Annotated in this window: 57 protein-coding genes (2 of these 57 running past the window's edge); 30 read left to right on the top strand and 27 right to left on the bottom strand. The window is 72.1% G+C overall.

All coding sequences use genetic code 11. The features are described from left to right. Positions 1-600, bottom strand: partial view of an FAD-dependent monooxygenase gene (locus tag AB0K35_RS16770; protein ID WP_238671830.1) — the 5' portion only. Its footprint begins 513 nt before the window's first position; only the first 600 of its 1,113 coding nucleotides appear in the window; its start codon is at positions 598-600; its stop codon lies beyond the left edge, outside the window. 143 nt (positions 601-743) lie between these two features. Here AB0K35_RS16770 and AB0K35_RS16765 point away from each other — a divergent pair, with 143 nt between their 5' ends. Further along, on the top strand, positions 744-1,679 hold the full coding sequence (locus AB0K35_RS16765; protein WP_363886038.1) for a DUF2332 domain-containing protein: 936 nt from the start codon (positions 744-746) through the stop codon (positions 1,677-1,679). A gap of 33 nt (positions 1,680-1,712) precedes the next feature. On the opposite strand, the gene AB0K35_RS16760 is transcribed toward AB0K35_RS16765, so the two are convergent. From AB0K35_RS16760 to AB0K35_RS16750, 3 genes are read right to left on the bottom strand one after another with little or no spacing between them, the layout of a single operon-like run. Beyond that, positions 1,713-2,654, bottom strand: a complete 942-nt coding sequence (locus AB0K35_RS16760; RefSeq protein WP_363886036.1) for a MerR family transcriptional regulator — start codon at positions 2,652-2,654, stop codon at positions 1,713-1,715. Positions 2,655-2,687: 33 nt separating this feature from the next. Next, positions 2,688-3,545, bottom strand: coding sequence for an alpha/beta hydrolase (locus AB0K35_RS16755; RefSeq protein ID WP_363886033.1), 858 nt, complete (start codon positions 3,543-3,545; stop codon positions 2,688-2,690). 3 nt (positions 3,546-3,548) lie between these two features. After that, the gene (locus tag AB0K35_RS16750; RefSeq protein ID WP_238671833.1) at positions 3,549-4,112 is read right to left on the bottom strand and encodes a dihydrofolate reductase family protein; all 564 of its coding nucleotides are present in this window, start codon (positions 4,110-4,112) and stop codon (positions 3,549-3,551) included. A 147-nt stretch (positions 4,113-4,259) separates the two neighbouring features. Here AB0K35_RS16750 and AB0K35_RS16745 point away from each other — a divergent pair, with 147 nt between their 5' ends. Both AB0K35_RS16745 and AB0K35_RS16740 read left to right on the top strand, forming a co-directional pair. Then, on the top strand, positions 4,260-4,520 hold the full coding sequence (locus AB0K35_RS16745) for a DUF5522 domain-containing protein (protein WP_238671834.1): 261 nt from the start codon (positions 4,260-4,262) through the stop codon (positions 4,518-4,520). A gap of 92 nt (positions 4,521-4,612) precedes the next feature. After that, positions 4,613-5,161, top strand: coding sequence for a hypothetical protein (locus tag AB0K35_RS16740; RefSeq protein WP_363886031.1), 549 nt, complete (start codon positions 4,613-4,615; stop codon positions 5,159-5,161). Between the two features lie 19 nt (positions 5,162-5,180). Here the strand turns inward: AB0K35_RS16740 and AB0K35_RS16735 are convergent, their stop codons facing one another. Then, a complete protein-coding gene (locus tag AB0K35_RS16735) occupies positions 5,181-5,870 on the bottom strand; it encodes a metal-dependent transcriptional regulator (RefSeq protein ID WP_091400569.1) in 690 nt (229 codons plus the stop codon). Between the two features lie 100 nt (positions 5,871-5,970). Here AB0K35_RS16735 and AB0K35_RS16730 point away from each other — a divergent pair, with 100 nt between their 5' ends. Genes AB0K35_RS16730 through AB0K35_RS16720 form a run of 3 tightly spaced genes read left to right on the top strand, consistent with a single transcriptional unit; the run spans position 5,971 to position 10,641 of the window. Further along, entirely contained in the window at positions 5,971-6,831 is an 861-nt protein-coding gene (locus AB0K35_RS16730) for a sulfurtransferase (protein ID WP_363886028.1), read from the top strand. A gap of 48 nt (positions 6,832-6,879) precedes the next feature. Next, positions 6,880-8,061 (top strand): acetoin utilization protein AcuC, encoded by a 1,182-nt coding sequence (locus tag AB0K35_RS16725; protein WP_238671837.1) that lies wholly within the window; start codon positions 6,880-6,882, stop codon positions 8,059-8,061. 24 nt (positions 8,062-8,085) lie between these two features. Further along, a complete protein-coding gene (locus AB0K35_RS16720; RefSeq protein ID WP_363886025.1) occupies positions 8,086-10,641 on the top strand; it encodes a GNAT family N-acetyltransferase in 2,556 nt (851 codons plus the stop codon). A 10-nt stretch (positions 10,642-10,651) separates the two neighbouring features. Here the strand turns inward: AB0K35_RS16720 and AB0K35_RS16715 are convergent, their stop codons facing one another. Together AB0K35_RS16715 and sigB are read right to left on the bottom strand one after the other, a co-directional pair. After that, a complete protein-coding gene (locus tag AB0K35_RS16715) occupies positions 10,652-11,059 on the bottom strand; it encodes a VOC family protein (RefSeq protein WP_238671839.1) in 408 nt (135 codons plus the stop codon). 104 nt (positions 11,060-11,163) lie between these two features. Then, positions 11,164-12,168 (bottom strand): RNA polymerase sigma factor SigB, encoded by a 1,005-nt coding sequence (gene sigB / locus AB0K35_RS16710; protein WP_363886023.1) that lies wholly within the window; start codon positions 12,166-12,168, stop codon positions 11,164-11,166. 244 nt (positions 12,169-12,412) lie between these two features. Between sigB and AB0K35_RS16705 the strand changes: the two genes are divergently transcribed. Further along, on the top strand, positions 12,413-13,201 hold the full coding sequence (locus AB0K35_RS16705; protein ID WP_238671975.1) for a sporulation protein: 789 nt from the start codon (positions 12,413-12,415) through the stop codon (positions 13,199-13,201). A gap of 115 nt (positions 13,202-13,316) precedes the next feature. Here AB0K35_RS16705 and dtd read toward each other — a convergent pair whose 3' ends face one another. After that, positions 13,317-13,739 (bottom strand): D-aminoacyl-tRNA deacylase, encoded by a 423-nt coding sequence (gene dtd / locus AB0K35_RS16700; protein ID WP_363886021.1) that lies wholly within the window; start codon positions 13,737-13,739, stop codon positions 13,317-13,319. Then, positions 13,739-15,223, bottom strand: a complete 1,485-nt coding sequence (locus AB0K35_RS16695) for a methyltransferase (protein ID WP_363886018.1) — start codon at positions 15,221-15,223, stop codon at positions 13,739-13,741. The genes dtd and AB0K35_RS16695 overlap by 1 nt, the downstream gene beginning before the upstream one ends. A 95-nt stretch (positions 15,224-15,318) precedes the next feature. On the opposite strand from AB0K35_RS16695, the gene AB0K35_RS16690 reads away from it, so the two are divergent. Continuing rightward, complete coding sequence (locus tag AB0K35_RS16690) at positions 15,319-15,909, top strand: HhH-GPD-type base excision DNA repair protein (protein WP_238671976.1); 591 nt, start codon at positions 15,319-15,321, stop codon at positions 15,907-15,909. Between the two features lie 9 nt (positions 15,910-15,918). On the opposite strand, the gene AB0K35_RS16685 is transcribed toward AB0K35_RS16690, so the two are convergent. Further along, the gene (locus AB0K35_RS16685) at positions 15,919-16,230 is read right to left on the bottom strand and encodes a hypothetical protein (RefSeq protein ID WP_124858894.1); all 312 of its coding nucleotides are present in this window, start codon (positions 16,228-16,230) and stop codon (positions 15,919-15,921) included. A gap of 13 nt (positions 16,231-16,243) precedes the next feature. Continuing rightward, a complete protein-coding gene (locus AB0K35_RS16680; protein WP_124771959.1) occupies positions 16,244-16,531 on the bottom strand; it encodes a hypothetical protein in 288 nt (95 codons plus the stop codon). A gap of 104 nt (positions 16,532-16,635) precedes the next feature. Between AB0K35_RS16680 and AB0K35_RS16675 the strand changes: the two genes are divergently transcribed. Then, entirely contained in the window at positions 16,636-16,995 is a 360-nt protein-coding gene (locus tag AB0K35_RS16675; protein ID WP_181518647.1) for a DUF3099 domain-containing protein, read from the top strand. Between the two features lie 64 nt (positions 16,996-17,059). Here the strand turns inward: AB0K35_RS16675 and AB0K35_RS16670 are convergent, their stop codons facing one another. Together AB0K35_RS16670 and AB0K35_RS16665 are read right to left on the bottom strand one after the other, a co-directional pair. Then, positions 17,060-17,959, bottom strand: a complete 900-nt coding sequence (locus AB0K35_RS16670) for a PfkB family carbohydrate kinase (protein WP_363886015.1) — start codon at positions 17,957-17,959, stop codon at positions 17,060-17,062. After that, positions 17,956-18,891 (bottom strand): pseudouridine-5'-phosphate glycosidase, encoded by a 936-nt coding sequence (locus AB0K35_RS16665; RefSeq protein WP_363886013.1) that lies wholly within the window; start codon positions 18,889-18,891, stop codon positions 17,956-17,958. The genes AB0K35_RS16670 and AB0K35_RS16665 overlap by 4 nt, the downstream gene beginning before the upstream one ends. A gap of 88 nt (positions 18,892-18,979) precedes the next feature. Between AB0K35_RS16665 and AB0K35_RS16660 the strand changes: the two genes are divergently transcribed. The 3 genes from AB0K35_RS16660 to AB0K35_RS16650 all read left to right on the top strand — a co-directional run bounded on the left by AB0K35_RS16660 (position 18,980) and on the right by AB0K35_RS16650 (position 21,825). Beyond that, entirely contained in the window at positions 18,980-19,198 is a 219-nt protein-coding gene (locus tag AB0K35_RS16660; RefSeq protein ID WP_007456912.1) for a DUF3039 domain-containing protein, read from the top strand. 40 nt (positions 19,199-19,238) lie between these two features. Beyond that, positions 19,239-19,901, top strand: a complete 663-nt coding sequence (locus AB0K35_RS16655; RefSeq protein WP_363886011.1) for a trimeric intracellular cation channel family protein — start codon at positions 19,239-19,241, stop codon at positions 19,899-19,901. A gap of 190 nt (positions 19,902-20,091) precedes the next feature. Beyond that, positions 20,092-21,825, top strand: coding sequence for a DEAD/DEAH box helicase (locus AB0K35_RS16650; RefSeq protein ID WP_363886008.1), 1,734 nt, complete (start codon positions 20,092-20,094; stop codon positions 21,823-21,825). Between the two features lie 559 nt (positions 21,826-22,384). Here the strand turns inward: AB0K35_RS16650 and AB0K35_RS16645 are convergent. Further along, complete coding sequence (locus AB0K35_RS16645) at positions 22,385-22,618, bottom strand: hypothetical protein (RefSeq protein ID WP_091402071.1); 234 nt, start codon at positions 22,616-22,618, stop codon at positions 22,385-22,387. Positions 22,619-22,863: 245 nt separating this feature from the next. Next, complete coding sequence (locus AB0K35_RS16640) at positions 22,864-24,462, bottom strand: RNA polymerase sigma factor (RefSeq protein WP_238671847.1); 1,599 nt, start codon at positions 24,460-24,462, stop codon at positions 22,864-22,866. 667 nt (positions 24,463-25,129) lie between these two features. On the opposite strand from AB0K35_RS16640, the gene AB0K35_RS16635 reads away from it, so the two are divergent. After that, positions 25,130-25,948, top strand: a complete 819-nt coding sequence (locus AB0K35_RS16635; RefSeq protein ID WP_238671848.1) for an inositol monophosphatase family protein — start codon at positions 25,130-25,132, stop codon at positions 25,946-25,948. Between the two features lie 236 nt (positions 25,949-26,184). Here the strand turns inward: AB0K35_RS16635 and AB0K35_RS16630 are convergent, their stop codons facing one another. Continuing rightward, a complete protein-coding gene (locus AB0K35_RS16630) occupies positions 26,185-26,697 on the bottom strand; it encodes a LytR C-terminal domain-containing protein (RefSeq protein WP_238671977.1) in 513 nt (170 codons plus the stop codon). A 432-nt stretch (positions 26,698-27,129) separates the two neighbouring features. Between AB0K35_RS16630 and AB0K35_RS16625 the strand changes: the two genes are divergently transcribed. Then, the gene (locus AB0K35_RS16625; RefSeq protein WP_007075406.1) at positions 27,130-27,426 is read left to right on the top strand and encodes a DUF4193 domain-containing protein; all 297 of its coding nucleotides are present in this window, start codon (positions 27,130-27,132) and stop codon (positions 27,424-27,426) included. A gap of 119 nt (positions 27,427-27,545) precedes the next feature. Further along, a complete protein-coding gene (locus AB0K35_RS16620; RefSeq protein ID WP_363886006.1) occupies positions 27,546-28,397 on the top strand; it encodes a hypothetical protein in 852 nt (283 codons plus the stop codon). 172 nt (positions 28,398-28,569) lie between these two features. Here the strand turns inward: AB0K35_RS16620 and AB0K35_RS16615 are convergent, their stop codons facing one another. Further along, positions 28,570-29,097: a DUF3093 domain-containing protein gene (locus AB0K35_RS16615; protein WP_238671850.1), complete on the bottom strand. Its 528-nt coding sequence runs from the start codon at positions 29,095-29,097 to the stop codon at positions 28,570-28,572. Positions 29,098-29,187: 90 nt separating this feature from the next. Here AB0K35_RS16615 and dut point away from each other — a divergent pair, with 90 nt between their 5' ends. From dut to AB0K35_RS16595, 4 genes are all read left to right on the top strand, one after another. Further along, the gene (dut, locus tag AB0K35_RS16610) at positions 29,188-29,724 is read left to right on the top strand and encodes a dUTP diphosphatase (protein WP_238671851.1); all 537 of its coding nucleotides are present in this window, start codon (positions 29,188-29,190) and stop codon (positions 29,722-29,724) included. A 25-nt stretch (positions 29,725-29,749) separates the two neighbouring features. Next, entirely contained in the window at positions 29,750-30,412 is a 663-nt protein-coding gene (locus AB0K35_RS16605; protein ID WP_357362445.1) for a DUF3710 domain-containing protein, read from the top strand. A 114-nt stretch (positions 30,413-30,526) separates the two neighbouring features. Beyond that, on the top strand, positions 30,527-30,907 hold the full coding sequence (locus AB0K35_RS16600) for an OB-fold nucleic acid binding domain-containing protein (protein ID WP_238671853.1): 381 nt from the start codon (positions 30,527-30,529) through the stop codon (positions 30,905-30,907). A 25-nt stretch (positions 30,908-30,932) separates the two neighbouring features. Continuing rightward, complete coding sequence (locus AB0K35_RS16595; protein WP_238671854.1) at positions 30,933-31,616, top strand: DUF3159 domain-containing protein; 684 nt, start codon at positions 30,933-30,935, stop codon at positions 31,614-31,616. 43 nt (positions 31,617-31,659) lie between these two features. Here the strand turns inward: AB0K35_RS16595 and AB0K35_RS16590 are convergent, their stop codons facing one another. Next, positions 31,660-32,349, bottom strand: coding sequence for a TrkA family potassium uptake protein (locus AB0K35_RS16590; RefSeq protein WP_238671855.1), 690 nt, complete (start codon positions 32,347-32,349; stop codon positions 31,660-31,662). A gap of 3 nt (positions 32,350-32,352) precedes the next feature. Next, positions 32,353-33,018, bottom strand: a complete 666-nt coding sequence (locus AB0K35_RS16585) for a TrkA family potassium uptake protein (RefSeq protein WP_112586756.1) — start codon at positions 33,016-33,018, stop codon at positions 32,353-32,355. Positions 33,019-33,181: 163 nt separating this feature from the next. On the opposite strand from AB0K35_RS16585, the gene AB0K35_RS16580 reads away from it, so the two are divergent. The 3 genes from AB0K35_RS16580 (at position 33,182) to dxs (ending at position 38,618) form a co-directional block, all read left to right on the top strand. Further along, positions 33,182-35,266: an APC family permease gene (locus AB0K35_RS16580; protein ID WP_363886003.1), complete on the top strand. Its 2,085-nt coding sequence runs from the start codon at positions 33,182-33,184 to the stop codon at positions 35,264-35,266. 70 nt (positions 35,267-35,336) lie between these two features. Next, on the top strand, positions 35,337-36,578 hold the full coding sequence (locus AB0K35_RS16575; protein WP_238671978.1) for a TRAM domain-containing protein: 1,242 nt from the start codon (positions 35,337-35,339) through the stop codon (positions 36,576-36,578). A gap of 93 nt (positions 36,579-36,671) precedes the next feature. Then, positions 36,672-38,618 carry a 1-deoxy-D-xylulose-5-phosphate synthase gene (gene dxs, locus AB0K35_RS16570; protein WP_238671857.1) on the top strand — a complete coding sequence of 649 codons (1,947 nt, stop codon included), beginning with the start codon at positions 36,672-36,674 and terminating at the stop codon, positions 38,616-38,618. Positions 38,619-38,997: 379 nt separating this feature from the next. On the opposite strand, the gene AB0K35_RS16565 is transcribed toward dxs, so the two are convergent. Continuing rightward, positions 38,998-40,164 carry a hypothetical protein gene (locus tag AB0K35_RS16565; protein WP_363886154.1) on the bottom strand — a complete coding sequence of 389 codons (1,167 nt, stop codon included), beginning with the start codon at positions 40,162-40,164 and terminating at the stop codon, positions 38,998-39,000. Positions 40,165-40,553: 389 nt separating this feature from the next. On the opposite strand from AB0K35_RS16565, the gene AB0K35_RS16560 reads away from it, so the two are divergent. After that, positions 40,554-42,317 carry a hypothetical protein gene (locus tag AB0K35_RS16560; protein ID WP_363886152.1) on the top strand — a complete coding sequence of 588 codons (1,764 nt, stop codon included), beginning with the start codon at positions 40,554-40,556 and terminating at the stop codon, positions 42,315-42,317. Next, positions 42,317-44,113 (top strand): hypothetical protein, encoded by a 1,797-nt coding sequence (locus AB0K35_RS16555; protein ID WP_357367516.1) that lies wholly within the window; start codon positions 42,317-42,319, stop codon positions 44,111-44,113. The genes AB0K35_RS16560 and AB0K35_RS16555 overlap by 1 nt, the downstream gene beginning before the upstream one ends. On the opposite strand, the gene AB0K35_RS16550 is transcribed toward AB0K35_RS16555, so the two are convergent. Continuing rightward, a complete protein-coding gene (locus AB0K35_RS16550) occupies positions 44,114-45,976 on the bottom strand; it encodes a hypothetical protein (RefSeq protein WP_238671859.1) in 1,863 nt (620 codons plus the stop codon). A 133-nt stretch (positions 45,977-46,109) separates the two neighbouring features. On the opposite strand from AB0K35_RS16550, the gene AB0K35_RS16545 reads away from it, so the two are divergent. Together AB0K35_RS16545 and AB0K35_RS16540 are read left to right on the top strand one after the other, a co-directional pair. After that, positions 46,110-47,408, top strand: coding sequence for a PQQ-binding-like beta-propeller repeat protein (locus AB0K35_RS16545; RefSeq protein ID WP_238671860.1), 1,299 nt, complete (start codon positions 46,110-46,112; stop codon positions 47,406-47,408). Next, on the top strand, positions 47,405-48,688 hold the full coding sequence (locus tag AB0K35_RS16540; RefSeq protein WP_363885999.1) for a PQQ-binding-like beta-propeller repeat protein: 1,284 nt from the start codon (positions 47,405-47,407) through the stop codon (positions 48,686-48,688). The genes AB0K35_RS16545 and AB0K35_RS16540 overlap by 4 nt, the downstream gene beginning before the upstream one ends. Here AB0K35_RS16540 and AB0K35_RS16535 read toward each other — a convergent pair whose 3' ends face one another. Further along, positions 48,689-49,840 (bottom strand): peptidase C39 family protein, encoded by a 1,152-nt coding sequence (locus AB0K35_RS16535; RefSeq protein ID WP_363885996.1) that lies wholly within the window; start codon positions 49,838-49,840, stop codon positions 48,689-48,691. It abuts the gene before it with no gap. Between the two features lie 142 nt (positions 49,841-49,982). Between AB0K35_RS16535 and AB0K35_RS16530 the strand changes: the two genes are divergently transcribed. From AB0K35_RS16530 to AB0K35_RS16515, 4 genes are all read left to right on the top strand, one after another. Next, positions 49,983-50,651, top strand: a complete 669-nt coding sequence (locus tag AB0K35_RS16530; protein WP_238671863.1) for a response regulator transcription factor — start codon at positions 49,983-49,985, stop codon at positions 50,649-50,651. Next, positions 50,648-51,823 (top strand): HAMP domain-containing sensor histidine kinase, encoded by a 1,176-nt coding sequence (locus AB0K35_RS16525; protein ID WP_357283985.1) that lies wholly within the window; start codon positions 50,648-50,650, stop codon positions 51,821-51,823. The genes AB0K35_RS16530 and AB0K35_RS16525 overlap by 4 nt, the downstream gene beginning before the upstream one ends. 147 nt (positions 51,824-51,970) lie before the next feature. Continuing rightward, positions 51,971-52,390: a VOC family protein gene (locus tag AB0K35_RS16520; protein WP_238671865.1), complete on the top strand. Its 420-nt coding sequence runs from the start codon at positions 51,971-51,973 to the stop codon at positions 52,388-52,390. Next, positions 52,387-52,806 carry a VOC family protein gene (locus AB0K35_RS16515; protein WP_238671866.1) on the top strand — a complete coding sequence of 140 codons (420 nt, stop codon included), beginning with the start codon at positions 52,387-52,389 and terminating at the stop codon, positions 52,804-52,806. Before AB0K35_RS16520 ends, AB0K35_RS16515 begins: the two co-directional genes overlap by 4 nt. A gap of 87 nt (positions 52,807-52,893) precedes the next feature. Here the strand turns inward: AB0K35_RS16515 and AB0K35_RS16510 are convergent, their stop codons facing one another. The 5 genes from AB0K35_RS16510 to AB0K35_RS16490 all read right to left on the bottom strand — a co-directional run. After that, positions 52,894-53,556, bottom strand: coding sequence for a dihydrofolate reductase family protein (locus AB0K35_RS16510; RefSeq protein WP_238671867.1), 663 nt, complete (start codon positions 53,554-53,556; stop codon positions 52,894-52,896). Next, positions 53,553-54,029: an SRPBCC domain-containing protein gene (locus AB0K35_RS16505; RefSeq protein ID WP_238671868.1), complete on the bottom strand. Its 477-nt coding sequence runs from the start codon at positions 54,027-54,029 to the stop codon at positions 53,553-53,555. Before AB0K35_RS16505 ends, AB0K35_RS16510 begins: the two co-directional genes overlap by 4 nt. Then, positions 54,026-54,364, bottom strand: a complete 339-nt coding sequence (locus AB0K35_RS16500) for a metalloregulator ArsR/SmtB family transcription factor (protein WP_091400640.1) — start codon at positions 54,362-54,364, stop codon at positions 54,026-54,028. Before AB0K35_RS16500 ends, AB0K35_RS16505 begins: the two co-directional genes overlap by 4 nt. A gap of 157 nt (positions 54,365-54,521) precedes the next feature. After that, a complete protein-coding gene (locus AB0K35_RS16495) occupies positions 54,522-55,361 on the bottom strand; it encodes a hypothetical protein (protein WP_363885991.1) in 840 nt (279 codons plus the stop codon). A gap of 170 nt (positions 55,362-55,531) precedes the next feature. Then, on the bottom strand, positions 55,532-55,652 hold the final stretch of the coding sequence (locus tag AB0K35_RS16490; protein WP_363885988.1) for a 3-hydroxyacyl-CoA dehydrogenase NAD-binding domain-containing protein. 1,940 nt of this gene lie beyond the right edge of the window; only the last 121 of its 2,061 coding nucleotides appear in the window; the start codon falls outside the window, past its right edge — the gene reads right to left on this strand; its stop codon occupies positions 55,532-55,534.

Genomic DNA, 55,652 nt, shown 5'->3' with positions numbered 1-55,652 from the left:
GCGCCCCAACTGCACCGACCAGACCGGCTCGTCGTCGACGCGGGGTGCGACCCACCGGTACGCGTACTGGCCGAGGTCGCGGGCCGCCTGACCGTCGAAGGCGAGCCGGCGGACCGTCGAGTTCACCCCGTCCGCGCCGAGCACCAGGTCGTACCGTCCGGTGCTGTTGTCGTCGAACTCGACGGCGACCCGGTCGCCCTCTGGCAGGAGCGCGACCGGCTGGCGGCCCCAGCGGATCGGGGTGTCGCCGACGCCGGCGAGCAGTGCCCGGTGCAGGTGGGCCCGGGGCAGCGACACGCACGGTCCGACGCCCCGCCACAGCGCGGCCACGTCGATGTCGAAGAGGCGACGCCCGCGCTGGTTCGCGCTGCGCTGCCGGGTGATCTCCACGGAGACGTCGGAGACCGGCTCGGCCAGACCGAGTACGTCGAGCATCCGGGTCGCGTTGCCGGTGAGGTAGATCCCGGTGCCGGAGTCGGTCGGCCCGGATGCCCGCTCGACCACGTCGACAGTGGCACCCCACTCGCGTAGCGCGGCCACCGTCGCCAGTCCGGCGACACCTCCGCCGACGATCAGTACCCGGACACCGTCACCCCGCACGACACTTTCCTCCCCGTTGCCCCTGCGCGACCCCGCTGAGCTGCTGCTCAAGGGTCCAGCCGCCGCAGCACTCTACGAGGCGGGTGAGTCAGCGCACGGGAACGGGGGCTGAAATACCGAGGAATGGGCTGCGACGATGAGGCATGACGACAGCTGAGACGTACGCCGAGTTCGGCAGCCGCGAGGCGCGCGGGGTGTCGCCCACGTATGAGCGCCTGTCGCAGGCCGTGGCCCGCGACGACGACCTGCTCACAGTGCTCGACGGGCTGCCGCCGGCCAAACGCCAGCCGAATCTGCTGTTCGGCGTCGTCCGCTGGCTCGGTGGCCCTGTCGACGACCCGGCCGCGTTCCACGACTACGTGATGACGCACTGGCCGGCCATCGAGACGCAGATGCTCACCCGGGCCACCCAGACGAACGAGGCCGGTCGGTGCGCGGTCCTGCTGCCGGTGCTCGCCGCGTTGCCGCAGCCCCTCGCCCTGCTGGAGGTCGGCGCGTCGGCCGGGCTCTGCCTCTACCCCGACCGGTACGCGTACCGCTACGGCGACCATCGGGTCGGTTCCGGTGAGCTGGTTCTCGACTGCGCGGCCAACGGGTTGGCACCGCCGGCAGGCGTACCCCAGGTGGTGTGGCGGGCCGGCCTGGACCTCAACCCGCTCGACGTGACCGACAGCGACGACGTGTCCTGGTTGGACGCCCTGATCTGGCCGGAGCACGCCCACCGGCGGGCCCGGCTGCGCGCCGCGGCGGCGGTTGCCGCGGCCGACCCGCCGCTGCTGGTCCGCGGCGACCTGGTTGACGACCTGCCGGCGCTGGCCGCGCGGGCGCCGACCGACGCGACGCTTGTGGTCTTCCACACGTCAGTGCTCTACCAGGTGCCGCCCCCGCGCCGGGACGCGTTCGTCCGGTTGGTCCGCGAGCTGCCGGGGCACTGGGTGGCGAACGAGGGGCCGGAGGTGCTCCGCTACGACGGGTTGCCCGCCCCACCGAGCGACGTGCTGCACAACGTCCTCGCGCTCGACGGAAAGCCGCTGGCCTGGGCCAGAGGTCACGGCCAGGCGCTGACCTGGTTCGGCTGACGTCACCAGGCCGCTGGTTGGACGCCGGCCAGCTCAACGAGCCGGTTCGGGCATCCGGGCGCGCAGGGCTCGGATGAACCAGTCCACCGCAGGCGCCGTCGCGTCGCCGGTCGCCCAGCCGTTGAGCACCGCCAACAGGTCGATGTAGCGGTCCCGGCGGGGGTCGTTGGCCGGTTCCAGCCGATCGAGCAGCCGTCGACGCACGTCGGCCTCGTCGGAGTGATGGTGCAGGCTCGCGTACCGGTTGGTGACGGCTGTGACCACCGGATCGGCGTCCGGGCTGGCCGGGTCGAGACCGGCCGCGAGGGCGGGGGCCACCGCGTCCCGGACCACCGCGACGGCGTCCGGGCGGGGCAGCCCCGGTACGTCGTTGTCGGCGGCGTGCTGCCGCACCAGCCGCCGCATCCGGGCCCGGAACTCCGGCTCCCGACTCAGCTCGGCCAGCTCCAGCCACGCCTCGACCTGCGCGGTGTCGGGATCGTCGGGAAGCTCCGGTGTCAACGAGACGACCGCACCCCGGTACGCGGGCTGGTCGCCGAGGCCGGCGAAGACGCCGTCCAGGAAGTCCGCCACCAACTGCCCGCGTTCGCGGGCGGTGAGCTGGGCCAGTCGGTGCAGCTCGTCCACCTCGGTCGGGCCTGACCCGCGCCTCGCCGCGACGGTGAGCACCGCCTGGCGCAGCCGCAGCACCCGGATCTGCACGGCCAACGCCTCGGCGTGTGCGGCGGCCACCTCGGGCAGGGATACCTCCTGGTCCACCACCCGCCGAATGGTGGCCAGGTCCAGGCCGAGGTCACGCAGCGTCCGGACCAGTTCCAACCGGGCCACTGCCGCACTGCCGTACCGCCGGTAGCCGGCCGGGCTCCGGTCCGTCGGCGGCACCACCCCGCTGTCGGCGTAGTACCGGATGGTCTTGACGCTCAGGCCGGTCCGTCGGGCCAGGTCGCCGATCGTGTGAAACGTCTGCCCGCTCATGCCCCCACCCTCGCGTCTCCCCCCGGTGGAGACTCAAGCACCATCCGGGCCGGCGAGGAACGCCGCGACCGTCGCGGTGAACGCTTCGGGGTCGTCGAGCCACGGGTAGTGCCCGGCGCCCGGCTGGACGACCAGCTCGGCGCGTGGACTCAGCTCGGCGAACTGGGCCACCAGGCCCGGCGGTGCGGCCAGGTCGACAGCGCCGGCGAGCAGCAGCACCGGGCCTCGATGGGCGGAGAGGGCCGCACGGGTGGCCGGCGGATCGAAGGCGCCTTCGGAGCTGAAGATCCCGGCCAACTCCTCGTTGCGCTGGCCGGACTCGGCGGCCTGGTGGACCTGAGCGGCAGTGTCCCACCGGCCGTACAGGAACGGAGCGATCTCCTGCTGGGAGGCGGGCCCGGCCCGGCCCGCGAGGATGGACTCCACCGCCGCGGCGGCCACCGGAAACCATGGCTCGCCGGCCCGGGCATCGGTGACCTCCTGGCGCTGCGCGTCGGTCACCTGCAGCCCTACCGCTCGGATGCTCGGGTTCACCAGCGCGAGTTGGCCCACCCGATCGGGGTGCCGGGTCAGGTACTGCAGAGCCAGGTTGGTGCCGGCTGAGTGCCCGAGCAGATCCAGCTGGTCGAGGCCCAGGTGGCCGCGCAGCGCCTCCACATCGTTGACCATGCGGTCGCAGCGGCAGGTCGAGACGTCAGCCGGGACCGCCGAGCGACCGGTGCCCCGCGGATCGAGGATGACCAGCGTCCGGTGCGCGCCCAGACCGCCGAGGTCACCGAGGTACGCGGAGTCACGCATCGGCCCGCCCGGCAGGCAGACCAGCGGATCCCCAACCCCGACCGTCCGGTACGCGAGGATGGTTCCGTCGATCGCGTCGAATGTGGTGGCCATCGGTCAGCGGACCCGCTGGTGGCGGAGCAGAACCACCCCGTTGCCGAAGACCCGGCTCTCCACCAGCCGCAGACCGGTCGGAGTCTCGGCGTCGGGGAAGAGTCGGCGGCCCTTACCGACCAGCACCGGGTGGACGTAGATCCGGTACTCGTCGATCAGGTCGTGCCGGGCGAACGTCGCGGCCAGGTCGGCCCCGCCGAGCGCCAGGTCGCCGCCCGGTTCGGCGGTGAGCTTGCGGACCTGCTCGACGTCGACCTCGCGCACGACTGTGGCGTTCCAGTCGGCGTGGTCGAGGGTGCGCGAGTAGACGATCTTCGGCATGTCCCGCCAGATCCGGGCGAACTCGCGCTCCGGGCCGCTGGCGGTCGGGTCCTGATCGGCGGTCGGCCAGTAGGAGGCCATCAGCTCGTGGCTGACCCGGCCGCTGAGGAACCCGCCCATCGGGGCGATCACGTCGTTGAAGTGCTGGTGCAACTCCTCGTCGACCTGGTGCCAGCCGATGTCGCCACCCGGGCCCTCGAAGAACCCGTCCAACGACAGGCTCATCTGCACAACGATCTTCCGCACCGTGTCTCCTCCGTATGCGTCGATGGATGTCGAACCCGATCGTCGTCGGACCGTACGACGAAACGACCGGTCGCCGCGACGACGCAGAGGCATGTCGGGCATCCGGGCAGCGGGAGGTTGACCACGACCGGTCCCTAGACTGCTGCGGTGACCGGAGAGCGACCACCCCTGGCCGACCGGCCGCTCACCGAGCCGCACCCGTCCCGGCTGCCGTCCGAACACCCCGACCGGGCCCGGATCCTCGCCGCGCACACCGCCGCGTTGGCCGCCGGTGAGGCCGGTTACCTCGACCCGGCGAGCGGGCTGTTCGTGCTCAGCGCCAATTTCCTGGCCCGCCGTGGAACGTGCTGCGGGCGCGGCTGCCGGCACTGTCCGTACGTGGACGATCCACCCTCGGAACAGGCGTAAACGGGGACTTCCGTGCGACACCGACACCCCGTACGGTGTCCGACGGACACTTGGCGGGCACCTTCCGCCGTCGGTCGGCGAGAGGGTGGAGTGTGCGCGGGCGGATCGTGGTCGCCGGGCTGGCCGGGCTGCTGGTGAGTGGCTGCGCCGACGAGGCGGAACCGCCGGCGGTGCCGCCGCCGGTGCCGATAGCTGTTGACGTGGCGGCTGCCTCCTCGGGCGGCGCCTGCCGCCTGCTGGACTTCGCGGTGATCGAGCAGACGGTGAAGATCCGCTTCGACGTGGCGGCGGCCAGTGAACAGGGCGACACCCACACCTGTGTGGTCCGGGCCGCAGGTGCCACATTGCCGGAGTTGACGCTCACCGTGACCGAGACCACGATCGACAAAGCCAGCTTCGGCGCGGACGTGGTGCCGGACAAGGCGGCGAAGGTCACCGGGCTGGGTCAGCAGGCGTACAAGCGGACCACCGCCGCGGCGAGCGGGCACGGCCCGGTCGCCGAGGTGGGCTGGCTGGCCGGCGACGGACGGCTGGCCACTGTGAGTTGGACCACGGCCCGCGGCAGTGCGCGTTCGGCGGTGGAGAAGCTGACCGGCGACCTGACCGCGTTGGCCAAAAAGGTGGACACCCGGGCGTTGTGACGCCCGGGTGCCCGGTTGGTCAGTTGGCGGCGACGAAGACCCGGGAAGCGACCTCGCGGGGCAGCCGCACCCGGTCACCGGAGCGGTCGATCGACACCCCGTCGCGCTCCTGGGCCACTGTCACTGTGGCACCCGGGTCGACACCCGCGGCGTGGAGTTGGCGCAGCACGTCGGCGTCCTTCTGCACGCTCTCGCAGATGCGGCGGACCACTACCGACCCGGAGAGGCCGGGGAAAGCCAGGTTGCGCTCGCCCTCGGCGGCCTCGGTGGTCTCCGCCGCCGGCGAACCCAGCTCCTGAAGCCCGGGGATCGGGTTGCCGTACGGGGAACGGGTCGGCCGGTTGAGCAGGTCGTAGACCCGCTTCTCCACTGCGTCGCTCATCACGTGCTCCCAGCGGCAGGCCTCCTCGTGGGCCTCCTCGTAGGGCATTCCGATGACGTTGACCAGCAGCAGCTCGGCGAGGCGGTGCTTGCGCATCACGGACACGGCGCTGCCGCGACCCAGGGCGGTGAGCGTCAGGTGCCGGTCTCCCTCGACTGTGAGCAGGCCGTCGCGCTCCATCCGGGCGACGGTCTGACTCACGGTGGGGCCACTCTGCTGCAGCCTCTCGGCGATCCGGGCACGCAGCGGTGGCACCCCCTCTTCTTCCAATTCGAGGATGGTGCGCAGGTACATTTCGGTCGTATCGACCAGGTCGTGAGACTTCATAAGGTCAGCGGCCCTCCGGTGCACGATGTTACCTCGGAGAACGGCTGGTGACCTTCGCCGAACCGCGTGCCCTCCACGCGAATGGTGTTGGATGGTCGCCATGTCCGGTACCCAGGAGCCGTTGGTCGAGGTCGATCGGCTCGTCGCCGAACTCGACCAGGTCGATCCGCCCACCCTGCTCGACGTCCGCTGGCGGCTCGTCGGCCCGCCCGGGCGCGACGACTACCTCGCCGGCCACCTGCCCGGGGCGGTCTTCGTCGACCTGGACACCGCGCTCTGTGGGGCGCCGGGCGCCGGCGGCCGGCACCCGTTGCCCGACCCGGCCGCGTTGCAGGCCGCGCTGCGAGCCGCCGGCGTCCGCGCCGGTCACCCAGTGGTGGTGTACGACGGCGGCGACGGCATGGCCGCCGCACGGGCCTGGTGGACGCTGCGCTGGGCGGGTCACCGGCCGGTACGCCTGCTGCACGGCGGCTACCCGGCCTGGGTGGCCGCCGGCCGGCCCGTCTCCACCGACGCGCCCGCCCCACCCCCCGGTGACGTCGTGGTGCGCCCCGGTGATCTCCCGGTGCTCGACGCCGGGCAGGCCGCCGCGCTGGCCGCCGCGGACGACGCCGCGTTGCTCGACGTACGGGCGGCGCCGCGCTACCGGGGCGAGGTCGAGCCGATCGACCCGGTCGCCGGGCACGTGCCGGGAGCGGCGAACCTGCCCGCCGGGGAGTACGTCGGGCCGGACGGCCGTTTCCTGGCCGCCGACGTGCTGAGGGAGCGGTTCGCCGCCGCCGGGGTGACCGAGGGGCGGGCCGTCGGGGCGTACTGCGGCTCGGGGGTGACCGCCGCCCAGGCGGTGCTCGCGCTGCACCTGGCCGGCCGCACGGACGCCGCGCTCTACGTTGGATCGTGGAGCAACTGGGTCGCGGACCCGGCCCGACCGGTCGCCTCCGGGCCGATACCTGGCCGCTGACCAGCGCGTGCGGTGGGCCGGCGCCGATCCTCGTGCGACGATGGGCTCATGTCCGACGACACTGTTGTGGTGTGGGACGAGTCGCTGCTCGCCTACGACATGGGTGACCATCCACTCGACCCGGTCCGGGTGGAGCTGACCATCGCGCTCGCCCGCGAGCTGGGCATCCTCAATCGGCCAGGGGTGCGGGTGATCAAGCCGGAGCCCGCCGACGATGCCCTACTCACCCGGGTGCACGCGCCGGCCTACCTCGCCGCGGTGCGCAACGCGCCGCGCGACCCGCTCTTCGCCGGGTACGGGCTGGGCACCTCCGACAACCCGGTCTTCGAGGGGATGCACGAGTCCAGCGCGCTGATCGCCGGCGCGACGGTGGCCGCCGCCGAGGCGGTCTGGCGCGGCGACGCCCGGCGGGCGGTGAACGTGGCCGGTGGGCTGCACCACGCGATGTCCGCCCGAGCCTCCGGCTTCTGCGTCTACAACGACCCCGCGGTGGCCATCGCCCGCCTGCTCGACCTCGGCGCGGAGCGGGTGGCGTACGTGGACGTCGACGTGCACCACGGCGACGGTGTGCAGGACATCTTCTGGAACGACCCTCGGGTGCTCACGGTCAGCCTGCACGAGACCCCGCTGGCCCTCTTCCCGGGCACGGGTTTCCCGGACGAGACGGGTGGGCCGGGTGCGCAGGGCACCGCCGTCAACATGCCGTTGCCGCCCGGCGTCGACGACAGCGGCTGGCAGCGCGCGTTCCACGCGATAGTGCCGTCGGTGCTGCGCGCGTTCCGGCCGCAGGTGCTGGTCAGCCAGTGCGGCGCCGACGGGCACCGGCTGGATCCGCTCGCCGACCTGAACCTGACAGTGGACGGGCAGCGGGCCACCTACCTGGCGATGCGGGCGCTCGCCGACGAGTTGTGCGACGGCCGGTGGGTGGCCACCGGCGGCGGCGGGTACGCGCTCGTCGAGGTGGTGCCCCGGGCCTGGAGTCACCTGCTGGCCGTGGCCACCGGTGACCCGATCGACCCGGCCACGCTCACCCCACCCGCGTGGCGGGACCTGGTCGCCTCCCGACGTCTGGGCCGGGAGGTGCCGCTGCGGATGACCGACGACGCCGACCCGTCGTACGAGCCGTGGCAGCCGACCGGCGAGCCGAACGCGGTGGACCGGGCGATCGCGGCCACCCGCAAGACGGTCTTCCCGCTGCTCGGGCTCGACCCGCACGATCCACGGGACTGAGCCGGGCCGGGGGAGGGCGTACCGGTGCCGACAGTGGACCAGCCGGTCGACGTGCTGCTCAGCGATGGCAGCACGGTCCAGTTGCGCCCGATCGACCCGGCCGACGCGCCGGGCATCGTGGCGATGCACAGCCGGTTCTCCGAGCGCACCCGCTACCTGCGGTACTTCTCGCCGTACCCGCGCATCCCGGAGCGGGATCTGATCCGTTTCGTCACAGTGGACCACCACGACCGGGAGGCGTTCGTGGTGCTGGCCGCCGACCGGATCGTCGCGGTCGGCCGGTACGAGCGGCTCGGCCCGCAGGCCCCCGAGGCGGAGGTGGCCTTCGTGGTGGAGGACGCCTACCAGGGGCGGGGCATCGGCTCGGTGCTGATGGAACACCTGGCCGACGCGGCCCGCCGCAACGACATCATGAGCTTCGTCGCGGAGGTGCTGCCGGCCAACGGGACGATGCTGCGGGTCTTCGCCGACTTCGGCTACCAGGTCCAGCGCGAGTACGCCGACGGCGTGGTCCACCTGAGTTTCCCCATCGCGCCCACCGAGGCCAGCCTGGAGGTGCAGCGCGGCCGGGAGCACCGCACCGAGGCCCGCTCGATCGCCCGGCTTCTCGCTCCGCGCGGCATAGTCGTCTACGGTGCCAGCGCCACCGGCCAGGGCGTCGGCGCGGCGGTGCTCGGGCACCTGCGCGACGGCGGGTTCACCGGTGCGGTGGTGCCTGTGCATCCGAGCGCGTCGACAGTGGCGGGTCTCCCCGCGTACCCGTCGGCGGTTGATGCCGGAACGCCGGTGGACCTGGCGGTGGTGGCGGTCCCACCGGAGGCGGCGACCGCCGTGGTCGCCGACGCGGCCGCCGCGGGGGTGCACGGCCTGGTGGTCATCTCGGCCGGCTTCGCCGAGGCCGGCGGCGAGGGCGCGGCCACCCAGCGGGCACTGGTCCGCGCGGCGCACGCGGCCGGGATGCGGGTCGTCGGCCCGAACTGCCTCGGCGTGGCCAACACCGACCCGACGGTACGCCTCAACGCCACCCTCGCCCCGGCGTTGCCGCCGGCCGGCCGGGTCGGCATCTTCAGTCAGTCCGGTGCGTTCGGGGTGGCGCTGCTCGCCGAGGCGGACCGGCGGGGCCTCGGGTTGTCCAGCTTCGTCTCGGCCGGCAATCGGGCCGACGTCTCCGGCAACGACCTCCTGCAGTACTGGCAGGACGACCCCGCCACCGACGTGATCATGCTCTACCTGGAGACCTTCGGGAACCCGCGCAAGTTCGCCCGGTTGGCCCGGCGGATCGGCCGCGCCAAACCGGTCGTCGCGCTCGCCTCGCCGGCCCGCCCGCCAGGGGTCGGTGACGCCGCCGGGCCGGACGAGGTGGCGGTGGCGGCGCTCTTCGCCCAGTCCGGGGTGATTCGGGTGGACACCGTGCCGGAGCTGCTCGACGTGGGTGTGCTGTTGGCCAACCAGCCGTTGCCGGCCGGCGGCCGGGTCGGTGTGGTCGGCAACTCCTCGGCCCTCACCGGGCTCGCCGCGACGGCCTGCGTCGGGCACGGCCTGAGCGTGGCCGACGGTTATCCCCGCGACGTCCGGCCGAGCGCCGGTGCCGCCACGTTCGCCGCCGCGCTCGCCGAGACGGCCGCTGACGAACGGGTGGACGCCCTGGTGGTGGTGTTCGCGCCGCCGCTGCCCGGCCAGCTGACCGCTGTGGACGCCGACGTGACCGCCGCACTGCCGTCCGCCCTCGCGCTGGGCAAGCCGACAGTGGCGACGTTCCTGGTCGGGAGGCTGCCACCGGGGGTGCCGGCGTACGGCGGCGTGGAGGAGGCGGTCCGCGCGCTCGCCCGGGCGCACCGGTACGCCGAGTGGCTTCGCCGCCCACCCGGGGTGGCACCGGAGCTGCCCGACCTCGATCGGGCTGCCGCGCAGGCCGCGCTCCGGGCCGACGGCACCGACCCGGGCGCGCTGCTGGCCGCGTACGGCATCGACGTGGTGGCCTCGGTGTCCGTCGACTCGGTCGACGCTGCTGTCGACGCGGCGGCGCGGCTGGGCTTCCCGGTTGCGCTCAAGGCGGCCGCTCCCGGGCTGCGGCACCGACTCGACCTCGGCGCGGTCCGACTGGACCTGCCCGACGAGCCGACTCTCCGCCGGGCGTACGCCGACCTGGCGGTGACCTTCGGCGCGGACGCGCTGGTTCAGCCGATGGTCCCGCCCGGCGTGGCCTGCGTGGTGGAGGTGGTGGAAGACCCCGCGTTCGGGCCGGTGGTCGGCTTCGGCCTGGGCGGGGTCGCCACCGAGCTGCTCGGCGACCGGGCTTGGCGGGCGGTGCCGCTGACCGACCGGGACGCGGCCGAGCTGGTCGACGAGCCCCGGGCGGCGCCGTTGCTGCGCGGGCACCGGGGGGCCGCGCCGGTCGACCGGGCGGCCCTTGCCGATCTGCTGCTACGGGTGGGTCAGCTCGCCGACGAACAGCCCCGGGTGCGCTCGCTGACCCTCAACCCGGTGCTCGCCCGCCCCGATGGCATCTCGATCCTGCACGCGCAGGTAGGGGTGGGTGGCGTGGCCGCCCGCCCGGACACCGGCCCCCGCCGTCTGTGAGCGGGCCCGGTCAGGCGCGGCTGGAGATCTGCTGGACGCCCCAGGTGTTGCCGTCCGGGTCGGCGAAGAAGACGAAGCCGACGTTGTCCAGCGGATCCGGCACCGGCCGGGGGTTCCGACCCACCACCTGGATCTCGCTGACCTCCACGCCGCGCCCGACCAGTTCCTCGTGGGCCCGCTTCAGGTCGGGCACCACCAGTTGCAGCCCCTTGAGTGAGCCTGGCGGCATCTCCGGGACGACGCCCTTGCCAATCACGATCGAACAGCCCGAGCCGGGCGGCGTCAGCTGGACGATGCGCGCGTCGTCACTGATCACCGTGTCGTGGTCCACAGTGAAGCCGAGCTGGTCGGCGTAGAACTTCTTCGCCCGGTCCACGTCGGAGACCGGCACGATCACCACTTCCAGCGTCCAGTTCATCGTCGCTCTCCTTCGTGGTTCAGCAGACGGTGTCCCAGTCAAGCACCCCGACAGCACGGAAGGCCCCGGCGAACCGCCGGGGCCTTCCGTGGGAACCGGATGCGTCAGCAGGCGTACGCCTCCAGGCGCTGAGCCCGCTCCGGGGCGCGCAGCTTCAGCAGCGTCACCTTCTCGATCTGCCGGATCCGCTCCCGGGACAGGCCGAACTCCCGGCCGACCTCGTCCAGGGTGCGCTGGCGGCCGTCGTCCAGGCCGAACCGGAGGCGGATGACCGCCTGCTCCCGCTGGGACAGGGTGGAGAGCACGATGCTGACCTCGTTGCGCAGCTCGCCCTGGGCGGCGGCGTCGCCCGAGTCGGTACGCGGGTCCACCGAGGCCACGAAGTCGCCGAGCGCGCTCTCACCGTCGTCGCCGACGGCTTGGTCCAGGCTGACCGGCTCCCGGTCGTAGGAGATCAGCTCGATGACCTGGATCTCCGGGATCTCCAGTGCGCGGGCCACCTCGGCGACCGTCGGTTCGCGGCCCAGCGTCACCGCCAGTTCGCGGCGGGCCCGGACCATCCGGTTGACCTGCTCGACCATGTGCACGGGGATGCGGATGGTACGGGCCTGGTCGGCCATGGCGCGGGTGATGGCCTGTCGGATCCACCAGGTGGCGTACGTGGAGAACTTGTAGCCCTTGGCGTAGTCGAACTTCTCCACGGCCCGGATCAGACCGAGGTTGCCCTCCTGGATCAGGTCGAGAAACGCCATGCCACGGCCGGTGTAGCGCTTGGCGATGCTGACCACCAGCCGCAGGTTCGCCTCCAACAGGTGGTCCTTGGCCGCCCGACCCTGGGCGACGATCAGCTCCAGGTCGGCTCGCAGCTCCGCGGAGACCGGGGTGCAGGTGGCAAGCTTCTCGTCGGCGAACAGGCCCGCCTCGATGCGCCGGGCCAGGTCTACCTCCTGCGCGGCGGTCAGCAGCTTCGTCCGGCCGATCCCGTTGAGGTAGGCCCGGACCAGGTCGGTGGAGATGCCGCGCTCGTCGGTGGCGTCCAGGTCGACGAGGGCTTCGGGGGCCCCGTCGGTGTCGGTCGTGGTGGCCGGGCGCGTCCGGTGTTCCGTCATCTGAAGGACCATCTCTGTCTCTCCCCGTTTCCACGTCGGTGCCGTGTTCCCGGCCCAGTGGTGCCGGTGTGACAACAGCTTGGCGGGCGGCGCGTAAAACGGGAGTGAGGCGATCGGGCACCCGACAGGAATCGCGTCGGATCGCTGGTGCGGTGTGTCGTCCGAGTGTGTGGTTGCCCGCCCCGGCTACGTTGCGGACGGCCGGCCATCTCTGGTCGGCCGGAAACGACAGTTGGAGGACGGTGTGGTCTTCAAGCGGCTCATGAAGGCGATGGGCGTCGGTGGTCCGTCGGTGGAGACGGTGCTGGCCAACGCGAACTGCCGTCCGGGCGGCCAGCTGGAGGGCCGGATCCAGGTGCTGGGCGGCGATCACCAGGTCGACATCGACCACGTCACCCTCGGCCTGGTCACCCGGGTCGAGGTGGAGACCGGCGACAACGACTACGACACCACCCAGGAGTTCCACCGCCAGCAGGTCACCGGCTCGTTCCGGCTGGAGCCCGGGCAGCGCTACGACCTCCCGTTCCGCTTCGAGGTGCCGTGGGAGACACCGGTCACCGAGCTGTACGGGCAGCACCTGCACGGGATGACGATGGGCCTGCGTACCGAGCTGGAGGTCGCCCGCGCCGTCGACAAGGGCGACCTGGACGCCGTGTCGGTGCACCCGCTGCCGGCGCAGGAGCGACTGCTGGACGCGCTGCTGCGGTTGGGCTTCCGGTTCGCCCGCGCCGATGTGGAACGTGGCCACATCTACGGCGTACGCCAGACGTTGCCGTTCTACCAGGAGATCGAGTTCAGTCCGGCACCGCAGTACGCCCGCTCGATCAACCAGTTGGAGGTCACCTTCATCGCCGACGCGCAGCAGATGCAGGTGGTGTTGGAGGTCGACAAGCGCGGCGGTGTCTTCACCGAGGGTCGGGACGCCTTCGGTCGATTCACTGTCGACCACGCCACGGCCGACCGCACCGACTGGACCGCCGAACTGGACAACTGGCTCCGCCAGTCCCTGACCCGCCGAGGCCTCTTCTCCTAACCCCCACCCCACCCCACCCTCCTCGTCCGTTGATCATGAAGTTGTTGCCAGGACACGCCGAGGCGGCGGGCAATAACTTCATGATCAACAGGGGCGGTGGGGGGGTGGGGTGGGGTTAGAGGTCTAGGAGGAGGGTTTGGGGGCCTACGTTTGTGCTCTCGACCAACATGTGGGTGCGGAAGCGACCGGTCTCCACCTTCGCTCCTCGTTCCCGTAGGGCGTCGACCACAGCTGTCACCAGTGGCTCGGCGACCTCGGCGGGGGCGGCGGCGGTCCAGCTCGGTCGGCGGCCCTTGCGGACGTCGCCGTAGAGGGTGAACTGGCTGACCACCAGGATCGGCGCGCCGGCGTCGGCGGCGGACCGCTCGCCGTCCAGGATCCGTACCTCGTGCACCTTGCGAGCCATCGTCTGAGCGGTGTCCGCAGTGTCGGTGTGGGTCACCCCGAGCAGCACCAGCAGGCCGTTCCCGATGGCACCGACCACCTCGCCGTCCACAGTCACGCTGGCCCGCCCGACGGTCTGCACCACAGCCCGCATCAGGCACTCACCGGCTCGATGAAGCCGCGCTCCACCAGGTGCGCCACGATCGGGCCGGCGGCCTCGGCCATCTCGTCGGGCTCGACGTCGTGCGCGGCGGCGAGCAGGGCGAGCTGGTCACGTAGCGGCAGCCGGCCATCGGCGCCACCGACCAGCGCCAGTACCAGCGGATCGATCTCCTCGGTCCAACGCAGGCCGTGCGGCATCGCGAGGACCTGCCGGTCCACCCCCCAGCCCTCGTCGCCCATGGTGGCCTCCTGTCGCAGCTGGAGGCCCTCGGCGGCCCGGTAGCGCTCGGCGAGTAACGCCTCGGTGTCGCGTACCCGGAGAAAGTCCTGGCGGTCGAACCAGGCGGCGACGTGGTCGCCCAGCGGTGGCTGCACCCGCTGGCGTAGATCCTCCACCCGCACCACCGGGTCGGCGTGCCCGCCCCGACGCAGTGACACGATGCCGAAGCCGATGCCCTCCACCTTGTGCGCGTCGAACCAGTCCAGCCAGGCGGCCATCCGCTGCGGGTCGGCGGTCTCACCGACGTCGGTGAGCCACAGGTCGACGTACGCCATCGGGTCGGCCACCTCGCGCTGGATCACCCAGGCGTCCAGGCCGGTCCCGGCGAACCAGCCGGCCACCCGCTCGTCCCACTCCTCGCCTGCGACGTGCACCCAGTTCGCCAGGTACTGCATGGTGCCGCCCTCGGTGAGCAGGTCCGGGGCGGCGGCGGCCAGTTCGGCGCCGATCGCGTCACCGACCCGGCCGGAGTCGCGGTACACGTGCGTGGTCGTGCCGGGGCCGACCACGAACGGTGGGTTGCTCACCACCAGGTCGAACCGCCGACCGGCCACCGGGGCGACCAGGTCGCCGCGGAGCAGTTCCCAGTCCTGACCGTTGAGGGCGGCGGTGGTCGCGGCGAAGCGCAGCGCCCGCTCGGAGAGATCGGTGGCGGTCACGGACCGGGCGTGGGTGCCCAGGTGCAGGGCCTGGATGCCGGAACCGGTGCCCAGGTCCAGTGCGGTGTCGACCGGCCGGCGCATGGTCGCGCCGATCAGGGTGTGGGTCGCCCCGCCGACGCCAAGGACGTGCTCGGCGTGCAACGGGCGACCCGGGCGGGCGCTGGCCGGCACGTCGGCGAGCACCCACCAGTCCTCGCCGTACGGCTCCAGGTCGATGCCGGCACGCAGGCCGTCGCCGTACCGCTCGACCAGCCCGCCCGCGAGGGCCTCGGCCAGGCTCAGCGGCGTCAGCGCAGCGGTCACCGCCGCCTCCGACTCGGTCTGGGCGCAGATGAACAGCCGGATCAGGGTGCCGAGCGGGTCGCCCTCCTCGGTGGCGCGCAGCGCGGCCCGGTAGTCGTTGCGGGCGACCGCCGCGGTCGCCTGGGCGCCCAGCCGCTCGGCGATGCCGTGGCTGGTGAATCCGGTCCGGGTCAGTGCGCTGCGCAGCGCGTCGACGCCGGCGGGGGAGAGCAGCATGTCGTGTTCGTCCACCCCGACATCCTGCCTCCCGTCGCGTCCCGGGTCAGGGTCACCCGCCGGATGGTGTCGGAGCGTCGGTGTCCGCCCCGATCGGAGCGCCGGGCAGGATGGTCCGCATGACGCTCGTTCTGCCCATCGACCCGGAGGCCAACCGGTTGCTGGAGCGCAACCCGTTGGCCCTGCTCCTCGGCATGGTTCTTGATCAACAAGTGCCGATGGAGAAGGCGTTCTCGTCGCCGTACGTGCTGCAGCAGCGGCTCGGCCACGACCTGGACGCGGCTGAGCTGGCCGGGTACGACCCGGAGGCCCTGCTCGCGCTCTTCGCCCAGCCGCCCGCACTGCACCGGTTCCCGAAGGCGATGGCGGCCCGGGTGCAGGAGGTCTGCCAGGTGCTGGTGGAGCGCTACCACGGTGAAGCGGCGCTCCTCTGGGCCGAGGTCGCCGACGGGCCGGAGCTGCTGCGCCGGGTCGCCGCGCTGCCTGGGTTCGGCAAGCAGAAGGCGCAGATCTTCGTGGCTCTGCTCGGCAAGCGGTTCGGGGTGACCCCGCAGGACTGGCGGAAGGCGGCCGGGGACTACGGCGACCCGGGCGCGTACCGGTCGGTCGCCGACGTCACCGACGCCGATTCGCTGCGTCGGGTGCGGGAGTTCAAGCAGCAGATGAAGGCGGCGGCAAAGGCGAAGACGACCGGCGGCTGAGCTGTCTGCTCAGGCGGCGGTGGGGTGCGCCAGCGAGGCCAGCGCGCGCCGGACGTCGGCCAGCGAGACGGTTGCCGAGTCGTCCAGGTCGGCCAGGCCGGCCTCGATCCACTGGCGCATCAGCGTGGTGACCCCGATGCCCCGGGCGTCGGCGGCGGCGCGGACCCGCTCGTAGGTGTCCAGTGGCAGCCGCACCGAGCGGCTCACCATCGGCACGTCGCTGTCGGGGGTGGGCAGCTCCGCCGCCGGGCTCTCGTCGATCAGCTCGGCGATTCGTTCGCCGCCGCCGTGGAACTGCTTGGTCGCGTCGTTACGGTGCATCGTCACGGCCTCCTCATCGGCGGTCTCTCCGCACGGCCTCGTCGTAGCGCTTGGACTCGACGTCGCTCAGCTCGCGGGCGGAGAGGATGTCCCAGTCGTTGTCGGTGCCATCGGCCTCGGCGAGCAGCACCGCCAGCCGGCGGCCCCGACGGGCGGCGGCGTAGACCACCATCACGTCGTCACCCAGATGACGGATGACCCGTCGGGCGCTGTGCAGCGCCTCCCAGACTTCCCCGGGTGTGACGTCGTAGACCCTCAGGTTGGCCAACGCCTCGTCAGTGAAGCTGAACCTGCTGCCCACATCGCGGAGCGTACCACGGGCGTAACACGCGACGGGATGGGTCGAAGTTCGCTGATCACGGACCCGCGGTGACAGGATGAGGCGTAACCCCCTCGAGGAGGTCCATGGTGAAGCGTCAGGCGTACCAGCCGATTCTGATCACCGACGCCTCGCGCAGCCAGGGTGATCAGCTCAACAGCCGTCAGCGCCGCTATGTCCTGATGATGGGCATCCGAGTGGCCTGCATCATCGTCGGCGCGATCCTGGTCGGTGCGAACGCCCCACTGCTCTGGCTCTGGCTGCCACTGTGCGCCCTCGGCATGGTGCTCATCCCCTGGCTGGCGGTGCTGCTGGCCAACGACCGGCCGCCAAAGGAAGAGCACCGGCTGGCCAACCGGTTCCACCGCCGGCACACGGACGACACCCCGCCGATGAGCCTCACCGCCGAGGAGCGCCCACACAAGGTCATCGACGTCGAACCCTGACCCGCGAACGGGCCAGGGTTCGAGCGGTCAGGGCAGCGCTACGCCTGTGGCCGCGCGCCGACCGCTACGCCTGTGGCCGCGCGCCGGCGGTGGAGACGGCCAGCGCGCCCAGGTCGGTGGCCCGGCTCAGCGCCGCGGTCGGGGTGGCACCGGCGAGCCACGCGGTGAGCAGACCGGCCGCGAAGGCGTCGCCCGCGCCCGTGACGTCCACCACCGCCACCCGCCGCGCCTCGGCCACACAGACCGGAGTGGTGCGGTCCACCCAGACCGCGCCGGCCGCGCCGCGCTTCACCACCACCCGCCGAGCCGTCGCCGACAGCGCCCGCCCCTGCGCCGCCGGGTCCAGCCCGCCGGCCAGCACCGTGGCCTCGTCCGCGTTGACCAGGAGCAGGTCGATGTCGCGTACCCAACTCAGGAACGCCGCCGCGCCGACCCGCCGCAACGGCGCCGCGGAGGCCGCGTCGACGCTGATGGTGAGCCCGCGCTCGCGGGCGGCGGCCAACGCCCGCAGCCCCGCGCCGCGCGACTCCGCGTCCAACAGGGTGTACGCGGACAGGTGCAGATGCCCAGCGCCGGACGCCGCCGCGAGGGCCTGCTCGACGTGCGCGGCGCTCAGCCGCAGGTTCGCGCCCCGCTGGCTGACCATGGTGCGCTCGTCGTCGGCGGCCAACACGATGACAGTGCCGGTCGGGGCGCCCTCGACCCGTTCGATGGCGCAGTCGACGCCGGCCCGTTCCAGCTCGGCGACCCGGTCCCGCCCGGCGTCGTCGTCACCGACGGCCCCGACGAGCGTGACGTCCACCCGCTGCGCGGCGATCCAGGCGGCGGTGTTGGCCGCCTGACCGCCACCGCCGAGACTGATCACGGCCCCGGTGTCCGAGCCGGCCGCGAGCGGCCCGGACAACACGGCGACCACGTCGGTGATCACGTCCCCGACGACGACCACGCGGGCCGGTCGGGTCATGCCGGGACGGCGGTGCCGCGGGCCACCGAGGCGACCGCGATCCGCGCGGCCAGGTCGGCGTTGCGCAGGATGATCCGCACGTTCACCGCCAGGCTCGCGCCCTCGGTGGCGGAGTGGAAGTGCGCGAGCAGGTAAGGGGTGACGGCCTTTCCGGTGATCCCGTCCCGCTCCAGCAGGGCCAGGCCCTCGGTGAGAGTCCGGTCGTGCAGCTCCGGGTCGAGCTGCTCGTCGACCGGCAGCGGGTTGGCGATCAGCAGCCCGCCGGTGTGCACGGCGTGCTCGTCCCGGGCGGCGAGCACGGCGGCGACCTGCTCCGGTGAGTCCACCGACCAGTCCAGGTCGAAGCCGGCGTCGGTCAGGTAGAAGCCGGGGAACCTGCGGGTGCGGTAACCGACCACAGCGACCCCGAGGGTCTCCAGGCGCTCCAACGTCGCGCCCACGTCGAGGATCGACTTGACCCCGGCGCAGACCACAGCGATCGGGGTCTGCGCCAGGGTGACCAGGTCCGCCGACTCGTCGAAGGTGTGCTCGGCCTCCCGGTGCACCCCGCCCAGCCCGCCGGTGGCGAACACGCCGATGCCGGCGGCGGCGGCCACCGCGCTTGTCGCGGCCACGGTGGTGGCGCCGTCCGCGCCGGTCGCGGCGGCGACCGCGAGGTCGCGGACGGAGAGCTTTGTCACGCCGTCGACAGTGGCCAGCCTGGTCAGCTGCGCGTCGTCCAGGCCGACCACCAGCTCACCGGCGATCATGCCGATCGTCGCCGGAACGGCCCCGGCGTCCCGAACCGTCCGCTCGATCTCCCTGGCCACGCGCAGGTTCTCCGGTCGGGGCAGACCGTGCGAGACGATGGTGCTCTCCAGGGCGACGACGGGCCGGCCGTCGCGCTGGGCTTCGGCCACCTCGGTGCCGTAGCTGATGCGAAAGTCAGTCACACGGGCACCGTACGGGGTGGGGCCTCGGCCGGCCTCAAGTGGACCCGGCCATGATGACCTGCCAAACTTGTCGGTTGGAGGTGCAGACGTGAGCACAGAGGTTCTCGAGCGTCCGGAGCTGAAGGACGCCGACACCGGTCCCGAGATGTTCCACTACGTCCGCAAGGAGAAGATCGCCGAGAGCGCCGTCATGGGCACTTTCGTCGTCGCTCTCTGCGGCGAGACCTTCCCGGTCACCAAGGCGGCCAAGCCGGGTTCGCCGGTCTGCCCCAAGTGCAAGGAGATCTACGACTCGTACCGTGAGTGAACCTCGGCCGGTGCTCCGGCCGGCGACGTAGCCTGCGGCGGTGACCACCTCCACCGCCCTGCTCCTCGCCGACCTGACCGGGGTGGCGGTGTTCGCCGCCTCCGGGGCCTCGGCGGCGGTGGCCAAGCGACTTGACCTGTTCGGTGTCGCGTTCGTCGGCTTCGTGGCCGCCCTCGGCGGTGGGATCCTCCGGGACCTGGTCATCGACGAGGTGCCGCCGCTGGCCTTCGCCGACTGGCGGTACGCGGCCACCGCCGCGATCACCGCGCTCGCCGTCTTCTGGCTGCACCCGCAACTGGCCCGACTGCGCACCACGGTGCTGGTGCTGGACGCGGCCGGTCTGGCACTGTTCACCGTCACCGGCACGCTCAAGGCGCTCGACGCCCGGGTACCGGCGGTAGGGGCCTGCCTGATCGGCATGCTCACCGCGATCGGCGGCGGGCTCGGCCGCGACCTGCTCACCGCCGAGATCCCCGTCGTGCTGCGCCGGGAGATCTACGCGCTGGCCGCACTGGCCGGTTCGGTCCTGGTGGTGCTGCTGTACGTCACCGGGCAGACCGGGCCCCTGCCGCTCACCGCCGCCGCCGTCCTGGTCTTCGGACTACGCCTGATTGCGCTGCGTCGACGCTGGTCCGCGCCGGTGGCCACGCTGCGCCCGCCGCGTGCCGACGGGGCGGATCCACGCACCGACCGGGAGTGGTGAGACGGGCGGTCCGCTGTTCGATCGGGTACCGGATTGTGACCAGCGTGGCGTCGCCTGGGCCCGACGGCCCGTGCTGGTTATGCTGAGTCGGCCTTCGCGGCAGCTTCTGCGCGGAGGCGTTTTCATGGGCGGCGGATCCTCGTGGCCCTCGCCCGGGGTCCGCCATCGTGCGGTCGGAGAGGAGCTTCGCGTGGCAGCCCGGACGCCGGTGCTCGAGACGTTCCCGGCGCTGCGCGCCTGGCAGCGCAAGGCGCTGGTGGAATACCTGCGTCGCCGCAGCGACGACTTCACAGCGGTCGCCACGCCCGGCGCCGGCAAGACCACCTTCGCCCTGCGGATCGCGGCCGAGCTGCTCGGTGACGGCACCGTGGAGGCGGTCACCGTGGTCGCCCCGACCGAGCACCTCAAGAACCAGTGGGCAGACGCCGCGGCCCGGGTGGGCATCCAACTCGACGCCGCCTTCCGCAACGCCGACCTGCACTCCGCGGCCGACTTCCACGGCGCGGTGGTCACCTACGCGCAGGTGGGGATGGCCCCGCAGGTGCACCGGCGACGCACCATGACCCGACGCACCCTGGTCATCCTCGACGAGATCCACCACGCCGGCGACTCCCGGTCCTGGGGCGACGGGGTGAAGAACGCGTTCGAACCCGCCGTACGCCGACTGATGCTCACCGGGACGCCGTTCCGCTCCGACGACAACCCGATCCCGTTCGTCAGCTACGAGCGGGGCGGGGACGGGCTGCTGCGCTCCCGCGCCGACTCCGTGTACGGCTACTCCGACGCGCTGCGCGACGGCGTGGTCCGGCCGGTGCTCTTCCTGGCGTACTCCGGGGAGACCCGCTGGCGTACCAACGCGGGGGAGGAACTGGCGGCCCGGCTGGGTGAGCCGATGACCCAGGACCTGGTCGCCCAGGCGTGGCGTACCGCCCTGGACCCGGCCGGCGACTGGATGCCGCAGGTGCTGCGCGCCGCCGACGCCCGACTCACAGTGCTGCGCAACGCGGGCATGGCCGACGCCGGTGGTCTGATCATCGCCACCGACCAGCAGACCGCCCGCTCGTACGCCAAGCTGATCGAGCAGGTGACCGGCGAGAAGGCCGCCGTGGTGCTCTCCGACGACCAGGGCGCGTCCGCCCGGATCGCGACGTTCGCGGCGTCCGACCAGCGGTGGTTGGTGGCGGTGCGGATGGTGTCCGAGGGGGTCGACATCCCGCGACTGGCAGTCGGGGTCTACGCCACCAGCGCCAGCACACCGCTCTACTTCGCCCAGGCGATCGGCCGGTTCGTGCGGGCCCGCCGGCCCGGGGAGACCGCCTCGGTGTTCCTGCCCAGCGTGCCGCACCTGCTCGGGTTGGCCAGCGAGATGGAGACCGAGCGCGACCACGTACTCGGTAAACCCAAGGAAGCCGACGGTTTCGACGACGACCTGCTGGAACGCGCGCAGCGCGACGACCAGGCCAGCGGGGAGTTGGAGAAGCGGTTCGCGGCGCTCTCCGCCACCGCCGAGCTGGACCAGGTGATCTTCGACGGCGCGTCGTTCGGCACCGCGGCCCAGGCCGGCACCCCCGAAGAAGAGGAATATCTCGGCCTGCCCGGTCTGCTCACCGCCGACCAGGTCTCGCTGCTGCTGACCAAGCGGCAGGCCGCACAGCTCGCCGCCCAACGCCGCCGTACGGCCGACGGGGGCGCTCAGCCGGCCGCTGCGGCCACAGCAGCGCCACCCGCACCCATGAGCGCCGCTCAGCGTCGCGTGGCCCTCCGACGCCAACTGAACGCTCTCGTGGCCGCCCGACACCATCGCACAGGCCAGCCGCACGGCAAGATCCATGCCGAGCTGCGCCGGCTCTGCGGCGGACCGCCGAGCGCCCAGGCCACCATCGAGCAGCTTGAGGAACGCATCGCCACCGTGCAGACCCTCTAGACCGGTTCCGGGGCCGTGGCGGACTGCGCCGTGTCGGCCGTGTCGCCTTTGGGCCGTGACCGGGGCCGCGTGGTACCTGCGGCGTGGCGTGCTCCCGTGGTGGTCGGTGTCCCTGCGGGCGTGTGGGTCGGTGTCAGTGCTTGCGCCGTGATCCACTCGGCTTCCTTGACGACGCGGTGTTCGAGCGAGGTGGACAGCGCGACTTCCTCGAACCCGAGTGGATCAACGGGGGCCTGGGCGGTGCTGCGGCTTGCCTACCCGGAACGGCGATGGATGCCCTGTCGGGGCGTCCCGATCCCAAGATCGCGCACCATCCTGGTTCTAGTGGTGTCGGTGAGTCGGGGAGGCCACTACATCCTGCTTCGAGCGTGACCTTGACGGTCGGTGGCGCCCAGACCTCGCTCCCGGCCTGCCGGAGGGCGGTGTGGTCGTCAAGACCGCGCAGGAACAGGGATGTTGCGCGGGGTGCGGGGTGCGGGGTGCGGCGGAGCGCGGACAGAAAAAAGTTGACCGGAGGCACCCTCGGGGTGCCTCCGGTCAGCTATGTCGGTTTGCGGATTTAGTTCGCCATCAGGTCGGCGCCACGCCAGCTGAAATCGGGCTCCGTCGCGAACCGCTCGGTGATCTTCACGAGATCCTCCGCGTACTTGTTCGCGTGGTGCCCGCAGAACACCAACTCGCTCCCACCCGCCAGAGTGATCCGGAGCTTCCCGGCAGCATTGCAGCGGTCGCACCGTTCATCGGCGGCTGGGGGAGCCGCCGTCACGGGCGGCGGCGTGAGGGTCGGGGTCATCGCCTTCCTCCTCTGGTCGTCACCGATGAACAATCTCTTCGGTCGTTGCTCACCTATCGTGCAACACCCTTACTAGGCACTGCCTTCCCTGTGTGCCCGCGGGGGACCGAGGTCACACCTGGAAGGGACAGTGTGCCGTGCACCCAGGGTGCCACGTCAACGATCACATTCGTGCATCCGGACGATCACCATCTGGTGTTGCACACCAGGTGGTCAAAACGACACGTTCGGTTGACGAAACCCGCTCAGTCCAGGTAATCCCGGAGGACCTGCGACCGGGACGGGTGACGCAGCTTCGACATCGTCTTGGACTCGATCTGCCGGATCCGCTCCCGGGTCACCCCGTAGACCTGGCCGATCTCATCGAGCGTCCGCGGCTGGCCGTCGGTCAGGCCGAAACGCAGCCGTACCACACCCGCCTCACGCTCGGAGAGCGTCTGCAGCACCTGCTGGAGCTGGTCCTGCAGGAGCGAGAACGAGACCGCGTCGACCGCGACCACGGCCTCGGAGTCCTCGATGAAGTCGCCGAGCTGGCTGTCGCCCTCGTCGCCGATGGTCTGGTCCAGTGAGATGGGCTCCCGAGCGTACTGCTGGATCTCCAGCACCTTCTCGGGTGTGATGTCCATCTCCTTGGCCAGCTCCTCGGGAGTGGGCTCGCGGCCCAGGTCCTGGAGCAGCTCACGCTGTATGCGGCCAAGCTTGTTGATGACCTCGACCATGTGCACCGGGATGCGGATGGTGCGGGCCTGGTCGGCCATGGCGCGGGTGATGGCCTGTCGGATCCACCAGGTGGCGTACGTGGAGAACTTGTAGCCCTTGGTGTAGTCGAACTTCTCCACGGCCCGGATCAGACCGAGGTTGCCCTCCTGGATCAGGTCGAGGAAGGCCATGCCACGGCCGGTGTAGCGCTTGGCCAGCGACACCACCAGTCGGAGGTTCGCCTCCAGGAGGTGGTTCTTGGCCCGCTCGCCGTCGCGGGAGATCCAGCCCAGGTCCCGGACCATCTCCCGGACGAGCTTCTCCTCGCCCTCGTCGGCAGCCCGCAGTCGCTCGGCGGCGTAGAGCCCGGCCTCGATCCGCTTGGCCAGCTCCACCTCCTGCTCGGCGTTGAGCAGCGGAACCTTGCCGATCTGCTTCAGGTACGCGCGGACGGAGTCGGCGGAGGCGGTCAGCTCGGCGTCGCGTCGCGCCTGCTTGAGGGCCTCGGACTCCTCGTCGTCCCACTCGAAGTCGTTGTCGGTCGCCGAGGCGGCGGCGTCGGTCTCGGCGGCCTGGGCCAGCTCAGCCGGCTCCTCGACCACCACGTCCTCGATCGCGGCGGCCAGCTCCTCCGGGTCGATCTCACCCTCGGCGCCCTCGCCCTTGGCCTTGCCGCCAGCCTTGGTCGGCTTGGCTCCGGCAGCCGCTGCCACCGTCGCCTTGGTGGCTCGGGTCGACTTGGTCGCCTTCGTCGGCGTCGCAGCCTCCGCGCCGGTCGCCTTGCGAGCGGCCACCTTGCGCGGGGCCGACGTCGCCGGGGCGTCGTCGCCGGCGGGCGCCTGCTTCGGGGCCGGCGCGGCGGCCTTCTTGGTGGTCTTGGCGGTGGTGGCCCGGGACGCTGGCGTGGTCGAGCGGGCCGCGGCGACGCGGCGGCGGGTGCTCGCCGAGCCGTCCACCACGACGGTCACTCCCGCCTCGGAGAGCGCCCGCAGGATCTTCTTGGCCTGGGCCGGAGTCACCTCGGCGGACTCGACGGTGCGCGCGAGCTGAGCCGACGTGAGCTGACCACCGGCGCTCTGGGCGTGGGCGATCAGGGTGTCGGTGAGCGAGCGAACGTCGGCGCCGGGCTGGCGGGGTTCTGTCACGAATGACCTTCCGGAGGCGAAGAGCGGGCACGGCGGGTTCGTCCAGCGCAGCGAGGGTTACCGTGCCGGGCGATGTGGTTGAGGGACCCTCGTGTCACGGTCCGGCCGGTGGTCGGCGGTCCGTGCCGCGTGGGCAGGGGTGAATTGTAACGCCGTCTGCGGCGATCATCCTGCTCCGCACCGCGTACCGCCGGTGGGGACCGTCGGTGGGGCGGAGATATGGGCTTCGCGGTAATGATAGCCGCGCTGCCGGCGAAGGGCTTCCGTCATCGAGGGCGGTGGCGCGCAGATCGTGTCCGAACTGCCGTTTGAGCAGGCGGTACGAGGTCAACGTGGCGGTTGGGAGAGTGCGCGCGTGGATCACCGAGGTCGCTGTTGGTCCGGCTGGTGGCGTCCCCACCAGGTCGCGGTTGGGCAACGGTTGTGAGCCGAGCATGGACGGGGCGGTAAGCATTTAAGCGACATTACCAACCTAAAGGGGCATATTGCCGGAGGTCGGCCGCTCAAGCTGCGAGGGCGGTGCGGGTGCGCCCACCTCGCAGCGGATCCCAGGTGCCAAAGATCCTGGTCTGGTGCCGTCGTACGGCGTCGGGAACGATGATCTTCGGAAGTCGGGTCGGTAGTTTCACCCACCCACATGCGCCCGGAGTGCGGAAAGAGGCGAATCATGACCAACTCGGCCACGACCCCGTCGGAGCTGCTGACCATCGCGGTGAAGGTGGCTCGGGACGCGGCGGACACCGCGTACCGGATGCGCGCCGAGGGGGTCGTCGTCGCCGCCACCAAGAGCACCGTCACCGACGTGGTCACCGCCGCCGACCGGGCGGTCGAACGGCAGATCCTCGACGCGTTGGCCGCGCTGCGCCCTGACGACTCGGTGCTGGGCGAGGAGTATGGCGAGGGGGCTTCCGGGGCGACTCGCAGCGGTGTGCGCTGGATCGTCGATCCGATCGACGGCACTGTGAACTACCTGTACGGACTGCCGTACTCCGCGGTCTCGCTGGCCGCCGAGGTGGACGGGGTGGTGGTCGCCGGAGTGGTGCGCAACGTGAGCACCGGCGAGGAGTGGACCGCCACAGCCGGCGGTGGCGCCTGGCGCGACGGTGTCCGGCTGGGTTGCTCCGGCGAGGTCGATCTGGGGCAGGCGCTGGTCGGCACCGGCTTCGGCTACGACGCCGGCCGTCGGGCGCACCAGGCGCAGGTGGTGGCCGGTCTGATCGCGCACGTACGCGACATCCGCCGGCTCGGGGCCGCGGCGCTGGATCTCTGCCTGGTCGCCGAGGGGCGGCTCGACGCGTACTTCGAGAAGGGTCTTGCGGCCTGGGACCTGGCGGCCGGCGGGCTGGTGGCCGCCGAGGCGGGGGCTCGGGTCGCCGGCCTGGCCGGACGGCCGCCAGGGCCGGACCTGGTGGTCGCGGCCCCGCCCGCGCTCTTCGCGCCGCTGCACGACCGGTTGGCCGCGCTGGACGCCTCCGGCGGTCCCTGACCGGCGGACCGGGTCGGCCGGCTGTGAGTGGCCGGCTCCGGCCTTCCGGCGGCTGGCTCCGGCCTCCCGGCGGTCAGCTCTGGCCGACGGGCCAGACCTGGCGGGCCAGACCTGGCGGGTCAGGTCGGCGGGCTAGGTCCGGCGGGCCAGGTCGGCGGGTCAGAGCCGGTGAGCCAGGTAGCGGGCCAGGTCGGTGCTGGGCGCCGACCTGGCGCGGCGGTGGGCCGGTTACGCCGTCACTTGGCGGGTGGGGATGGGCACGAGCCCTTGGGAGCCTCCGGCGGACCCGAGTCGCCGAGCGACTGGTTGACCTCGGTGGTGGTGGCGAGCTGCTGGAAGCCGTTGCCCAGCACCACGTCCACGGTGTCGTCGGCGCGCTTCGGGTCGTAGCCCGGCACGGCGTTGTTGAGGAAGTACGCCTGGAGCAGGTGCGCGGAACCGACGCCCTTCGGGCCGTACCGCAGCACCGCGACGCTGTTGACCTTCTTCTCGTTCCCGGTCTTCTTGACCTGGAACTGTCGATTGCTGAACTCGTCGGCGACGGTGTGGGCGAGACCGGGCTGATCCGTGGCGTTGAACACGTTGATCTTGACGTCCTTGCGCTCGCGCAGGGTCAGATCCGCCAGAGGCCAGCCCTCGGGGCAACCCGCTGCGGTGCCCACGTTGCCCTGGCTGTCGCGGACCACGGCCACGACGACGAAGACCAGGGCGATGACCGCCAGCAGGCCGACGACGACGAGTGCTCGCACGCGCGCAAAACTCATCAGGGCACTCCCCGGACCTCAGTGGGTGGTGGCGGCCGGGAACGATCGCTCAGGCCGCCGGCCGTCGAATACGCCGCTGAGGTTAACGGTTGTCCGGCCGTCGCGTGGAAACAGCCCGACATGCCGGCGCGCCGACCGCGAACCGGGTACTACTACCCCTATCTTCGTGTCGCCTGAATCACATTGGGAACAACTTCGCGTGCGGGGGCGTACATCTCAGCCGCAAGGGCGGTATACATGCCTCGCCCAAGGGGGGGTAAGGTTCCGCGCTCGCAGGGGAGTCGCCCCGGCGAGCTCGACCCGTTCGGTCCTCGGGTCGGGTGCCCGACACAAGTGGTGGCCGGCCAGCGGAACCGAAACAGCGTCGTCCGGCGTTACAACCGGAAGCGACAACATCGATATGGGAGAGTGAAACCGATGGCCACCGACTACGACGCCCCGCGTCGCGACGAGGTCGACCTCGGCGAGGACAGCCTGGAAGAGCTCAAGGCACGGCGCGTCGACTCACAGTCGGGCGCGGTGGACGTCGACGAGGCCGAGGTGGCCGAGAGCTTTGAGCTGCCCGGTGCCGATCTGGCCGACGAGGAGCTCACGGTCAAGGTGCTTCCGATGCAGCAGGACGAGTTCCGGTGCGCCCGCTGCTTCCTGGTCCACCACCGTAGCCAGCTGGCGGTCGAGCGTAACGGCGAGCTGATCTGCCGCGAGTGCGTCTGACAAGCACGACAACACCGGCGGCGGCCTCCTGAACGGGGTCGCCGCTGCCGGTGTAGGCATGCGGCAGCTGTGGGTACCTGCTTGACTCGTAGCGGGTAGCCACAGCACCGGGAGGTCCGATGAGCGATCGAGGCGGCACCACCGATGGCGGCGCTGACGGCCTCGGCGTCACCCGTGGCGCTGACGACCTCGGCGCCAACGGTGGCGCTGACGACCTCGGTGCCACCGTCGCGGCGTTGACCGCCGACGACATCGCGCCGGCCCGACGCCGTCAACTGCTGACCCGGATGGTCGGGCAGGCCCGTGCGCGGGGCATCTCCGACCTGTTCAAGCCCCGCGCCGCCGTGCGGTGGATGGTCGACGCCGTCGCCGAGGTAGCCCCGCACGTCCCGGTACGAGACCTGGACACGCTGCGGCGGCACTTTCCCGGCCTGGACGACGCCGCCCTGGCCGACCGGCTCATCCGCAACGCGTCGAGGACCACTGCCGCGATCGGCGCGGCCGGTGGGGGCGTCGCCGCCGTCGAGTGGGCGGTTGCCCCGACCCTGCTCTCCGCGCCGGTGCTGCTCGCCGCCGAGACCGTAGCCGTGGTGGCGGTGGAGCTGAAACTCGTCGGCGAGCTGCACGAGATCCACGGCGTGGCACTACCGGCCGCCGGCAGCCAACGGGCGGTCGCGTTGGTGCACTCCTGGGCCACTCAACGCGGCGTCAACCCGATGGTGCCCGGCGTGGGAGTGGGGGCGGTGCTCGGCACCGCCGCCCGCAAGGAGTTGCGGGACATGCTGCTGCGGCGTTTCGGGCGAAACCTCACCACGCTCGGGCCGTTCCTGACCGGCGCGGCGGTGGCCAGCTTCCTCAACCGCCGGGCCACCCAGCAGATGGCCGAGCAACTCCAGGTCGACCTGCGTCGGCGGGGCATCGCCCGCCCCGCGCCACCGGCGGCCCTCCCGGGCCCGCCCACCGGCACCTGAGCGGCCCTCGCCGCTCGGGCCGGCACCTGAGCGGCCCTCGCCGCTCGGGCCGGCACCTGAGCGGCCCTGCGCCGTTCGGGCCGGCATCTGAGCGGTTCCCCGCCGTTCGGATCGGCTCTTGAGCGGGCCCATGCCGTCGGGCCGGCTCCTGAGCGAGGCCTTCGGCGTCGGGTCAGCCCGGCTCGCCCGCGGTCGGGTGGGTAGCCGCCAGGGCGTTCCGGGCGGTCAGCACCGCCTCGGCCAGCTCGACCGGGTGGCGGGTGCTCACCACCCAGAACGGGGTCGGATCCGCGGGATCGTCGAGGACCACCTGCACGGCGCCGCCGATCCACGGTCGCTGCACCACGAAGGCGAGCGGGTCCGCGCCGACGCCGAGCACCTCACGTCGGCCGGCCACGTCCAGCGGCACCACGTCGGCCACGAAACGGACCGGTAGGCGGGCGTCGTCAACCCGCAGCTCGTCGTCGGCCACCCCGACCCGGATCCGGCCCAGCCACCACAGCCCGACAGCGGTGAGCGGCACCAGCACGGCGAACGGCAGCCAGGTACGGACGCCGGAGGCGCCCATCCAGATCTCGACGGCCAGCAACGCGGCGGCGACCAGCCCGGCCAGCCACAGCCACCAGGGCAGATCCAGCCGCTCGGTGTACGCGGCGCGGGCGGCGACCGGCGGCTGATCGGCGGACGGGGAGGGCGACATGCTCACTCCTGCGAGGGTACGGCGCACGACGGCTCGACGAACCGGCAGGATGGCAGGGTCACCCCGCGAACCGGACGGAAGAGGGGACCCGTGACCGACGTCGTACCCGTGCCTGTGCAACTGCTCGACCCGGAGCTGCCGTTGCCCACGTACGCCCATCCCGGCGATGCCGGGGCCGACCTGGTGGCGGCCGCGGACGTGGAGCTGCCACCCGGCGGCCGTGCCCTGGTGCCCACCGGCGTGGCCATCGCGCTGCCGGAGGGGTACGTGGCCCTGGTCCATCCCCGCTCCGGTCTGGCGGCCAGGCTCGGCGTGACGGTGCTCAACGCGCCCGGTACGGTCGACGCCGGCTACCGGGGTGAGATCCTGGTCAACCTGATCAATCATGATCGGGAGGTGCCGGCGAAGATCTCCCGCGGCGATCGGATCGCGCAGCTCGTGGTCCAGCAGGTCGCGCGGGCGCGGTTCGAGCCGGTGGTCGAGCTGCCCGCGTCCCGACGCGGGGCCGGTGGGCACGGGTCCACCGGTGGGCACGCCGGGTTGGTGCCGTCGCCGACGGGCCAGGACCGGGTCGAGCGGCGGCCGAGCGAGCCGGGCCGCGGGCAGACGGAAGAGGTGGCAGGGTGAGTGTGAACAGCGGAGGGCAGGCGCAGTGATCTTCTCCCGAAAGCGGGCCGATGCGGAGCGGCAGACCCGTGGCGAGCGGGCTACCCAGGTCCCGGACCAGGGCGATGCGACGCCGACGTTGGAGCGCGGCCCCTACGACATCTCCGAGAGCTACGACGACGTGCAGCGACTCGACCTGGGCAGCCTGCACATCCCGGCGATCGCCGACGTCGAGGTGCGGGTGCAGGCCGACCCGCAGGGTGTGGTCCAGCAGGTGGTGCTGGTGCACGGTGACAACGCGCTCCAGTTGGGCGTCTTCGCCGCCCCCCGGTCCGAGGGCATCTGGGACGAGGTGCGCGAGGAGATCCGGCAGTCGCTGCTCCGCGACGGCGCGAGCGCGCAGGAGGTCGCCGGCGAGTACGGTCCGGAGCTGCACGCACAGGTGAATACGCCGGACGGCGCGACGAACCTGCGGTTCGTCGGAATCGACGGGCCGCGTTGGATGGTCCGGGGCGTCTTCCAGGGCCCGGTGGCCACCGACCCGGCCATGGCCGGCCCGCTCGTCGAGTGCCTGGACGGCCTGGTGGTCGACCGTGGGCAGGAGGCGAAGCCGGTCCGCGAGCCACTGCCGCTGCGGTTGCCTCGGGAGATCGCCGACCAGGCCGAGGCCGAGGCGGGCGACGCCGCCGCCGCGCCGCGTCAGGTCTGACCGGCGCGCACCGGCCCGCCGGAACCAGCCCCGTCGGCGTACGCTGGCGGCACGGTTCCGGCGCCGCCGGGGCCGGCCGGGGACGGCGAGCGTGGAGAGGGTGACGCGGAGGTCATGACGACCGACGAGGGCCGGGTGTCGCTGCGGCGCATCCTGCAGAGGTTCACCGCCAGCGAGGCCGAGATCGACGCGCAGGAGCTGCGTCGGGAGAGCGCCCAGTGCGGCGGAATCCCCGCCCAGCAGTGCTCCCGGGGTCAACTGGTCTCGGTCGCCGGTCGGCTGCGCACCGTGGTCTACACGCCGCGCACCAACCTGCCCACCCTTGAGGCCGACCTGTACGACGGCAGCGACGTGGTCACCCTGGTCTGGCTGGGTCGACGGCACATCGCCGGGATCGAGCCGGGCCGGCATCTGACCGCCCGTGGCCGGGTGGCCGTGCGCGACGACCGCAAGGTCATCTACAACCCCTACTACGAGCTGGACTCGCCCAAGTGACGGCAATGCGGACGGAAGGCCGGCGATGACGACGGGACAGGACCGGGCGGCACAGCCGGAGACCGACCCTCAGGACGAGGAGCCGCTGCCGACGATCGCCGAGCAGATGGCCGACCAGCTCGGCGGCTGGCGCGGGCTGGTCGAGTCCAGCATCCCGGTAGTGGTGTTCGTCGTCGCCAACGTCATCGGCGACCTGCGGCCGGCGGTGATCGCGTCGATCGCGGTCGCCGTGCTGATCGCGGGGCTGCGGCTGGCCCAGCGTCGGCCGGTTCGGCACGCCGTCAACGGGCTCTTCGGCGTCGGCGTCGGCGCGGCCATCGCGTGGCGCACAGGCGACGAGCGCGACTTCTACCTCCCCGGCATCCTCTACGGCATCGGCTACGGCGTCGCCCTGCTGATCTCGGCCGCGATCCGGCAGCCGCTGGTGGGCTGGATCTGGTCGGTGTTGGTGGCCAAGGGCCGTTCGGAGTGGCGGTCCGACCCGAAGCTGGTGCGCACCTTCACCCAGCTGACAGTGCTCTGGGGCGTGGTCTGGCTGGCCAAGGTGGGCGTGCAGGCCGGGCTCTACCTGGCCCACCAGGACACCGCCCTGGGCGTGGCCCGGCTGGCGTTGGGCTACCCGCCGTACGCGCTGCTGTTGCTGATCACGGTCTGGACGGTGCGCCGGGTCACCCGGGAGTCGCCGCCGGCCCCGCTGCCCAGCGCCTGAGCGACGGCCGGGCCACCCGGATCGCTCAGCGCGCCCGTCGGCGTCAGCGTGAGCTGCGGGTCCGTTCGACGCTGTCCGGCCCGAGGATCACCGCGCGGACCGCGTCCTCCACCTCCGCGGTGCAGACGAAGATCAGCTCGTCGCCGGCCTCGATCGGATCGTCCGGGCTGGGCACCAGGACCCGCTTGCCGCGCAGGATCGCCACCAGGGCGGAGTCGCGGGGCAACGGCACGGCGTGGATCGGTTGACCGACGTAGGGGGCGGTCGGCGGCAGGGTGATCTCGACGAGGTTCGCCTCGCCCTGTCGGAAGGTCATCAGCCGGACCAGGTCGCCGACGGTGACCGCCTCCTCGACGAGCGCGGCCATCACCCGCGGCTTGCTCACCGCGACGTCCACGCCCCACTGCTCGGTGAACAACCACTCGTTCTCGGCCCGGTTGACCCGGGCGACCACCCGGGGCACCGCGAACTCGGTCTTGGCCAGCAGCGACAGCACCAGGTTGGTCTTGTCGTCGCCGGTCGCCGCGACCACCACGTCGCAGCCGGCGACGTCGGCCTCCTCCAGGCTGCTCAGCTCGCACGCGTCGGCCAGCACCCACTCGGCGGCCGGCACCCGGTCCGGGCGCAGCATCTTGGGTTGGCGCTCGATCAGCATCACCTGGTGGCCGTTGTCGATCAACTCCTGGGCGATCGAGCGGCCCACGTTGCCCGCGCCCGCGATGGCGACCCGCATGGCTCAGTGCCCTCCTTCCGGCGGCGTCGCCGCCACCGACGTGACCGTCGCCACGATGTCATCGCTGACCAGCATGAACACCTGGTCGCCCTCCTGCATGACGGTGGAGCCGGTGGGCAGCGTGCCGATGCCGAAGCGGATCAGGTAGGCCACCCGCGCCCCGGTCGCGTCCTCCAGCGTCCGCACCGGTCGGCCGATCCAGTCCTTGTGTACGGGAACCTCGACGATCGACACGGTGCTCGTGGGGTCGCGGAAGATCTCCACGTTGCCCTCCGGCACCAGGTGTCGCAGCATCCGGTCCGCCGTCCACCGCACTGTCGCCACTGTGGGGATGCCCAGCCGCTCGTAGACCTGCGCGCGGCGCTGGTCGTAGATGCGGGCGGCGACCCGGGACACGCCGAACGTCTCGCGGGCCAGCCGGGCCGAGATGATGTTGGAGTTGTCGCCGCTGGACACCGCCGCGAAGGCGTCCGCGCGCTCGATGCCGGCCTGCCGGAGCACCTCACCGTCGAAACCGGCCCCGGTCACCGTGATCCCGGCGAAGTCGGGGCCGAGCCGGCGGAAGGCGTCGGCGTCCTGGTCGATCACCGCCACCGAGTGCCCTCGGGACTCCAGGCTGTGGGCGAGGGTCGACCCGACCCGACCACATCCCATGATCACGACGTGCACGCTGTCCCTCCCAAGGTGCGTACCACTCCCGCTGCCGGCGGCCTTCGAGTGCGAGCCTGCCACGTCCCGGTCACGAGCGGGGACCGACCGTACCCCGCCGTCGCGAGCAGCGATGATCGCCCACCCCCGCGCCCCCGCCGTGGTGGTCGTACTCTTGGCGTTCGTGGCCAGTCCCACCTCGCTGCTGAAGCGGATTCTTCTCGGTCGACCGTTCCGGTCCGACCGGCTCCAGCACACCCTGTTGCCGAAGCGCATCGCGCTGCCCGTGTTCGCCTCCGACGCGCTGTCCAGCGTCGCGTACGCGCCCGACGAGATCCTGCTGACCCTCTCCATCGCCGGCGCCTCCGCGTACGTCTTCTCGCCGTGGATCGCGCTGGCAGTGGTCGTGGTCATGCTCACCGTGGTGGCGAGCTACCGGCAGAACGTGCACGCCTACCCGTCCGGTGGCGGCGACTACGAGGTGGCCACCGTCAACCTGGGGCCGAAGTTCGGCGTCGGGGTGGCCAGCGCGTTGCTTGTCGACTACGTGCTCACCGTGGCGGTGTCGGTCTCCTCCGGGGTGGCCAACCTGGGCTCGGTGGTGCCGTTCGTGGCCACCCACAAGGTCCTGATCGCGGTGAGCGCGGTTGTCCTGCTGAGCGCTGTCAACCTGCGTGGGCTGCGCGAGTCGGGCACGGCGTTCGCCATCCCCACCTACGGCTTCGTGATCGTGATGGGCGGGATGCTGCTCACCGGGCTGTTCCGGGTCTTCGTGCTGGGTGACGAACTGCGCGCGCCGAGCGCCGACCTGGTGATCCAGGCCGAGCACAGCGTGACCGGCTTCGCGCTCATCTTCCTGCTGCTGCGGACGTTCAGCTCGGGCGCCGCCGCGCTCACCGGTGTCGAGGCGATCTCCAACGGGGTGCCGGCGTTCAAGGCGCCGAAGAGCCGCAACGCGGCCACCACCCTGCTGCTGCTCGGCAGCATCTCGGTGAGCATGCTGGTCGGGATCATCTGGCTGTCCCGGCTGACCCACCTCCAGTTCGTCGAGGACCCGGGCCTGCAGATCGTCTCCGGCCCCGAGGGGTACGTGCAGAAGACGGTCACCACCCAGCTCGGCGAGACGGTCTTCGGTTCCGGGTCGATCCTGCTCTACGTGGTGGCCGGGATGACCGCCCTGATCCTCTTCCTGGCCGCGAACACCGCGTTCAACGGCTTCCCGGTGCTCGGCTCGATCCTCGCCCAGGACCGTTACCTGCCCCGCCAGTTCCACACCCGGGGCGATCGGCTGGCCTTCTCCAACGGCATCGTCTTCCTGGCCCTCTTCGCGATCGTGCTGATCGTCGGCTTCCAGGCCGAGGTGACCCGACTCATCCAGCTCTACATCGTCGGGGTCTTCGTCTCGTTCACCGTCTCCCAGGCCGGCATGATCCGGCACTGGAACCGGCACCTGCGTACCGAGCGGGACCCGGAGGCGCGCCGCCGGATGCACCGCTCCCGTGCCATCAACACGTTCGGCGCGGGCCTGACCGGCGCGGTGCTGGTGATCGTCCTGATCACCAAGTTCCTGCTCGGCGCCTGGATCGCGATCGCCGCGATGGCGGTGATCTACGTACTGATGCTGGCGATCCGCCGGCACTACGACCGGATCGCCGTCGAGCTGACCCCGCCGGACGAGGGTCGGGCCGTGCTGCCCGCCCGCAACCACGCGATCGTGCTGGTCAGCAAGCTGCACCAGCCGACGCTGCGGGCCATCGCCTACGCCCGCGCCACCCGGCCGGACACGCTCACAGCGGTGACCGTCAACGTGGACGAGAAGGACACCCGGGACCTGCAGGCCGACTGGGAGCGACGGGAGATGGCGATCCCGCTCACCGTGATCGACTCGCCGTACCGGGAGATCACCCGCCCGATCCTGGACTTCGTCGCCTCCACCCGCCGCAAGTCGCCCCGGGACGTGGTCACCGTGTTCATCCCGGAGTACGTGGTCGGCCGTTGGTGGGAGAACCTGCTGCACAACCAGAGCGCCCTGCGCCTCAAGGGCCGGCTCCTCTTCGAACCTGGGGTGATGGTGGTCAGCGTGCCGTGGCAGCTCGCGTCGACAGCGAGCAAGAACCTGGACCGGCTGGACGCCACGCTGTCCCGGACACCGGCGCGTGGGCCACGGAGCGCCGTGCCACCGCTGGTCGCCGCGCCGCCGGTGGCCAGCGCGCCGCCCGGCGAGGGCGGGCCCGAGAACAGCGAAACGATGGGGAACACTCGTGACTGAGCCGGGCGGTCCGCGGACCGCGACACCCAGGACACCGACGGCGTCGGCCTCGACGACGTTCGAGCGGGGCCTGGCCGAGACGGACCGGGTCGAGCTGACCGTCGACGCGGTCGCCCCCGGCGGGCACTGTGTCGCCCGGGTGGACGGGCAGGTGGTCTTCGTCCGGCACGCGCTGCCGGGTGAGCGGGTCATCGCCGAGGTCACCGAGGTGCACCGGGGGTTCGTCCGGGCCGACGCGGTGACAGTGCTGGAGCCCTCACCGGACCGGGTGGAGCCGCCCTGCCCGTACGCGAAGCCGGGTGCCTGCGGGGGCTGCGACCTCCAGCACGTCGCACCGGCCGCGCAGCTGGCCTGGAAGACCGCTGTGGTCCGCGAGCAACTGGTCCGCCTCGGAGGGCTGACCGACGTCGAGCTGGACCGGCTCGGCGTCCGGGTCGAGGCGCTGCCCGGTGGGCTGCTCGGCTGGCGTTCCCGGGTCCGCTACGCGGTCGACGCCGCCGACCGGGCCGGCCTGCTCAAGCACCGCTCGCACGAGGTGGTGCCGATAGACCGCTGCCGGATCGCCCACCCGGCCATCCAGCAGCTGCCGGTGCTCACCCCCACCGGCGCGCGCTGGCCGGCCGCCGATGCGGTGGAGACCGTCGCCAGCACCGGCGGGGACGTGACCGTCACGGAGATCCGCGACGGGGTGCCCACCCCGGTCAGTGGCCCGACCGAGGTCCGCGAGGTCGCCGCCGGACGGGACTGGACGCTGCCCGTGTCCGCGTTCTGGCAGGTGCACCCGGCCGCCGCAGACGCCCTCTCCACCGCCGTGCTGGAGTTGCTGGACCCGCAGCCGGGCGAGGTCGCCTGGGACCTCTACGGCGGCGCTGGGCTGTTCGCCGCCGGGCTGGCCGCACGGATCGGCGCGACCGGCCGGGTGACACTCGTCGAAGCAGCCGCGCAGGGTGTCGCCGCCGCCCGGGAGAACCTCGCCGACCTGCCCAGCGTCGAGGTGGTGTCGGCCCGGGTGGAGACCGCGCTGGCCCGCCGACGAATCACCGGCCCGGTCGACCTGGTGGTGCTCGACCCGCCGCGCTCCGGGGCCGGAGCCCAGGTGGTCCGCGCGCTGGCCGCCGCCGGTCCGCGGGCGGTCGCGTACGTGGCCTGTGACCCGGCCGCCTTCGCCCGGGACGTGCGGACCTTCGCCGACCTCGGTTGGCGGCTGGCGGCGCTACGGGGCTTCGACCTCTTCCCGATGACGCAGCACGTCGAGCAGGTCGGGCTGCTGCTCCCCCCGGACGCGCTGGAGAACACCCCGGGCGGCGCCTGACCGGGTGCTCAGCTGCCCACTCCTCGCCCGGTGCGGGTGCGTGGGGCTCGGGCCAGGCTGCGGAGTACCGCAGGGCCGATAGACTCTCCGGTCATGAGTGTTGAAGAGGACACGGCCAACCACGGCCGGCTGCTGGGGACGGTTCGTGGTCCGCAGGACGTCAAGCGGATGTCCGGCGAGGAACTGGACGTCCTCGCCGCCGAGATCCGGGACTTCCTGATCACCAAGGTCTCCCGTACCGGCGGGCACGTCGGGCCCAACCTCGGTGTGGTCGAGCTGACGCTCGCCATGCATCGCGTCTTCGACTCCCCCCGGGACCGGCTCCTGTTCGACACCGGCCACCAGGCGTACGTACACAAGATCCTCACCGGGCGTCAGGCCGGCTTCGACAAGCTCCGCCAGCGCGGTGGCCTCTCCGGCTACCCCAGCCAGGCGGAGAGCGAGCACGACCTCATCGAGAACTCGCACGCCTCCACAGCGCTGTCCTACGCCGATGGCCTCGCCAAGGCGTACGCCCTGCGGGGCGAGGCACGCAGCGTCGTGGCAGTCGTCGGCGACGGCGCGCTGACCGGCGGCATGTGCTGGGAGGCGCTGAACAACATCGCCACCGCCGGTAACTCCCTCGTGATCGTGGTCAACGACAACGGCCGGTCCTACTCGCCGACCATCGGCGGGCTGGCCGACCACCTCTCCTCGCTGCGGCTCAACCCCGGCTACGAGAAGGTCCTCGACACCGTCAAGGACGCCCTGGGCTCCACCCCGCTGGTCGGCAAGCCGATGTACGAGGTGCTGCACGCCGTCAAGAAGGGCATCAAGGACGCGGTCGCCCCGCAGGCCATGTTCGAGGACCTCGGCATCAAGTACGTGGGCCCGGTGGACGGGCACGACGTGGCGGCGGTCGAGGCGGCGCTTCGCGCGGCCAAGAACTTCGGCGGCCCGGTGATCGTGCACGCCGTCACCCGCAAGGGGTACGGCTACCGCCCGGCCGAGGAGGACGAGGCGGACTGCCTGCACGGCCCCGGCGGCGCCTTCGACGTGGAGACCGGCGCGCTGCTGGCCGCCCCGGCGGTGAAGTGGACGCACGTCTTCGCCGACGAGCTGCTCGCCGTCGCCGACGAACGTCCGGACGTGGTGGGCATCACCGCCGCGATGGCCGAGCCGACAGGCATCGCCAAGCTGGCCCGCAAGTACCCCGAGCGGGTGTACGACGTGGGCATCGCCGAGCAGCACGCCGCAACCTCGGCGGCCGGGTTGGCGCTCGGCGGGCTGCACCCGGTGGTCGCGGTCTACGCCACCTTCCTCAACCGCGCCTTCGACCAGGTCCTGCTGGACGTGGCGATGCACAAGCTGCCGGTGACCTTCGTGCTGGACCGGGCGGGCATCACCGGCCCGGACGGCCCCAGCCACTACGGCATCTGGGACATGTCGGTCTTCGGGGTGGTGCCGGGGCTGCGGATCGCCGCCCCCCGCGACGCCGCCACCCTGCGCGAGGAGTTGCGCGAGGCGCTGGCCGTCGACGACGGCCCGACAGTGGTGCGGTTCCCGACCGGCACCGTCGCCGCGGACCTGCCGGCGCTGCGCCGGGTCGGCCCTGTCGACGTGCTGGCCGAGTCCGCCCGTACCGACGTGCTGCTCGTCGCCGTCGGCTCCTTCGGCCAACTGGGCATGGAGGTGGCCGCCCGCGTCGCCGAGCAGGGCTACGGGGTCACCGTCGTCGACCCGCGCTGGGTGCGTCCGGTCCCGGCGGAGCTTGTCGACCTGGCCGCCCGCCACCGGCTCGTGGTCAGCGTCGAGGACGGTGTCCGGGTCGGCGGTGTGGGTGACGCGCTCGCCCAGGCGATGCGCGACGCCGACGTCCGGGTGCCGCTCAAGGACCTGGGTGTGCCGGCCGAGTGGCACCCGCACGGCACCCGCGCGCAGATCCTCGCCGACCTGGGCCTGACCGCCCAGGACGTGGCCCGCAACGTCACCGGTTGGATCTCCGGCCTGGACGCCACCCCGGACCGCCTCACCCCCAGCGACGCAGCCGCACAGAACTGACCGCAGGTAACACGAGGCGGCGGGCCCCCTTCGAGGGGTGCCCGCCGCCTCGCTCAATCCCGCCCCACGTCACCCCACCCCGCCCCGTCCCGCCGCACCCCCGCCATCTCGGGTCGATCAAGGACTAATGGTGGGCGGATGCTGATGATTCGCGACTTTTGTGGGGCACCACAAGTCCATGATCGACCGGGTGAGGGGTGCCGTGCGGTGGTCCGGTGCCGGTGCGGTGGTGGGGGGCACTCCGTTCCGCCACTCCGCTCGCCGATCTTGCACTTTTGGTCGACGGAATGCCCCTTGATTCCCGATTTGTCGGCGCAGAAAGTGCAAGATCGCGGGAGGGGGGCGGGGCGGGGCGGGGCGGGGGAGCGGGGGTGGGGGGTTAGCGGGGGGAGATTGAGCGGTAGTGGGTCTTGTCGCTGTTGGCGAGGCTGTAGGTCTGGGAGCGCGACGGGGTGGGGATGACCGCCAGGCCGGGGCGCTCGACCAACAGGGGAGTGCCCGGCGGAACGGACAGGGAACTGTCCCGGGTGGGCCGCCAGCTCAGCACCACCAGCGGCTGACCGGGCACCGGCAGTTGGTACGCCTGCAACGGGGTGGCCCGGTCGGCGGGTGAGACGACGGGCGCGCTCCCGTCGGCCGGTCGATAGATCACCGCCGTCATCGCGCCGGCGTCGGTGTCCCAGCTGAGCTGCTGCAACTCGGCCGCCTCGCCGCCGCCAAGGGCGACTTCGCCGAGCGAGCGTACGGTCAGCTTCGCCATCGGCCAGGACGTCGGCACCGAGCGTGGGGCGTCCTGGTCCCCGATTCGGCGGGGGATGCTGCCGAAGGGGCCCCGATCGCCGGACAGCACACAGGTGTTCAGGCCGTTGAGGGCCCGCCGGCCCGTGCCGGACTCGTCGCGGACCAACGGGTAGCGCGGGTCGACGGTGCCGGTGCCCAGGTCGAGCAGCCGGTCGGCGGCCCGCCCACGGGGGAGCGACTCGGTGGTCCGCAGCGTCGCGGTGACGCCGACGGCGGTGCAGGACGGCACGTCGACCGGTGCGCTGAGACCGTCGGCGATGGGCAACGTCCGGTCCTGTGGCCCGAGGAGGCTCTGCACCCGGGCCGAGACCAGGTAACGCCGGCCGCCGGTCGTCTGCACCGGCAGCACGTCGGAGTAGACCAGGTAACCCGGATCGGTGTACTCGGTGGCGCGGGTCACCGCGTACCGGTCGCCCTCGCGGGTCAGTTGCAGCAGCCAGGATGCGCTTTCGCCGGGTACGTCGGCGGCCACCAGCGCCACCGGGGCGCCGTCGACCCGACCGGAGAAGAGGATGCCCGAGGAGGGCAGGTGCGCGCGGTTGTCGGCCGGTGACCGCCAGCCCCGGACCGCAGCGGTGACCGCCGCCGTCGCCGTGGCGTCCCCGGAGAGGTCGCCCCGGGGCGGCCACACCGCGAGGGTGCCGTCCAGGCTGTCGTACCCGACCCGAAGGTCCTGCGGCTTCCGCTCGGCTACCGGGCCGCAGGCCGTGCCGGCCAGTAGCGCGCTCAGCAGGACGGGAAGCACCCTGCCGTACCGACGGCCTGGAGTCACCTGATCCGCCCCCGATCGCCTCGCCGTCGCTGTCGGAAAGCGCCATAGTACGAGATGTCCGATGCGGCACCTCAGTTGGCCGGCATCCGAACCACCACAATGGACAGCACCGGGGGTTTAGGGCGTTTTGGTTGCTCCGGTAGACTCCGCCGACTGTGACGCCTGCCGAGTCCCGCGCCCTGCCCGCGCCGCACCCGGAGGCGGCAGTCGACTCCGCCGAGCTGGTGAGCTACCGCACACCGGCCGGCCTCTTCGCCGGCCCGCCCGCGCTGACCGCCCCCACCACAGCGCCGGCCGAGCCCACAGCGCCGGCCGCCCCGACCCCAGCGCCGGCCGAGACCGCAACGCCGGCCGAGAGCGCGGTGCCGACGCGGGCGTGGTGGCGGCGGTGGACCCGGCGTCGGCAGCACCTGGCGGTGGGTGGACTGTTCCTGCTCGCCGCACTCTGGGTGACCAGCCGGATCTGGCTGGACCCCTCCGGTCGGGTGGCCTCGCTCTACACCGGTGACCCGGCGCAGGTGCAGTTCTTCCTCGCCCACTCGGTACGCGTGGTGCTGCACGGCGAGTACCCGTTCTACACCGAGCAGTTCAACTACCCCGACGGCGTCAACCTGATGGCCAACACGGCAGTGCTGGCGCTGGGTATCCCGATGGTCCCGGTGACGTTGCTCTTCGGGCCGGCGGTCTCCTTCGTGGTGCTGGTAACGCTCGGTCTCGCCGGCACCGCCATGGCCTGGTACCTGATGCTCTCCCGCCACCTGGTGCGTACCCCGCTCGCGGCGGCGGTCGGCGGCTGGTTCTGCGGGTTCTCGCCCGCGATGCTCTCGCACGCCAGTTGGCACCCGAACATCATCAGCCAGTTCCTGCTGCCGTTCATCGTGTGGCGGGTGCTGGTGCTCACCCGGTCCGTAAAACCGGTGCGGGACGGGGCCCTGCTCGCCCTGCTGGTCACCGCGCAGGCGTTCATCAACGAGGAGATCCTGCTCTTCACGGCGCTGGCCTGCGGCGTCTTCCTGCTGGCGGTGCTCGCCCAGGAGCCGGCCCGGTGGCGGGCGGCGTGGCGGCCCCTGGGCGTTGGCGTGGTGACCTGCGCGCTGCTGGCGGGGGCGCTGCTGGCGTACCCGCTCTACGTGCAGTTCGCCGGGCCGATGGCGTACCACGGGCTCAGTGACGCGGTGAAGGACTACGGCAACGACATAGCCGCCTTCTTCGCCCCCGGCTCGCCCACCCTCGGCGGCAACCAGCGAGCCAACACCAACCTGGCGCCGAACTACTCCGAGGAGAACGCTTTCTTCGGCTGGAGCCTGTCGATGCTGGCCATCGGCATCGTGGTGTGGCTGCGCCGGGAGTTGATCGTTCGGGCGCTCGCGGTGACCGGCGTGTTCTTCGCCGTGCTCTCTCTCGGCGAGGGGGTCTCCTGGTGGGACCGCGAGCTGATCACCGGGCCGTGGCAGTGGTTGGTCCACCTGCCGCTGCTGGACGCGGTGGTGCCGACCCGGTTCGGGCTCATCACCAGCGTGGTGATCGGCCTGCTGCTGGCACTCGCCGTCGAGCGGGCCTGGGCGCTACGCCCGGCCGACCGTCGTACCGTCCACGTGCTCACCGCCGCGGGCCTGGCCTTCGCGCTGCTGCCGATCGCACCGATGCCACTGCGGATGGTCTCCCGGCCGCCGGTGCCGGACTTCATCACGGCGGACCGGTGGCGGGCGTACGTCGGGCCGGACCAGACGCTGGTGCCGATCCCGGTGCCGAGCATGGGCAACACGCACGGCATGCGCTGGGCGGCGGCCACCAACCTCGACTTCAAGATCCCCGGCGGTTACTTCCTCGCGCCCCGCAACGGCAACACCGGTGACGCGGGCCGGTTCGGCGGTCGTCCCAGCGGGGTGGGTCAGATGCTGGAGGAGGTGGCGACCACCGGCCGGACGCCGAAGCTGGACGACCGGCAGCGTCGCCGCTTCACCGACGAGCTGCGGCACTGGCGGGCGGCGATCCTGGTGCTGCCGGTGCGGCAGCAGAACGCCGAGCCACTGCGACGTACCGTCGAGGAACTGGTCGGTCCGGGCCGCCAGGAGTTGGACGTCTGGGTCTGGGACGTCCGGACGATCAGCGACCGTTCGGTCTGATGACCGCCGGGACGACGTCCCCGAACATCTCGCCCCCGGCGACGGTCGGCGCGTCCCGCTCGGCCTGGCTGCGGGACGCGCTGGTGGTCGCCGGCTATCTGGGCCTCGCCGTGCTGGTGACCAGCGGGCAGTGGGGTCACCAGTGGCGGCTGTTCCACCAGGCGGGTGACCAGATCCTCTTCGAGTGGATGCTGGCCCACGCGGCGCACGCGGTGGTCGAGGGGGAGAACCCGCTCTTCAGCACCGTGTTGAACGCGCCCGACGGGGTCAACCTGATGGCGAACACCTCGGTGCTCGGCCTGGGTGTCCCGCTCACCCCGGTCACAGTGCTCTTCGGCTCGCAGGTGGCGTTCTGCGTGGCGGTCGTCTGCTGCCTCGCCGGGACGGCCGTCGCCTGGTACGTGCTGTTGCGTCGCCGGCTGGTCGGTAGCCGGGCCCCGGCCGCGGTGGGTGGGCTGATCTGTGGCTTCGCCCCGGGCATGATCGCCCAGGCGGGCGCCCACCTGCACATCGCCGCCCAGTTCCTGGTGCCCGCGATCCTCGCCCTGGTGTTCCGGCCGGCCGCGGAGACGACGCGAGACGGCGTGTGGCGGCCCGGCGTCGGCCTGGGGCTGCTGCTCGTCTGGCAGGTCTTCATCGGCGAGGAGGTGCTGGTCTTCCTGGTGCTCGCGGCCGGCGTATTCGCGCTGGGTTACGCGCTCGCCGACCGGGTGGCCGCACGGCGGTTGGCGCCGGCCCTCTTCGGTCGACTGGCGGTGGCGGCCGGCGTGGCGGCGGTGCCGCTGGCGTACCCGCTGTGGTTCCAGTTCCACGGCCCGCAGCACTACTCCGGGATGGCGTTCGCCACGCAGGGCTTCCAACTGGACGTCGCCTCGTTCACCGCGTCGGCCCGGCAGACGGTGCTGGGTGACGACTGGTTGCCGGGGCTGCTCTCGCCGAATCCGACAGAGGAGAACTCGTTCTTCGGCCCGGGTCTGCTGGTGCTCGCCGTGGTGATCGTGATCTGGCAGTGGCGACGACCACTCGTGCGGGCACTGGCCGCCTGCGGCGTGGTCTTCGCCCTGCTCTCGCTCGGCGACGAGTTGCGGGTGGACGGCGCGGCCACCGGCATTGCGGGGCCGTACCGGCTGGTCGGCGGGCTGCCGTTGCTCGATCTCGCGGTGCCGGCCCGGTTCGCGCTGGTCTGCGTTCCGGTGCTGGGTGTGCTGGTGGCGCTGTCAGTGGACCGGGTCCGGGCCGCGCGGAGGCCGAACGTGGCGCCGGGCCTACCGGTGCGGCTGCTGTGGGCCGGCGCGGTCGCCGCCGCGTTGCTGCCCCTGTTTCCGACTCCGATCCGCGTGGTGCCGGTCGCGCCGGTGCCGGCGTTTCTCGCCGCCGGTGGCTGGCGTCCGCTGGTGCCGCCCGGTCGGACGGTGGTCGCGGTGCCCCCGGTCACCGGTGCCGGGCGCAGCCCGGTGATGCTCTGGTCCGCCCGTACCGGACTGGGGTTCGCCGCGCCGGGCGGTTACTTCATCGGCCCCAGCGGCCCCGACGACCCGGCGGCCCGCTGGGGTGCGCCGGACCGGCCCACGTCGGTGCTGCTGCGGCAGGTGGCCGAGACCGGAGCGGTGCCGGTGCTCACCGACGCCGACCGCCGCCGGGCCGTCGAGGACCTGCGGCACTGGCGTGCCGCGGTGGTCGTACTCGGGCACCTGGAGCACTCTGACCCGGTCCGCCGGACCGTCGACGACCTGCTCGGCCCGGGCCGACCGGTCGACGGCGGATGGTTGTGGGACGTCCGGGACCGGGTCGGCTGACTAACCCACCAGGGCCCGCACGTCCCAGACCCAGACGTCGTCGACCCGCTGCGGTGGCCCGAGCAGGGCGGCGACCAGCTCACGGAGCACAGCCTCGCGGGGGTGCGCCCCGAGCACCACCACCGACGCCCGCCAGAACCGCAGGTCCTCGACGGCCTGCCGGCGGTTCTCGTCGGTCAGCGCCGGAAGCGTGCCGCTGTCCATCGTGGCGTAGATGAGGGAGCTGGTCGGTCGGTTCGGCGCACCGAAGACCCCCTCACCCAGCTCGTTCGGGCCGATGAAGTAGCCGCCCGGAACGGGGAACTCCTGCCCGGTCAGCGCACTCCACCGCAGCGTCGGCAGACCGTGCACGTTGCTCGGGATCGGCACCGGCACCAGGGTTCGGCCCGCCGGCACGTACGGCCGCCAGCCGCCCGCGGTGATGAAGTGCGGCGGCGGGTCGATCTGCTGGGCGGGCAGCGGGCGGGGGAAGAGCGGAAGCACGGCGAGCGCGACCGCCGCGTACCCCACCGGGCGCAGCCACCGGCGGCGCGTGACGGCCGGCGCGGCAGGCTCGTCGTCGGACGTCGCCGAGGTCGTCTCGGGCACCCGCTGGGCCGGCACCCGCGGCCGGTCGGCCACCGCGCGCCCCTGGCGGTGTGCGGCGTCCCAGGTCAACGCGAGCAGTACGCCCACCGCGGCGGCGACCACCAGCGTCAACCGGGTCGGCATCATCATCTCGACCAGCGGCAGGTCGTCCGACACGTACGACCACGGGCCGCGCACGCCGGTCTCCACACCGTTGAACCGCACGAACGGCCCGATCGCGGCAACGCTGAACACCACGATGAGCACCGCGGCGATCCGGGCGGCCAGCGAGCGGCGTACGAGCAGCACCAGAGCCACCACAGAGAGCAGCACCAGCGGCCAACCGAACCAGGTGTTCTGCTCGGTCAGCCCGATCGTCTTCTCCACGGCCGGGTCACCGGCCCAGGTGTCCCGGGCGAAGGTGACGAAGGCGACCAGGTCCTCGCCCCAGTTGTGGAAGACGCCACCCTGTAGGCCCCGGTAGGACTGCGGGCCGTTGAACTGGAACCAGATCGGGTACGCGGTGAGCACCAGGGCCAGCCCGCCGGCGACGCCGAGCCCGGCCAGGAACGTGCCGGCTGCGGCCCGGGTGGCCCGCGGCCGCTGCACGGCGTACGCCAGCACGATGACCAGGCAGGCCAGCGCGGTGAGCAGCAGCATCTCCTCGTTGATGAAGATCTGGTACGCCACCAGCGCACCGAGCACGAGCCCGTTGCGTCGCCACCGGCCCGGCTCACCCAGGGTCAGCACCCGCACCACGATCAGCGGGAGCAGGAAGTTGGAAACGAAGTTCGGTTGGCCGTTGGCGTGGTGGATGATTCCCGGCGCGAAGCCGAGGAACGCGCCGCCGACGAACGCCGCCGCCCGGGAGCGCACCAGGTGGCGGGAGAGCATCCAGTACCCGGTGCCGGCGGTGGCCGCCAGCGCCGCGCCCAGGTAGAGCGAGTACATCACCTGGGGGCCGAGCAGCATGGTCAGCGGGGCCAACGGCAGCGTCACCCCGAGCAGCGAGGTGTTGGCCATCATGTTCACCCCGTCCGGGGCGTTCTGACGGGCCGTGAACAGCGGGTTCTCCAGGTGCCGCACCGAGTACTCGCCGTGCGCGAACAGCCACTCGAACCAACTGTGGTCGGTGGGCAGGTGCGAGGAGACCCGGCCGTTGACGTCACCCCAGTAGTTGAGGCAGACGAAGACGCCCAGCAGCACATAGGCTCCGAGGGCCAACAGGTCGGCTCGGGCCGGACGGCGTCGAGGCCGCCGTGTCGACTCGACCTCGGCCGGATCGGCGTCGGTCACGGGAATCAGCGAAGGGTCTACCACCGGCACAGCCACGACGCGCCATCGTACAGGCGGGGTTCCGTCGCTTTTGCCGGGCCGGTGCGCTGACTGTCGGTTTGCCGGAGAGTGACCCGTCGGCCAGCTTTACCTGGTGACGGAGGAACGGTCGTTGTCGATCATCGAGCTGGGCGAGATGCGCGACGAGCCCGTGCCGGCACCTCCGGTGCGCCGCCCGCGCGCCGTTGGTCGCCCGCTGCGCAGCGCGACTGTGCTGTTTCTCAGCCTGGTGGTGCTGGCCGGCGCCGCGCCGGCAACGCAGCGAACGGTGAGCGTGGTGCCGGCGTCGCGGATGGCCACCGCGTACCTGGCCGGGGACGGCGTCTTCGTCGTCGATCCGCCGGCACCCGACGGGGCCCGGTACCTGACCGCGTACGCCCAGCCGGCACCGACCGGTGCCGAGGTGCGGCGGCGGTGGCAGGCGCCGCTGGCCCGCACCGGCAACTATCTCGACGTCCGGGTCGAGCAGGGGTTGGTGCTGGCGTTGGCGGTCGGCGCCCCCAACCGGTTGTTCCAGACCACCGCCTTCGACATTGCGACGGGCCGGCAACGCTGGCAGCATCCCGGCGCTCCCCAGCCGACGCCCGGCGGTGGCCTGCTGGTGACCAATGGCCGGGAGGACGGGTCGGGCGCGATGAGCGGCGTTGAGCCCGACACCGGCCTGGTGCTCTGGTCGGTGCCGATCCCGCCGGCCGCCAGCCCCACCTACCACCTCACTCCCGAGGGGCAGGTCGACCGGTTCGTGCTCCTGCAACCGACCGGCGAGGTGCAGGTGCACGACGCCGGCACCGGCCGACTGCTGCGCAGCATCGACACGCTGCCCGGTGACCGGTCGGCGTACCAGCGGGTGCAGATCGTCGACGACCTGCTGCTGCTCGTCCCGCCGGGCAGCACCCGGCTGGTGAGCTTCGGGCTGGCCGAGTTGGAGCCACTGTGGACCTCGGAGGTGACGCTGGTGTCGCATGTGCTCGAATGCGGCGGTCTGCTCTGCGCGGTGCCGCAGACAGGCGGCCTCCAGGTGCTCGACCCGGGCACCGGCGCCGTGCGGTGGTCGGAACCGGGCCAGGACGTCCTGGCCGACGTCCGGTACGGTCGGCTCCTGATGGCCAGACCCGGCCAGGGGTACGCGGTGCGGGACGCGGCCACCGGGCAGATGCGGACCGAGCTGGGCGTGTGGAGTCTGATGCCGGTGCTGCGGCCGGACGACCCGCTGGTCGGTGTGCGGCGGGGTGACGACGGTCGGATGGTCGTCGCCGAACTGGACCTGGTGGCCGGCCGAACGCGCATCGTCGACGTGCTGCCGGGCATCGCCGGCAGTTGCCAGGCGTCCCTGCCGGTCCTGCTCTGCCAGCGCCTCGACGGCACTACCGCTCTGTGGAGGTTGACGCGGTGACCGACTCGGTGATCGACCTCGGCGAGCTGCGGGACGACCCGGACCCGGAGTCGACGCCCCGCCCACCTCGCGCTCACGGTCGCCCGCTGCGCTCTGCGCTGGTCATGGTGCTGGCGCTGGTCACGCTCGCCGCGTCCGCCGTCGTACCGCCTCGGCGGGCCCCGGTGACGCTGCCGGGCCGGCCCGGGTCCGATGTCATGATCGACGGTGATCTGCTCCTGGTCATGGAGCCGGCCAGTACCGAAGCGCGGCAGGCGCGGCTGGCCGCGTATCGGCTGCCCGGCGTCGAGCCGGTCTGGCAGGTGACGCTGCCAGCGGAGGCTCGGTACTGGGGGATGATTCCGCTGGCCGGGACGCTGCTGGCCACCGGGTACGAGATCGGCCCGGAGGGTCGGGAGACACTCACCGTCGCACTGGACCGGGCGACCGGGGCGTACCGGTGGCAGCAGCCGGGCGCCGTCTCCAAGCTGACCGACGGCAACCTGCTGCTGCGCAACGGCGGCGAGACCGAACCGTCCAGTTTGCGTGCTGTGGATCCGTGCTGCGGCACCGTCCGCTGGGAGCTGTCCGGCCTCAGCCCCGACATGAGGGTGCGGGACACCGGGCTCGGGGTGGACCGGGTGGTGCTCAACCAGTTGGACGGGCCGGTCGAGGTACGCGACGCGAACACCGGCGCGGTGCTGGCCCGCGCCGACCTGCGCCCACCCGACGGTGGTCGGATCGGACTGGACCTGTCGAACGACCTGCTGCTGGTCCTCGATAGAGGCTCGGGCACTGTCACCGCGTACGAGCTGGACCAGCTCAAGCCCCGCTGGACCCGTGCCAGGGTGCACATCGACTTCGCGCTGGACTGTGGACCCGTCCTGTGTCTGCGCACCGGCAACAACGAGTTGCAGGCGCTCGACCCGGCAACCGGCGAGGTGCGCTGGCGCAGCAGCCAGTGGGGGTGGGCCTGGCCGACCGACGGCCGGCTGATGGCCAACATCAGCGGCGTCGGTCCGTCGGAGCAGTACGTCGTGCTCGATGCGCTGACCGGCCAGCAGTTGGCCGACCTGGGCCGGTGGGAGCTGTACCAGCTAGGTGTTGGCGGCCGGCTGCTCGGCCTGCGCCGGCATCCCGACGGAGGGGTGCTCGTCGGCGAGCTGGACATCGCCGCCGGAAAGGTGCACATCGTGGACGTGCTGCCCGATGTCACAGGGGGGTGTCAGGCGGTCACCGGCTACCTGTTGTGCATCGCCACCACCACCGGCTCCTACCAGCTCTGGAAACTGGCCGGCTGATCACCAGTTCGCCTGGGTGGGCGGCGGGGGCAGCGGCGCCGACGCGGGCCGCAGCACGTACGCCACCCCGCCGCTGCCGCGTTGCCAGACCGCCTCGAACCCCTGCCGGGGCACGGTGCGACGGACCGCGTCGTCGTCCGGGGCGTACGGGTCGTTGAGCACCGGGTCGCCGTCGGCGGTGAAGCCGACAAGCACCATCAGGTGCCCCCCGGTGTCGTACCCGAGCCCCGGCACCTCGTCGGCCCGGAACGCGGCGGAGACGATCAGGGGGATGCCGGCGGCGACGAACGCCTCCGCCTCGACCAGCGACCGCAGCCGGGTGACGAACGCGTCCACCCCGTGCAGACCGGCGTACGCGGTGTTGAACGGCCAGTTGCCGGCCCCGGCGTACGCGTGGTCGTAGCAGTGCCGGGCGGCGTGGACGACCACCGGACGCGGGCCGGACGGCTCCACCCAGGCGTAACGGTCCGGCGTCGGCCCGGCGCCCCAGTGGGCGAGCACCATCGAGGTGCAGGTGGGGCTGCACCATGAGTCCCCGCCACCGCCCCACTGCGGGTACTGGCCGGCGTGCAGCCGCTGCGAGTAGCGGGGCACGTCCAACACCCGGCCCCAGGCAGCGGACGGGACGGGCTCTCCCGCGTACCCCTGGTGAGCCGTCGTGGGGCCGGTGGCGACCGCGCCGATGCTGCGCAGCACCGGGCCGGTCGGGCTGCCGGCGGGCCGGCACAAGGTCACCCGCGCCTGCCAACCGGTGACCGTCGCTCCGGTCACGATCAGGGTGTCGGTGTCGACCCGGGCGGCGCTGTCGCGCTGTCCGGGCAGCGAGGTGCGTCGTACCGTGTGGTCGTCGGCGGCCCAGTGGGCCAGGCGGTACCAGTCGGTGCTGGGTGCGTCGTCGTGCCAGCCGCGCAGGTCGACAGCGATCCAGCAGCCGTCCGGGGTGTCGGCCGTCCAGGACGGCACCACCTCGGCGACGGCGAAGCCGACAGGTACCGGCGGCGACGTCCAGGTGCCCTGCGGGGCGACGCCGTCGAGGGTGAGCCCTCGACCGCTGGCGAGCAGGCCGTCGCCGCTGCCACTGGCCGTGTCGGCCGGCAGGTGGAAACCCCGGTAGGCGATGTCTCGCCGGGTGGGTGGTGCCGCAGTGGTCATGCCAGGTCCGTCCGTCGCTCGATACCGCCGGCCAGCATCGCGTACGCCGCGGTGGCCCGCAACGCCGGCCGGCGCGGACGGCGCGGGACGATGGTTGCCGGCCGGCACTAGGTTGTCGGTGGTCAGCAGCGAGGAGGCCGGGATGCGGGTACTGGTGGTCGAGGACGAGCGCAACCTCGCCGACGCGATCGCACGGGGGTTGCGCAAGCGGGGGATGGCGGTCGACGTGGCGTACGACGGCGACGCCGGCCACGAGGCGGCGTTCATCACCAGGTACGACGTGGTGGTGCTCGACCGCGACCTGCCGGGTGTGCACGGCGACCAGATCTGCGCCGACCTGGCGGCCTCCGGCGCGTTGACCCGGGTGCTGATGCTCACCGCCAGCGGCACCGTGGCCGACCGGGTGGAGGGGTTGCAGCTCGGCGCGGACGACTACCTGCCCAAACCGTTCGCCTTCGACGAGCTGGTCGCCCGGGTGCAGGCGCTGGGCCGGCGGGCCACCCCGGCCGCGCCGCCGGTGCTCGAACTGGCCGACCTGGTGCTCGACCCGGCCCGCCGGGTGGCCACCCGCGCCGGGGTGCCGGTGGACCTCACGAACAAGGAGTTCGGTGTGCTCAGCGAACTGCTCAAGGCGCGGGGCGCGGTGGTCTCCAGCGAGGAACTGCTGGAACGGGTCTGGGACGCGAACACCGACCCGTTCACCACCATCGTCCGGGTCACGGTGATGACGCTCCGTAAGAAGCTCGGTGACCCGCCGTTGATCGAGACGGTGGTCGGCGCGGGCTACCGCACCGCCGAGGTGAGCGCATGAGCCGGCGGTTGCGACCCACCCTGCGGTTGCGGCTGACACTGCTCAACGGGGTGCTGCTGATCGGCGCCGGAGCGATCCTGGTGTTGCTGGCCTGGCTGCTGGTCCGCGACGCGTTGCGACCCACCGACGAGTTGGTGCCCGGCACGATGGTGCTGCTCTCCGACGGCCGGCAGATGGACGCCGCCCAGTGGCAGCGGCAGTTGGTCGATGCCGCCTCCGGGGAGTTGCTGGCCAAGGGCCTGGTCGCGCTGCTGGCGATCAGCGTGGTGGGGGTGGCCGGCGCGTACGCGGTGGCCGGTCGGGCGTTACGCCCACTGCACCAGGTCACGGCGACCGCCCAGCGGCTCGGTGAGGCGACCCTGGACCAGCGGATCGGTTACTCGGGCGCCGACGACGAGGTGGCCGAGTTGGCCAAGACGTTCGACGCCATGTTGGACCGGATCGCGTCCGCCTTCGAGGCCCAGAAGCGCTTCGTGGCGAACGCCTCGCACGAGCTGCGTACCCCGCTCGCTGTGATGCGGACGGAAATCGACGTGACGCTCAGCGACGACGACGCGGACACCGCCGAGTACCGACGGATGGCGACAGTGGTCCGCGACGCCTCCGAGCGGGCCAACGGCCTGGTGGACGCGCTGCTGGTGCTGGCCCGCAGCGAGGCGCAGGCTGGGCGGCAGTTGGGCCGGCGTACCGAGTGTGACCTCGCCGCGGGCACCGCCAACGCACTGTCGGCGATGCGCCGCGAGGTGGAACGGATCGGCCTGCGGGTGCAGACGTCGCTGGAGTCGGCGCCGGTCGTCGGCGACCCGGGGCTGCTCGACCGGCTGGCCGGAAACCTGATCGAGAACGCGGTCCGCTACAACCACCTGCACGGGCGGCTCTGGGTGCGTACCGGCACCGACGGTGACCGGTCCTGGCTGGTGGTGGGGAACACCGGTTTCGAGGTGGACCAGGCCGACGTGCCGGGGCTGTTCGAGCCGTTCCGCCGTGGTGGCCGGGAACGCACCGGAGCCCGTGGCTCCGGCCTGGGGCTGTCCATCGTCCGGGCGGTCTGCACCGCGCACGGCGGCGCCGTACGGGTGGTCGCGCAGCCCGGCGGTGGCCTGGAGGTGACTGTCACCCTGCCGTCGTCGGACGCCCCGGCCGTGCCCGCGACGGTGTCCGTCGCCGGCTGATCGGGGTTGCGCGCCCCACTCGGCCGGTGGCAAGATCGCCGGGTCAGCTCGGAGAGTGGAAGGGGGTGCGCGATGTCCATCAGTCAAGGCTCCGCACCCCGGGTCCTCGCAGGCTGACCCCCGGCGGCGGAGCGTCCCCATCCGAAGATGGAGAGACCACCCGTGCATCCACGGATCCGCAACATCAGTTTCGACTGCCACGACACGTACGCCCTGGCCGGCTTCTGGTCGGCGGTGCTCGGCTACGCCCGGCTCCCGGAGGACGTTCCGGGTGACCCGGAAGCCGCCCTGCTGCCGCCGGACGGTGCCACGCCGAACATGTTCTTCCAAGCGGTGCCCGAGGACAAGGTGACCAAGAACCGGGTCCACATCTGCCTGGAACCGGTCGACCGGACCCGCGACGAGGAGGTCGAGCGGGTGCTCGGCCTCGGGGCCACGATGGTCGCCGACCAGCGGCGCACCGACGGGACGGGCTGGGCGGTTCTCGCCGACCCGGAGGGAAACGAGTTCTGCGTGCTCCGCAGTGCCGGGGAGCGGGTCGACACCACTGTGGAGGACCAGGCATGAGTTCGACGATTCACAACATCAGCATCGACTGTCACGACACGTACGCCCTCGCCGGCTTCTGGGCGCAGGTCTTCGACTGCCCCCGGCAGCCCGACGACTTTCCCGGCGACCCGGAGGCGATGCTTCTGCCGCCGGGTGGCCCGGAGGTGCTGTTCATCGCGGTGCCCGAGGGCAAGTCCGTGAAGAACCGGCTGCACCTGGACCTGCAACCCGCCGACCGCACCCGGGCCGAGGAGGTCGAGCGGCTGCTCGGCATCGGCGCGACGCTCGTCGCCGACCACGTCGGCCCGACCGGCGGCGGTTGGGTGGTGCTCGCCGACCCGGAGGGCAACGAGTTCTGCGTGCTCGGCAACGCCGCCGAGCGGGCCGCAGCGGCAGCGGCGCGGGCCGCGGCGGCGGGTGTCGAACCGGCCTGACAGTCGACGTACGGCACCGGGCGTCGGCCACCTTCGCGTGGCCGGCGCCCGGTGCCACACTCCCGGGGCGGGACCTGACCGCGAGGTTCAGGCTGTGGCCGGGCCGTGCCCTGGCGCGGGTGACTGGACGAAGGCCGTCGCGCCCTCGTACTCCGCCACCGGGGCAGCGCCGACATGCTCGTACTCGAGCAGGAGCAGGCCCTTCGCTGTCGCTTCGTGGTGAACCAGTCGGAGGCCGACGGATGCGCTCGGATGGTCGAGCAGCCGCCGCCCGGAACCGGCCACGGCGGGGGCTACGACGAGCCGGAGTGTGTCGACGAGGCCGGCCGACAACAGAGCCTTGCCAAGTCGTGCGCTCCCGTGGATCTGGAGCTCCCGTCCTGGCTGAGCCCTGAGCTCTCCGACAGTGTGGATCGGGTCTCCGCGGAGCACCGTCGTCGGGTGCCAACCACCTTCCGCGAGGGTGTTGGTCACGACGTACTTCGGTAGTGAGTTCATGCGTTCGGTGAACGGATCGTCCGGGTCGGTGATCTGCGGCCAGTCGCGAGCGAACGCCTCGTAGGTCCGCCGTCCGAGCAGCAGACCGTCGGCGAGATCCAACCAGTCGGAGGTCCGGCGGACGAAGACCTCGTCCAGGTAGGGCACGAGCCAGCCGCCCCGGGTGAAGTTGTCGCTCGTGTCCTCGGTCGGCGAGCCGGGCCCCTGGCTGACGCCGTCGAGAGTGACGAACTGGGTAAGGACGATCTTCACAGCGCCCCCTGGCGCTCGGCGAGCCCGGCGAGTTGTTCGGTGACCGAGCCCCAGCCGTCCGCGAAGCCGATCTTCTCGTGGAGGTCACGAGCGGCGGGATCACCGTGACGGACGATGATCCGGTAGTCCGTGCCGTCCGGATGATCCTTCATGGTGATCTCCGCGGTCATCGGGACCGGGGTTGGATGCGCGGGCCGCCAGGCGCTGTCGATCACGTTGGTGAACACGATCCGTTCGAGATCGTCGACGACGAGGAAGCATGCGTCGAGGTGCGGGACGAACTCCACCCCGTCCTCGCTCAGTCGGGTCACGAGTCCGCCACCGGGCCGGACGTCCAAGCGATCGACGCGGCACAGGGCCGGCGCCGGTATCCACCACTTCTCGAAGCGGGACGGATCGGTCCAGGCGCTCCACACGGCGGCGAGAGGTGCGCGGATGATCCGCGCCATGCTCAGGTCCAGGTCGGGATTCATTGCTGGTTCTCCTGCTCATCGGTGACGAGGCGTTCCAGGCGATCCGTGCGCTCCTCCCAGATCCGGCGCTGCTCCGCGAGCCAGTCGTCGACGACAGCGAGGCGCTCGCGGTTGAGCACGCAGGTGCGCACCCGGCCGGACTTGGTCGTGTGGATCAGTCCGTTCGACTCGAGCGTCTGCACGTGCTTCATGAACGAGGGAAGGGTCATCGGAAATTCGCGGGCGAGGTCGCCGACGCTCGTCGGACCGTGGCCGAGGCGGCGGATGACCCAGCGCCGGGTCGGGTCAGCGAGGGCGACGAACACGCCGTCGAGCTGCGCCGAATACTGTGCCATGCGGCTAAGTGTTGCGGGAGATGACACTTAGCGCAAGGGCACAGTATCGGTGGCCCCGGGGTGGCCGCCGTGCCAACCGCGGCCGGTCGGCGCGCTTCAGGAGAGCAACAGGGGCCCCGACCACCCGAGGGTGGCCGGGGCCCCGGTCTCGCACCGATCAGGACTGCTTCTCGACCTGGCCCCGGATCGTGGTGAACTCGGCCTTCGCCTGGTCGGCGGACTTGAAGTACATCACCACCATGCCCAGGCTGCCCCGGTCGGCCCAGACGCAGATGCCCAGCGGCACAGTCGCGGCCTTGCCGTCGCCGCAGCGCGCCTCGCCGCCGAGCGGACCGGCGTCGACTGCCGTCATCGTGTCCACAGTCAGCTGCTTGGACAGGCCGTCCACATAGGCGTCGAGCTCCTTCTTCGGGTCCGACAGCAGCCCGGAGACGCCCGCGATCATGACGAGGTCCTGCTTGGTCGGGTCGCCGTAGAAGGCGGCGATGGTGCTCGTCTCGTTCCCCGCCGCCGTCTTCATCCCGGCGACCGCCTGCTCGGCAGCACTCTGGAGCTCCGGGTTGGTCAGCTTCGGCCGGCCGGCGAGGGTGCCCGGCGCGACCACCCGGGTCTTGCTGGCGTCGAGCACGTCGTTCACCGGCCCCTTGGCGACGAACCAGATGATCGCCGCGCCGCCGACGCAGAGCACCAGCACCACTGCCAACACGATCAGCACGATCTTGCCGACGTTCGACTTCTTCGCCGGGGGCGGGCCGCCGGCCAGGTTCGGGTCACCGTACGGCTGACCCGGTTGCGCGGGCGGAAAACCGGGCTGCGCGGGCGGGAAGCTGGGCTGCGCGGGCGGGAAGCCCGGCTGCGCGGGTGGGTAGCCAGCGGGCTGCTGCGGCTGTCCCTGCTGCTGCGGCGGCGGCCAGCCACCAGGCTGCTGGCCCGGCTGCTGCGACGGGTCGGGGGAATCGTGCGGCGGGCCGTAGGGATTGGCCGGCGGCTGGGACATCAGTCAGCTCCAAGATGGGGGTGCAAAACGCGTGATCCTAACCCGGCGCGGCGCGCCCGTCGTACCCGCGAAAACCCGCACCCAGCAGTTCTCTGATCACAAACGGTCGCGGTGGCCGGTCCGTCCACCAGGGACGGTCCGACCACCGCGACTGTGGTGCTGCGATCTCGTCAGGCCGGCAGGCTCGCCGCACCGGGCGGCAGGAACCGCTGGCCGGTGACCCGCTCGGAGGTGCCGGTCCGGTCCAGGTACGGCGTGACGCCGCCCAGGTGGAACGGCCAGCCGGCGCCC

Origin of the sequence: Micromonospora sp. NPDC053740, assembly GCF_040677775.1 — a bacterium.
Classification (GTDB): Bacteria; Actinomycetota; Actinomycetes; order Mycobacteriales; family Micromonosporaceae; genus Micromonospora; species Micromonospora alfalfae.
Note: the sequence above shows the minus strand (reverse complement) of the source record. Positions and strands in the feature narration are given on the sequence as shown.

Bases quoted from the DNA above. Each gene is read 5' to 3' on its own strand.
- AB0K35_RS16765 (WP_363886038.1), top strand. From the start codon at position 744: ATGACGACAGCTGAGACGTACGCCGAGTTCGGCAGCCGCGAGGCGCGC.
- AB0K35_RS16515 (WP_238671866.1), top strand. From the start codon at position 52,387: ATGAGTTCGACGATTCACAACATCAGCATCGACTGTCACGACACGTAC.
- AB0K35_RS16555 (WP_357367516.1), top strand. From the start codon at position 42,317: ATGACCGCCGGGACGACGTCCCCGAACATCTCGCCCCCGGCGACGGTC.
- AB0K35_RS16675 (WP_181518647.1), top strand. From the start codon at position 16,636: ATGGTGAAGCGTCAGGCGTACCAGCCGATTCTGATCACCGACGCCTCG.
- AB0K35_RS16670 (WP_363886015.1), bottom strand. From the start codon at position 17,959: ATGACCCGACCGGCCCGCGTGGTCGTCGTCGGGGACGTGATCACCGAC.
- AB0K35_RS16645 (WP_091402071.1), bottom strand. From the start codon at position 22,618: ATGACCCCGACCCTCACGCCGCCGCCCGTGACGGCGGCTCCCCCAGCC.
- AB0K35_RS16735 (WP_091400569.1), bottom strand. From the start codon at position 5,870: ATGAAGTCTCACGACCTGGTCGATACGACCGAAATGTACCTGCGCACC.
- AB0K35_RS16690 (WP_238671976.1), top strand. From the start codon at position 15,319: ATGGTCCGCATGACGCTCGTTCTGCCCATCGACCCGGAGGCCAACCGG.
- AB0K35_RS16615 (WP_238671850.1), bottom strand. From the start codon at position 29,097: ATGTCGCCCTCCCCGTCCGCCGATCAGCCGCCGGTCGCCGCCCGCGCC.
- AB0K35_RS16635 (WP_238671848.1), top strand. From the start codon at position 25,130: ATGACCAACTCGGCCACGACCCCGTCGGAGCTGCTGACCATCGCGGTG.
- dtd (WP_363886021.1), bottom strand. From the start codon at position 13,739: ATGCGGGCTGTGGTGCAGACCGTCGGGCGGGCCAGCGTGACTGTGGAC.
- AB0K35_RS16520 (WP_238671865.1), top strand. From the start codon at position 51,971: ATGGAGAGACCACCCGTGCATCCACGGATCCGCAACATCAGTTTCGAC.
- AB0K35_RS16500 (WP_091400640.1), bottom strand. From the start codon at position 54,364: ATGGCACAGTATTCGGCGCAGCTCGACGGCGTGTTCGTCGCCCTCGCT.
- AB0K35_RS16755 (WP_363886033.1), bottom strand. From the start codon at position 3,545: ATGGCCACCACATTCGACGCGATCGACGGAACCATCCTCGCGTACCGG.
- AB0K35_RS16715 (WP_238671839.1), bottom strand. From the start codon at position 11,059: ATGAACTGGACGCTGGAAGTGGTGATCGTGCCGGTCTCCGACGTGGAC.
- sigB (WP_363886023.1), bottom strand. From the start codon at position 12,168: ATGACGGAACACCGGACGCGCCCGGCCACCACGACCGACACCGACGGG.
- AB0K35_RS16525 (WP_357283985.1), top strand. From the start codon at position 50,648: ATGAGCCGGCGGTTGCGACCCACCCTGCGGTTGCGGCTGACACTGCTC.
- dxs (WP_238671857.1), top strand. From the start codon at position 36,672: ATGAGTGTTGAAGAGGACACGGCCAACCACGGCCGGCTGCTGGGGACG.
- AB0K35_RS16725 (WP_238671837.1), top strand. From the start codon at position 6,880: ATGTCCGACGACACTGTTGTGGTGTGGGACGAGTCGCTGCTCGCCTAC.
- AB0K35_RS16625 (WP_007075406.1), top strand. From the start codon at position 27,130: ATGGCCACCGACTACGACGCCCCGCGTCGCGACGAGGTCGACCTCGGC.
- AB0K35_RS16530 (WP_238671863.1), top strand. From the start codon at position 49,983: ATGCGGGTACTGGTGGTCGAGGACGAGCGCAACCTCGCCGACGCGATC.
- AB0K35_RS16495 (WP_363885991.1), bottom strand. From the start codon at position 55,361: ATGTCCCAGCCGCCGGCCAATCCCTACGGCCCGCCGCACGATTCCCCC.
- AB0K35_RS16505 (WP_238671868.1), bottom strand. From the start codon at position 54,029: ATGAATCCCGACCTGGACCTGAGCATGGCGCGGATCATCCGCGCACCT.
- AB0K35_RS16535 (WP_363885996.1), bottom strand. From the start codon at position 49,840: ATGACCACTGCGGCACCACCCACCCGGCGAGACATCGCCTACCGGGGT.
- AB0K35_RS16600 (WP_238671853.1), top strand. From the start codon at position 30,527: ATGACGACCGACGAGGGCCGGGTGTCGCTGCGGCGCATCCTGCAGAGG.
- AB0K35_RS16760 (WP_363886036.1), bottom strand. From the start codon at position 2,654: ATGAGCGGGCAGACGTTTCACACGATCGGCGACCTGGCCCGACGGACC.
- AB0K35_RS16595 (WP_238671854.1), top strand. From the start codon at position 30,933: ATGACGACGGGACAGGACCGGGCGGCACAGCCGGAGACCGACCCTCAG.
- AB0K35_RS16730 (WP_363886028.1), top strand. From the start codon at position 5,971: ATGTCCGGTACCCAGGAGCCGTTGGTCGAGGTCGATCGGCTCGTCGCC.
- AB0K35_RS16590 (WP_238671855.1), bottom strand. From the start codon at position 32,349: ATGCGGGTCGCCATCGCGGGCGCGGGCAACGTGGGCCGCTCGATCGCC.
- AB0K35_RS16620 (WP_363886006.1), top strand. From the start codon at position 27,546: ATGAGCGATCGAGGCGGCACCACCGATGGCGGCGCTGACGGCCTCGGC.
- AB0K35_RS16685 (WP_124858894.1), bottom strand. From the start codon at position 16,230: ATGCACCGTAACGACGCGACCAAGCAGTTCCACGGCGGCGGCGAACGA.